Source organism: Pseudomonas sp. dw_358, from assembly GCF_018449655.1.
In the GTDB taxonomy this organism is placed as follows: Bacteria; Pseudomonadota; Gammaproteobacteria; order Pseudomonadales; family Pseudomonadaceae; genus Aquipseudomonas.
On sequence record NZ_JAAVUX010000014.1, the window covers coordinates 115,344 to 157,871 of the forward strand.

The following is a 42,528-nucleotide window of genomic DNA, read 5'->3' on the forward strand; positions in this document are numbered from 1 at the left end:
TGGCGTGGGCGGGGCTGGCCTTGGGTTCGCTGGGCGTCTTATTGGCCACGCAAGGAGCGCTGTCGCTGGGGCATGCGCCGCTCTTGGCCTATGCCCTGCCCCTGCTGGGGATGCTGTCTCTGGCGGTCGCGACCCTGTGGCAGCAACGGCTGAGCTGTGCGGCCGTACTGAGCCCACGGGTCAGTCTGTGGCTGCAGTGCGCCGTGTCGGCAGTGGCTTTCGCCGGGATTCAGGGGCTGCAAGGCAGCCTGTGGCCAATCCCGACCTGGGGCTTTGCCGTGAGTGTGCTGTGGACAGCAGCGATTTCGACCCTGGGCGGCTATGGGCTGTACTGGGTCTGCCTGCACCGCGCCGGGCATACCCGGGTGGCCAGCGTACTGTTTCTGAGCCCGGGGATCACCTTGCTGTGGGGCTGGTGCCTGTTCGGTGAGCCGCTGTCGTGGATGATGGCGCTGGGCACGCTGGTGAGTGGGGTGGGGATCGGGATGGTGGTGTGGGGGCGCAGGGCCGGGTGAAGCGATGGCAGGCAAACCTTGCCCACAGGTTGGCTTCGGGCTAATGGTCACGCGGCAGGACCGAGCTGGCTCGGGAACAAGGCACTGCGCAGTCAGGACCGACTGCGTGGCGTGGTTCCCGAGCAATCTCGGTCCTGCAGGGGTTGGAATACCCCCTGGAATCTCCCACCGAAAATCACCGATCTCAGGATTGAATAAATGCCAGCAGATCCGCGTTGATCACCTCGGGGTGAACCGTGCACATGCCATGGGGATAGCCTTTGTAGACCTTCAAGGTGCCGTTTTTCACCAGCTTGATCGACAGCTCGGCGGAGTCGCCGATGGGCACGATCTGATCGTCATCACCGTGCAGGATCAGCACCGGTACGCTGATTTTTTTCAAGTCCTCGGTAAAGTCGGTTTCCGAGAACGCCTTGATGCAATCGTAGTGCGCCTTGATGCCGCCCATCATGCCCTGGCGCCACCAGTTGTCGACCACGCCGTCGAGGGTTTTCACCCCTTCGCGGTTGAAGCCGTAGAACGGCATTGGCACTTCCCGATAGAACTGCGCGCGATTGGCAGCCAGGGCCGTGCGAAAGCCGTCGAACACTTCGATGGGCAGGCCGCCCGGGTTAGCCTCGGACTTGACCATGATCGGCGGCACCGCGCCGATCAGCACGGCCTTGGCCACATGCCCGGCACCATGACGGGCCACGTAGCGGGCCACTTCGCCGCCGCCGGTGGAGTGGCCGACGTGTACGGCGTTGGTCAATTTCAGGTGCGCTACCAGCTCGGCGACGTCGGCAGCGTACGTGTCCATCTCGTTGCCGGTGGCAGTCTGGGTCGAACGACCGTGGCCACGGCGGTCATGGGCAATGACCCGGAAACCCTTGGACAGGAAAAACAGCATCTGCGCGTCCCAGTCATCGCTGCTCAGTGGCCAGCCGTGATGGAACACGATGGGCTGACCACTGCCCCAGTCCTTGTAATAGATTTCGGTACCGTCACGGGTGGTGAATGTCGTCATGGGGGCGTGTCCTTTGTTAGTCGCCGTCGCGGCGCTGACTTGCGAAGAGGCGACCATGACCATAGCTGAAAGCGAGCCGGCCGCCAGCGCGGTGGCGCCGGCCTTGAGAACGGTTCGACGGGCGTTGGATTCAGGTTGTTGTTCGTGCACAAGGCCTCCCCACGGGGGGTGAGTGGGTGTCGAGAAGGGGTCGGTGGATCAACCTGCACGTTAACCCGGCCTTCTTTCGCTCGCCTTGAAGCGTCCTGAAACAAACTGAATCAGTGTGACACAGCCAGCCACAATTCAGCCTGCAGACCACCGCCCTCCCGGGCGCTCAAAGTCAGCCGTGCACCGAGGGTCACCGCCAACTGCTGGGCAATGGCCAGGCCCAGACCGGTGCCGCCGGTGTCGCGGCTGCGGGAGTTTTCCAGACGGTAGAAGGGTTTGAACACCTCGCTCAATTGCTCTTGGGCAATGCCAGGGCCGCGGTCCAGGACCAGGATCGACACCCCACCGTGCACCGCGCCGCCGACCTGCAACTCGGCGGCACCGGCAAATTTCAAGGCGTTGTCCAGCAGGTTGACGAGAATCCGGCGCAAGCCATGGGGCCGGGTGCCCAACACCACCTCGCTGGTGCCCGACAACACCACCGGCTTGCCAGTGTCCTGATAGTCGAACACCAGACTTTGCACAAAAGCGTCCAGGTCGACCCGGCGCAGCGGCTCGCTGGCGTCGTGGCTGCCCCGGGCATAGGCAATGCCTTCGCGTACCAATTGCTCGACTTCACTGAGGTCGTTCCACAGCTTGTCCTTTTCCGCAGAGGCGTCCATGAACTCGGCGCGCAGCTTCATCCGCGTGATGGGGGTCTGCAGGTCGTGGGAGATGGCCCCGAGGATCTGCATGCGCTCCTTGAGGGACTCGGCGATGCGCTGTTGCATGGCGTTGAACGCCACCGCTGCGCGGACGACTTCGCCCGGACCCTGCTCGGTCAGCGGCGTACCGGGCAGGTTCGGGTCCAACGCTTCGGCCGCCCGTGCCAGCCGGGTCAACGGGCCGATGGCCAGGCGCACGGCGAGCCAGGTGCAGAGCCCCAACAGCAGCAGCTGCACCAGCAGCGCGGCCGGCAACCAGAGCGCCAGGGGCAGGTCCAGCGGCTGCACGTCGAGGGTCAGCGGCGCCCCGTCGCTCAAGCGCAGATGCACCTGAAAGTGCTCGGCGGGACCCGGCAAGGTGGTGAACGTCAGCGGGTACGCGACGCCCACCGCCTGCTGGATCGCACGGGCGGCAGGTACGCTGGGCGCGGCCAGGGCCGGACCTGGCAGGCCTTCGCCCAGTTCATAGCGGTAGCTGCGGCCGCGCAGCCGTGCCAGCCAGCCTTCCCGCTCGCTGGCGGGCAGGCGATCGAGCACCGCCACGCTGACGCCAACCTCGCGCTCGATGATGCCGTTGATCATGGTCGAGGAGCTTTGATAGCGCTCATAGAACTGCGAGGCGAACGACAAGGCGTAGGCCAGCACCAGGCCGGTGAGGAAGATCAGCGCCAGTTGCCCGGCCAGGGTGCTTGGCCCGCGCGTCACTGCGCCTGGCCTTGGGCGTGCACCGCCGCGGCGAAGACGTACCCCTCGCTGCGCACGGTCTTGATGTAGGCCGGTTCCCGGGCATCGTCCAGCAGACGCTGGCGCAGGCGGCTGACCAGCAGGTCGATGGAACGATCAAACAACTCGGCGTCGCGGCCCTGGGTGAGATTGAGCAACTGGTCGCGGTTGAGCACGCGCTGTGGGTGCTCGAGAAACACCTTGAGCAGGCGGTACTCGGCACCGCTCAGGGCCACGAGGGTGCCTTCGGCGTCCAGCAGGTGACGGGCCACGGTGTCCAGCCGCCACGGCCCGAAGGCCAGCACCGCACCGGTGTCCGTCGGTGCCAGGTTGGGCGGCAGCATACGCGTACGGCGCAGCACCGCGTTAATTCGGGCCAGCAGTTCGCGGGCCGAGAACGGCTTGGTCAGGTAGTCGTCGGCGCCCATTTCCAGGCCGACGATGCGGTCGGTCTGGTCGTCGCGAGCGGTCAGCATCAGCACCGGCGTGGTCTTGTGCTTGCCCACGCGCAGTTCGCGGCACAGCTGCAGGCCGTCGTCGCCGGGCAGCATGATGTCGAGGACGATCAGGTCCACGGGCTGGCTGTCGAGGAACTTGCGCATCTGCCGACCCTCTGCGACCACCGAGGCGCGCAGCCCGTTCTTCTTCAGGTAGCTGCCGATCAATTCGCGGATCTCTCGGTCATCGTCGACGATCAAGATATGGTCTACGTGTTCCATGGTTACGCTGAGCTCGGCTGATGGGGGTGGCGAGGTCGATTCTACTCAGCCGCCCGGGCGGGGGTCCGCCTTTTTGTATCCCAGTGTATCCAGCCGCCACGCCGACACAGAATATTTCAATGCGAGTTGTGACGGACACAGTATAGATACCGGCCGGGCGTTCAATGGACCCATTCCCGGACATCGATAAGAGGCTTTACCATGAACATCCTGCACAAGACCGCATTGACCCTGTTCACCACCACCGCCCTGGCCATGGGCGTCGCCCACGCCGCCACCCCGGCACCCATCAAGAACATCGTGCTGGTTCACGGCGCGTTCGTCACCGGCGCTGGCTGGAAACCGGTCTACGAGATTTTGACCAAGGATGGCTACCACGTCTCGGTGGCCGAACACCCCCTGACGTCGTTCGCCGATGACGTCACCGCCGTCAAGCGCATTGTCGACCAGCAGGACGGCCCGACCCTCCTGGTGGGCCACAGTTATGGTGGTGCGATCATCACCGACGTCGGCAACGAACCCCAGGTCAAAGGCCTGGTGTACATCGCTGCCCACGCGCTGGACCAGGGCGAAACCGAAGCCGGCAATGGCAAGCTGTACCCCAACGCCACCAAAGCCGTGAAGAAAACCGCCGACGGCTTCCTCTACCTCGATCCCGCCTTCTATCCGGCCGACTTCGCCGCCGACCTGCCCAAGGCCCAGGCGGCGTTCGAAGCCCAGAGTCAGGCGCTGACCAACGCCAGCGTGTTCACCACCCCAGCCGGTGTGCCGGCGTGGAAGACCAAACCCAGCTGGTATGCCGTGGCCAAGTCCGACCGCATCATCAACCCGGACCTGGAGCGTATGTACGCCCAGCGCGCCCACAGTCACACCATCGAAGTCGCCGGGGCCAGCCATTCGGTGTACGAGTCCCATCCCAAGGAAGTGGCGGCTCTGATCGAGCAGGCCGCGCAACACGCCGAGGATGGCCAGTAAGCCTTGCCGATACATGCCCACGGCGAGCCGGTTGCCGGCGTTTATCAGTGACTGTGGCGGTGATGGATGTCCGGAAAGTGCGCATGGGCATGGCGCAGCGGCAGGTGCTCATGGGCATGGCTGTGTGGCTCGACGCCGTCCCAAGGGAAGTCATGCTCATGCTGGTGATGCTCATCGTGCCGGTGGCGATGGGCATGTTCCTGCAGCCTGTGGCTGTGCTCGTGCGAGTGGTGCTCGGCCAGGTGAATCCACACCCCCAGGGCCATCAGCGCGGCCGCGATCCAGAAGGTTGCCGACACCGGCTCGCCGAAGATCACGATGGCAATGGCCGCACCGAGAAACGGCGCCGTGGAAAAATACGCCCCGGTGCGTGCCGAGCCCAGCCCCCGCAGCGCCAGGACAAACAGCACCAGGCTGACGCCATACCCCAGAAAGCCCAGCAACATTGCCTCGCTGCCAGTGGCCAACGCCGGCAGCGAGGCCCCCAGCCACAGCGCCAGGCCGGTGTTGACCAAACCGGCCACCAGCCCCTTGATCCCGGCAATGAACAGCGCGTCACTGGCCGAGACCTTGCGCGTCAGGTTGTTGTCGATGGCCCAGCACAGGCACGCGCCGGCCACCGCCAGCGGCCCGGTCAAGTCAGTGCTGCCCAACCCATTGACCGGCCAGGCCAGCACCGCGCCGCCAGCGACGATGGCAGCCATGCCGAGGACGATGCGGCGGTCGGCGTTTTCCTTGAAAACCACCCAGGCCAGCACCGCCGTGAGCACCGATTCGAGGTTCAACAGCAAGGACGCCGTGGCGCCCGTGGTGTGCTTGAGGCCGAACATCAGTGCGACCGGCCCGAGCATGCCGCCAAACACGATCGCCCCCAGCAGCCACGGCCATTCGTGGTTCGGCAGTTGCGGATTCTTCCAACCTCGGTCACGCACACTGCGGAGCACGGCCAGGCCCACACCACTGCCCAGGTACAACAGCCCGGCCAGCAGCAGGGGGGATATGCTCAGGCCCAACAGCCGGGCGATAGGCGTACTGGCACCGAACAGAGCGGCGGCGGCCAGGGCATAGACAATGCTGGTGTACATTCAATCGACTCGCTGACAGGCATAGGCCTGGGTCTGGTAGGGAAACTCGATGGACGCCCGGCCACGCAGCGCCGGGTGCTGATCGATCAGGTGCTGCAGTTGCGCGGCCACGCTCGCCTTCTCGGCAGCTGGCAAGGCCGCCGTGGCACAGCCCTGTCGGGCAGCGTGATGAACAGTGGTCATGGCAGCACCTGAGGGGAAAGAGGAACACCAGTTTAGCAGGCAGTACATGGCCCCACCCATCCCCGTCTGCGCCATTGCAGTTCAGTGATCTGTTTGCCAGTCAGGTCCAGCAACTGGCACCGGCCAGGCGCGCTGCGCTGAGCAGTTTTGCCGCCCGCAGCTTGCAGATTGCCGCCTTGCAAGGTGACTTCAGCACTTTGCAGGTGCGCCATGCCACCGGCAGTCCGGGTCTGGCCGGGCTGTCCCGGCGACTCGACGCAGGGCCGCCGGGACGTACACACTTCATGAACCGGCCTTCCACGTAACGACCCTTGTTGCCCCTGCTGGCGCCTTGCAGGATGGAAACATCACCTCAAGGAGCCACCCCATGTTCGCCGGATTCCTCAAACAACAACGCCGGGTCAACGGCGTGGACGTCGCCTTTCGCATCAAGGGCCAGGGCCCCGGCCTGCTGTTGCTGCACGGTCACCCACAAACCCACGTGATCTGGCACAAGGTGGCCGAGCAACTGGCCGAGCACTTCACCGTGGTCGCCGCCGACCTGCGCGGCTACGGTGACAGCGGCAAGCCTCCGGCCACCGCCGACTCCAGCCACTACTGCAAGCGGGAAATGGCCGGCGATGGCGTCGAACTGATGCAGGCGCTGGGCTTCGAGCGCTTCAGTGTGCTGGCCCATGACCGCGGCGCGCGGGTGGCCCACCGCCTGGCGCTGGATCATCCCCAGGCAGTGCAGCGCCTGATCCTGCTGGACATCGCCCCGACCCTGGCGATGTACGCCCAGACCGACGAAACCTTCGCCCGCGCCTACTGGCACTGGTTTTTCCTGATCCGCCCCGCGCCCCTGCCGGAAACCTTGATCCAGGCCGACCCCGAACTGTACCTGCGCAGCGTCATGGGCAGCCGCAGCGCGGGCCTCAAGCCGTTCACCGACGAGGCCTTCGCCGAGTACCTGCGCTGCCTGAAATTACCCGGCACCGCGCGCGGTATCTGTGAGGACTACCGCGCCAGCGCCGCCATCGACCTGGAACATGACCGCGCCGACCTCGCGGCCCGACGCCATCTGGACCTGCCGCTGCTGGTGCTGTGGGGCCGGGATGGCACCGTCGGACGCTGCTTCGAACCGCTCAAGGAATGGCAACAGGTAGCCAGCGACGTGCGTGGGCAGGCCCTGCCTTGCGGTCATTACGTGGCCGAAGAAGCCCCTGAACGCCTGCTGGAGCATGCCCTCGCCTTCCTGCGTTGAACCTCTGCTCCCCCTCTGTCGAGACGATAATAATGACAATAATTCGAAAGCTGCTGGACACCCTGTATGTGCAGGTGCTGATCGCCATTGCCCTGGGCATCCTCGTCGGCCACACCTGGCCCGACGTGGGGGTCGAATTGAAACCCTTGGGCGACGGCTTTATCAAACTGATCAAGATGATCATCGGCCCGATCATTTTCTGCACTGTGGTCTCTGGCATCACCAGCATGCACGACGTCAAGCAGGTCGGCCGGGGCGGCGGCAAGGCGCTGCTGTATTTCGAGGTGGTGTCCAGCGTGGCCTTGCTGGTGGGCTTGCTGGCCGCCCATGTGCTGCATCCCGGCAGCGGCTTCAACGTCGACGTGAAGACCCTGGATGCCTCGGCGGTGGCTGGCTTTGTCGGCGCCGCACAGCATGGCGAAGGCGTTACCGGCTTTTTGCTCAACGTGATTCCCACGACCTTCTTCGATGCGTTCGCCAAGGGTGAAATCCTGCCGGTGCTGTTGGTCTCGATGCTGTTCGGTCTGGCCTTGGTGATGCTTGGCGACAAGGGCCGGCCCCTGGCAGGCTTGGTTCATCAGGCCAGCGAGGTGTTTTTCAAGATCGTCGGCATGATCAGCCGCGTGGCGCCCATCGGGGCATTTGGCGCCATTGCGTTTACCATCGGCAAGTACGGCGTGGGCTCGCTCTTGCCGCTGATGAAACTGGTGGGCACCTTCTACCTCACCGCCTTTGTCTTCGTCACCTGTGTGCTGGGCAGCATTGCCCGTGGAGTGGGCGTGAGCATTTTTCGCCTGCTGGGCTACATCAAGGCCGAGCTGTTGATCGTGCTGGGGACCAGTTCATCGGAGTCGGCGCTGCCGCAACTGATCCTGAAGCTGGAAAGTCTCGGCGCGTCCAAGGGCGTGGTGGGGATCGTGGTCCCGACCGGGTACACCTTCAACCTCGACGGCACCAACATCTACATGACCCTGGCGGTGCTGTTCCTGGCCCAGGCCACCCACATCGATTTGACCTTGGAGCAACAACTGACGTTGCTGCTGGTGGCGATGTTGACGTCCAAGGGCGCGGGGGCCGTGGTCGGTGCCGGCTTCGTTGCACTGGCGGCCAGCCTGGCGGTGGTACCCACGGTGCCGGTGGCTGCCATGGTATTGATTTTGGGGGTGGACCGGTTCATGGCCGAGTGCCGCTCGCTGACCAACATCATCGGCAATGCGGTGGCGGCGCTGGTAGTGGCGGCATGGGAGGGTGAGCTGGACCGCGAAAAATTGGCGCCGGTGGCATTGAAGGTTCGGCGATCGACTGAGAAAGCAGGCGCACGATAACGCTTTCAAGTCCTTGGCGAGCGCTGCAGGACCGGGCTTGCTCGGGAACGACACGCCGTGTTCCAGCCTGGTACAACGCGGCGCACGCTTCCCGGGCAAGCTCGGCCCTACAGCGCAGGCAAAGACCAATGCTATGCTCGCCGCCATGACGCTCAATAAAGACACCACGCCCCTGCCCGAAGACCTGCGGGTCCTGCTCACCGTGATCCGCAAGAACGGCTTTGCCGCGGCGGCCGACGAGCTGGGGCTGTCGCCCGCCTACATCAGCAAACGCATCCAGATCCTGGAAGGCACCCTGGGTACCCGCCTGCTGCACCGGACCAGCCGCCGTATTGCGTTGACCGACGACGGCGAGCGGGTGCAGCGCTGGGCGGTGCGCATCCTTGATGACTTTCTGCAACTGCACGACGAACTGGCCGACGCCCACGCCTCCCCCAGCGGCCTGTTGCACCTGTGCAGCAGCTTCGGTTTCGGCCGCAACCATGTGGCGCCCGCCGTTTCCCGACTGGCCGAAGCCTACCCCGCGCTGGAGGTCCGCCTGGACCTGTTCGACCGCGCCGTGGACATTGTCAACGAAGGCTTCGACCTGGAGATTCGCGTAGGCGACGACATCCCCGGTCAGCACATCGGCCGGCAACTGGTCAGCAACCGCCGCATCCTCTGTGCCGCACCCCAGTACCTGGCGCGCCACCCGGCCCCACAGACGCTGGAAGCGCTGGAGCAGCACGACTGCCTGGTGATCAAGGAGCGCGACAATGCCTTCGGCATCTGGAACCTGCAACGGGAAGGAACGGCACACAGCGTGCGGGTGCGCGGGCCATTGTCGTCGAACAATGGCGAGATCGTGCTGCAATGGGCGCTGGACGGTCGCGGGGTGCTGTTGCGTTCACTCTGGGATGTGAAGCCGCTGCTCGAACAAGGTCAACTGGTGCAGTTGCTGCCCGAGTACAGTCAGCCGGCCAACGTCTGGGCGGTGTACCCGACGCGGCTGGCTTACTCGGGCAAGCTGCGGGCGTGCGTGGAATTTCTCGAGCAGCATTTCAAAGGGCTGTCGCTTTAAGCCAGCCAGGGGTTGTCCGCGAGGTGACGGCGCTCGAACGCACGGATCTGCTCCTGGCGCTGCAAGGTGTTGCCGATGGCGTCCAGGCCCAGCAACAGTGAAGTCTTGCGCAAGGCGTCGATCTCGAACTCGATCACCTCGGCGGTGGCCAGAGTGATGCGCTGCTGTTGCAGATCCACCGCGATGGCGGCCTGTTCGGGCCGGCTCACCACTTGTCCGATGCGCTGAACCACGGATTCGTCGAGGGTAATCAGCAGCACACCGTTGCGCTGGCAGTTGTCGTAGAAAATCCCGGCAAAACTGCTGCCGATCACGGCACGAATACCCCGCTGTTGCAGCCCCCACACTGCATGTTCGCGGCTGGAGCCGCAACCGAAGTTAGGGCCCGTCACCAGAAAACGGGCATCCTGCCAGGCCGGTTGGTTGAGCACGAACTCAGGGTCCGGCTGGCCATCCGGCCCAAAGCGCAGGTCGAAAAACACGCCGCGATCCAGCCCTGCCCGGTCGATGCCTTTCAAGAACTGCTTGGGCATGATCACGTCGGTGTCGATGTTGGCCGCCAGCATGGGCGCGGCCTCGCCACGAACTTGAGTAAAAGGTTGCAGGCTCATGGGCGCGCTCCAAAATGGCGGATGTCAGTGAGGTGGCCGTTGATGGCGGCGGCGGCCACCATGGCCGGGCTCATCAGGTGAGTGCGCGCGCCGGCGCCCTGACGGCCTTCGAAATTGCGGTTGGTGCTGGAGGCGCAGCGGTCACCGGGGGCCAGCACGTCGTCATTCATGGCCAGGCACATGGAGCACCCGGACTGGCGCCACTCGAAACCGGCGTCGGTGAAGATCGCCGCCAGCCCTTCGGCCTGAGCCTGATTGCGCACTTCAGTGGAGCCGGGAACGATGATCGCCCGCACGTGGCTGGCAACGCGCTTGCCGCGCACCACACGGGCGGCATCGCGCAGGTCTTCGATGCGGGCGTTGGTGCAGGAGCCGATAAACGCATGACTGATGACGATATCGTCCAGCGCCATGCCGGCTTCCAGGCCCATGTAGCGCAGGGCGCGCTGCATGTCCTGGCGCAGGATCAGGTCGCTGATGGCCATTGGGTCCGGCACCCGCGCGCTGATGGGCGCGGCCTGATCCGGGCTGGTGCCCCAGGTCACCATAGGCGCCAGGGTGCTGGCGTCCAGCGCAACCTCGCGGTCGAAACGGGCACCGGGATCGCTGTGCAAGCCTTGCCACTGTGCGAGGGCCTGGTCCCACAAGGCGCCTTTGGGCGCCCGTGGCTTGTCCTTGAGATAGGCGAAGACCTTGTCGTCCGGCGCCATGAATGCTCCGCGTGCGCCCGCCTCCACTGCCATGTTGCAGATCGTCATCCGCGCTTCGACGCTCAACGCATCGATGGTCGAGCCGCAGAATTCGATCGCATAGCCGGTGGCACCGGAGGCGCCGATCTGGCCGATCAGGGCCATGATCACGTCCTTGGCAACGAGCCCCGGTGCCAGTTCGCCATCGACGGTCACCCGCAGGCTTTTCAAGCGTTTGTAGACCAGCGTCTGCGAGGCCAGCAGGTGCTCGATTTCCGAGGTGCCGATGCCAAAACCGAAAGCACCAAGGGCGCCGTAGGTGGTGGTGTGACTGTCGCCGGCGGCGATGACCATGCCGGGCAGGACGAAACCCTGCTCGGGGGCGATGACGTGCTCGATGCCTTGACGCGGGTCCAGCACGTCGAGCAGTTCGATGCCGAAGTCCCGGCAGTTTTGTGCCAGATACGAGACCTGGCGCGCGCCGCCGGCATCGGCCATGGCCGCCACCCGCACCGGCGCGGTCGGGTTGACGTGATCGACCACCGCCAGTGCGGTGAGCGGCCGCCAGACGCTGCGGCCCGCCTCGCGCAGACCGCTGAAGGCCTGGGGGCTGGTGTATTCGTTGATGACCTGGCGGTCGATGTACAACAGCACATGGCCCTGGTCGTCCAGGTCACAGACGCGATGGGAGTCGATGTGCTTGTCGTACAGCGTTCTCGGGAGGGGGGCATTCAAAGGGCACGCTCGCTTGCAGGAAAAGGCCATGGGCCCATCTTAGGCAGTGCGTCCCGGTCATCAATCGGCCAAGAGTGAAGGCTTGCATCATGAATCGTGTTGCATGCCTGCACCCGCCCCCTGCTGGCGGTTCTCGCGCAGGGACATGATCTGCGGCAGCTTCTCTTCGATCCAGTCGACCATCGTTTCCAGATGCAGTGCAGCCTCCTGGCCCAGTGGAGTCAGGCGGTATTCCACGTGGGGCGGGACCACGGGCAACGCCTTGCGATCGACCAGGCCGTCGCTTTCCAGCCCTTGCAGAGTCTGGGACAGCATCTTCTCGCTGACCCCGCCGATCTTGCGCCGCAGGTCGCTGAAGCGGTGCATGCCGCCCAGTAGCATCACCAGCACCAGCACGCCCCAGCGGCTGGTCATGTGCTTGAGCACCTCGCGGGACGGGCAGTCAGCCTGGAGAACATCGCCGCGACGCACCGCGACGGAGAACGGTACGGAGAATTGTTCGGGAGCGCTCATCGACACTTACCTTTGGGTACGTACTTACAAATAGTTAGCTAGAAGCATAGGGTGATTGCTCCGGTCTTTTTAATCAAGATCCACTTATCAAGGAACACATCATGATCGCAATCACCGGTGCCAGCGGCCAATTGGGCCGTCTTGTCATCCAAGCCTTGCTGGCCAAGGTTCCCGCCCACACTGTCAGCGCGTTGGTCCGCGACCCGGCCAAGGCCGAAGACCTGGCCGAGCTGGGCATCGACGTGCGCCATGCCGACTACAGCCAGCCCGAAACCCTGATCTCGGCGTTCGAGGGCATCGACAAGCTGCTGCTGATCTCGTCCAACGAACTGGGCCAGCGGGCCATTCAACATCAGGCCGTGATTGACGCCGCCAAGGCGGCTGGCGTGAAGCTGCTGGCCTACACCAGCGTGCTCCACGCCGACACCTCAAGCCTGGGCCTGGCTGCCGAACACGTGCAGACCGAACAGGCGCTGAAAGCCTCGGGCCTGCCTTATGCGGTACTGCGCAACGGCTGGTACAGCGAGAACTACCTGGCCAGCGTGCCCTCGGCTCTGGAGCATGGTGCGCTGCTGGGCAGTGCCGGTGAAGGTCGCATCAGCTCGGCTCCCCGGGCCGATTATGCCGAAGCGGCGGCGGTGGTCCTGACCGCCGAAGGGCAAGCCGGTCACGTCTATGAACTGGCCGGTGACAGTAGCTACAGCTTGGCCGAGCTGGCCACGTTGGTCAGCGCAAAAGCCGGCAAACCGGTGCTCTACAAGGACCTGCCCCAGGCCGAATTCAAGGCGGTGCTGGTCAGCGCGGGGCTGCCCGAGCCGATCGCCGATCTGCTCGCGGACTCCGATGCGGCCGCCGCCAAGGGGGCATTGTTTGATGACAGCAAGGTATTGGGCGGGTTGATCGGGCGCGGGACAGTGCCGATCGCGGCGTCATTGGCAGCGATTGGCTGAAGCTGTGCGCAACGGTCATCGCGAGCCAGCTTGCTCGCAATGACCGTGCGAGCGGCCTGCGGTGTCTCTTGATGAGATGCCAGGCCTGCACATCGCGGCGCGCGCGACACCTGAAAACCAACACCCCACGCCTGAACTGTCCGCTAAAACCCAAAAAACCCCGACCGCTCATCGCCCCACAGCCCCTTTCGCCCGTTCTGTGACGCCCGTCACACGCCAATAAAACCACGTCAAATCCTAGACTTACCGGTCTTTCCCAGCTGTACCCCCCATTCCCCCCAAAACGCATGGCCATCATTTAGCTATCTTTAGGTTGGATCCGGCTTGCCGATCACTACAACAACAAACTTCATCTGCGATCCAGGTGGTACAGGAAGACTCATGTCAGATCTCACCCGCCAGACGTTGCGTCCAGGCCGCCGCTGGACCTTGGCTTTCACCGTCGCCCTCTGTGTGACGATGTCGGCCTGCACCATCGTCCCGCAGCCGCTGGACGTGGATGCACAGGCGCTCAAGCTCAAAGCCGGTATCGACAAGACCATCGGCGATGAAGAACCCGTCACCGGCCCAATCTCCCTCTACGAGGCCATGGCCCGTGCATTGAAGTACAACCTGGACCAGAAAATCGAACTGGCGGACGAGGAGTTCCACCAAAAGCAACTGGACCTCAACAGTGCTGGCATGTGGCCGACCATCGCAGCCTCCTTCGGCCAGGCCGGGCGCAACAACGAGGCCGGTTCCAGCAGCAAATCCTTGCTGTCAGGCCGGCAGTCCCTGGAGCCGTCGACCTCCTCGGACCTCGACGGCCAGACCGCCGATCTCACCGCCAGTTGGGACATCCTCGACTTCGGCCTGTCCTATGTGCGTGGCTTGCAGGCGGCCGATGAAAAACTGATCTCGGCCGAGAGCCGGCGCAAGGTCATCAACCGCATTCAGGAAGACGTACGCACCGCCTACTGGCGCGCCGTGAGTGCCGACCGCACTTACAAGAAACTGGTGGACCTGGAAGCCCTGGCGCAAAAATCGCTGTTGCAGACCCAGCAACTGGAAGCCCGCCGCCTGGTGCCGCCGTTGACCGTGCTGTCCTACCAGCGCGACCTGCTGCAGGTGCAGGGCGATGTGCAGAAGCTGCAACGGGAACTGGCGCTGTCGAAAAACCAGCTGGCGGCGCTGATCAACCTCAAGCCCGATGCGCGCTTCTCCCTGGTACTGCCGGACCGCACCGACGTGGTCCCGGAACTGCCGGGTTCCTCGGACGAAATGTTCATGGTCGGCCTGCGCTTTCGCTCCGAGCTGCGTGAAGGCGGTTACCGCGCGCGCATCAACGAAAACGAAATCAAGGCGTCGTTGATCCGTGCCCTGCCCAGCTTCAAGGCCGCCATCGGCATGTCCTACGACTCCAACTCCTACCTCTACAACGACCAGTGGAAGCACTACAGCGGCCAGCTGAGCTGGAACCTGATCAACCTGTTCCGCTACCCGATGCAGAAAAAATCGCTGATTGCCGAAGGCAAGGTGATCGAGCAGCGCCAACAGGCGCTGACCCTGGCGGTGATGACCCAGATCCACGTGGCCCGGGTACGCTTCATCCGTTTCTCGCAGGAGCTGGGTACGGTGCGCAGCGCCGAGGAAGTACAAGAGCACATCCTCGAACTGTCCCGTGGCGGCTTCAAGGCCCACACCGTCAGCCAGCAAGCGCTGGTGCGTGAAGAAATGAACGCGATTCTCTCCGAGATCCGTTACGACGCTGCCTATGCCGACGTGCAGAACGCCTACGCCAACCTGTACGGCTCCATGGGCCTGGACAACTTCAACTACGACGTGCGCATCGATGCGCCCATCGCCGACATCGCAGCCAAGCTCCAGGAGCACTGGAGTGAACGGGCCAGTACCTTGCCCCGGATGCCTGAACCCGCAGGGAACCCGACACTATGAACGGCACACTCGCAAAAACCCTCAAACTGAGCGCTGTTGCCGCCGCCGTCGTGCTCGCCTACGGGCTGCTGGCGTCGCCGCAGAACACGCCGGCCGACGTCACTGCCGTGGCTGTGGCCAACGCCGCCGAGGCGCCGACGGTGGTCGTGCCGGTGGTGTCCGTCGAGGATCTACAGCGCCCGGCCGTGGCCGCCCCCGTCTCCACCGCCCACGCGCCTGACAACAACGCCGCAACGTCAGCGGACAAGCGCGATGCCCGTGGCCTGGTGCGCGCGGTGCACGAAGCCACGCTGTCGGCAGGCATGGTCGCGCAGATCGTCAAGATGCCTTTCGCCGAAGGCGCGGCCTTCAAGAAAGGCGACGTGCTGGTGGAGTTCGACTGCAACCGCCCGCTGGCCGAGCAACGGGCCGCCACCGCGGCCCTGGCGGTGGAACAGAAGACCGTGGAAACCAACGAAGAGCTGGAGCACTTCAACTCGATCGGCAAGTTCGACCTGCTGATCTCGGTGTCGAAGATGAACAAGGCCAAGGCCGAACTGGAAGCGCTGAATGCACAGATCAGCCAGTGCAAGATCGTCGCGCCGTTCACTGGCCGTGTGGTGGAGAACAAGCTGCACCTGTATGAATCAGCGTCCATGAGCCAGCCGTTGCTGCGCATCGTCGACACCACCAACCTGGAACTGGACGTAATCGTGCCATCCCAGTGGCTGCAATGGCTCAAGCCCGGTGACAGCTTCTCGTTCAAGGTCGACGAGACCGGCACCATGGGCAAGGCCGTGGTCGATCGCCTGCTGCCCACCGTCGACCCCGTGAGCAAGACCATCAAGATCATCGGCAAGCTCAACGACGCCTCCGGCAACCGCACCATTCCCGGCATGAGCGGCACGGCGTCGTTCAAGAGCACGGAGTCCTGAGTTTATGAGTGTCAATGTCCAGCTCCCGCCCAATTTGCCCAGCGACTCGGACAAGGCCCACCGCGCCGCCCTGCACCTGCTGACCCTGGAGGCCGAAGTCCGCCAGCAGCCGGACGCCGCCAAGGTGCTGTTCCACCTGATCAACAACGTGCAACAGATGGTGCCGTATGACCAGGGCATGGTGTTCAGCCGGGTCCACCCACGCACGCCCTTGCACCTGAGCCAGGTCTCCGGGTTGCCGGTGGCCGACCGGCACACGCCGCTGGCGCGGGGCCTGCAAGGGTTACTGCGCGAACAGGAGCGCGGCGGGCGCCTGGGCGCCCTGCTGGCCCTGGAACTGCCCGTGGGCAAAGGGGCCACCAGCGAAAGCGAAGCCTTGGCCGAGTTTCCCCTGCGCCACGCTGTCTGGCTGCCCCTGCAAGCCACCGGCACGCGTCTGCAGAGGGGCGTGCTGCTGCTGCGTACCACCCCCTTCACACCCCGCGAGCAAGTGATGCTGCAACGTCTGGCCGACACGTACAGCCATGCGCTGCGGGCCTTCGGCAAACAGCGCAGCCTGCTCGACCGGCTGCCCTGGTCGCGGCGCAGCCTGGTGATCGCCGTGGCACTGGTGGTGGGCGCAGGCCTGATCCCGGTGCGCTTGAGCGTGATGGCGCCGGTGGAAGTGATCGCCGAACAGCCCTACATCCTCACCGCACCCATCAACGGCGTGATCCGCCACATTTTGGTGGCGCCCAACAGCCTGGTTCAGGCCAACCAGCCGCTGGTGCAGTTTGAAGACATCCAGCCGCGTAACGAGATGGTCGTCGCCCAGCAGCAACTGGCCGTGGCCGAAGCCAAGGACACCCGCACCTCGGCCGCCGCCTTCAACGACGCCCAGGCCTCCCACGACACGGCCATTGCCCGGGCCGAGCACGACCTCGCCCGAGTCAGCTACAACTACGCCCTGGAAGTGCTGCAGCGCACCCAGATGAAAACGCCCATCAGTGGCATGGCCGTGTACAGCGACCGCCGCGACTGGGAAGGCCGCGCGGTACAGGTGGGCGAGGAAATCCTGCAAGTCGCCGACCCGGCGCGCATTGCCTACCGGGTCGACCTGTCCACGGGCAACGCCATCGAGCTGGCGGTGGGCAACCCGGTGAGCATCTACCTGGAAAGTTCGCCCATGGGCGGGCTCAAGGCCCAGCTGCGCTCGGTCAGCTACTCGCCCCACACCACCCCGGCCGGTGTCACCAGCTATACGGTGATCGCCGACCCGCAGAGCGGTGAAACCCCGCGCATCGGTGCCCGTGGTACGGCGCGGGTCTACGGTGACTACGCGCCGCTGGCCATTCAGTTGCTGCGCCGGCCGCTGGCAGCCGCTCGCCAGTTTCTGGGGGTGTGAGCATGATCGCCAACGACGCCGTGCTGCCACCGCTGCGCCAGGAACTGCGCCTGGAAACCGCGACCGCGACACCGGAAGGGGCGCCGCGCTGGCGCTTGTACGACCCGCTGCAACATCGCTTCTTTCTGATCGGTGAGGCCGACGTGTCGCTCTTGTCATTGTGGGCCAGTGGCACCGTCGGCGCCTTGCGCAAGGCGCTCTGGCGTCAGCAGCAATTGCTCGATGAACAGCTGCTCGAAGGCTTGATGCGCTTTCTCGGCGATCACCACCTGTTGCAGACCGGTGGCAAACAAGCCAACGCCAAACTCGCCGAACAGCGCGCCGCCCTCAAGGGTCATGGCCTGCGCGGCCTGGTCAACAAGCTGCTGGCCTTTCGGATGCCGCTGTGGAACCCGCGCCCGCTACTGGCCCGCTGCCTGCCGGTGATCGACCTGGTGGGTCAGCGCTCGATGCTCTGGGTGTGGGGTCTGCTGACTTTGCTGGGGCTGTACCTGACCAGCCGCCAATGGGATGACTTTCTCAACACCTTCAGTGATTTTCTCTCGGTCAAGGGCGCCTTTGCCTACGCCTTAGCGCTCGCCGCACTGAAAGTCTGGCACGAGCTGGGCCACGCCTACATGGCCAGCCGCCACGGTTGTCGGGTGGGCAACATGGGCGTGTCGATCTTCATGGGCGTGCCCATGCTCTACACCGAGCTAGGCGACATCGCCCGGGTCGACAACCCGCGCCAGCGCATGTGGATCGCCGCCGGTGGCGTGCTGGCCGAAAGCCTGGTAGCCGGCCTGGCCACTCTGGCGTGGGCGATTCTGCCTGAGGGGACCCTGCGCAGCGTGGCCTTCGTGATCGCCACCTCAAGCTGGGTGACGAGCCTGGTGATCAACCTCAATCCGCTCTCGCGTTTCGACGGCTACCACTTCTGCAGCGATGCCCTGCGCATCGAAAACCTGCAACCCCGCGCCTTGGCCTACGGCCAATGGGCCATCGGCCGAGTGCTGTTTGGCGCAGTCGAAGCGGCGCCCGAGCCGGTCACAGGCAAGCGCGCCACTTTTTTCATCGGCTACGGGGCCATGGTCTGGCTGTACCAGATCAGCCTGAGCCTGAGCATCGCCTGGTTCACCTACAAGAGCATCTTCAAGACCGCCGGGGTGATGATCCTGCTGTACACCCTGTGGCACTTCGTCGGCCGCCGGCTGATGCGGGTCGGCAAACACTGGTGGCGCCTGCGCGAACGGGTCGGCGTGCGCCGCCGGTTGGGGCTGCTGGCCACCGGCGTGGTGCTGGTGCTGCTCTGCCTGTTGCCGCTGGACCGCCATGTGGACGTGCCGGTGATGCTCGGCTGGCAGTACGAAACCCCCATCCAGGCGCCGGAAAATGCCCGTATCGAAGAGATTCTGGTCACCCCCGGCAGCCACGTCGAGGCCGGGCAGGTGCTGATGCGCTTCTGGTCGCCGGAACTGGACAGCAAGCGCGAGACCGCTCAGGCCAACCTGACCATCGCCACCGAGCGCCTGAACCGTATCGGCGGCGACAGCCAGGATCGGGCGCAGGCCATGGTCTTGCAGCAACAGCAGTTGCAAGCCGAAGCCGACCTCAAGGGCCTGGCTGCCCGGGCGCGGATGCTGCAGTGGCGAGCCCCCAAGGCCGGGGTGGTGGTGGATATGCCGACCAACGTGCAGGTCGGTCAGTGGGTGCGCCCCGACACGACCCTGGGCCGGGTGCTGGAAAGCAGCGCCCAGGACGCCAGCGGCTTTGCCCCGGAGAAGGACCTGCCACGCCTCAAGATCGGCGCCAGCGGCGAGTTTCTGCCGGATGAGCCGAGCCTGGCCCGGCGTCCGGTAAGCATCACCGGCATCGACCCCAACGCCAGCGAATTCATCACCCCCGACAGCCTCAGCTCACGCTATGGCGGCCCCATCGGCACCCAGCCCAACGACAAGGGGCGCTCGGTGCCAGTGCAGGCGCAACACCGGATCAATTTCACCGTCGACGGCGAACCAGACAGCGAGTTGCCGCAACGCATTCGTGGCCAGGTGCGTATCGATGCAATACCGCAAAGCCTGGCCAGCCAGGTCGTGAACCACCTGTGGCAGCTGTCGATGGCTGAACTGCGGGACTGATAAAGAATACTACCCAGGTTGCACACGCATGATTACGCGCAGACACTTTTTAGGCAGGACGGCCCTGCTGGCGGCTACCGCTCTGGCCGGCCGAGCCCTGGCCGACCCGACCGATGCCGGCAACCGGATGCTGTTCGGCTACCCCTACGGCGCGGTGGGCAGCAAGCTGGCCAGCGCTCTGCTGCCGCTGCTGGCCGCCGAAGGCGGGCCCAGTTATCACCTGGTGAACCAGGAAGGCCGCAACACGCGGCTGGCCAGCGAGACGGCGGCCCACGCGACGCCGGACGGTTCGACCCTATTGCAGGCCATTTCGTCCTCGTTGACGCTGGTGGCTTCGATCTACAAGGACGTCAAGTTCGACCCGGTCCACGACTTCACCCCGCTGGCTTGTGTCGGCGAATCCCCCTACGCCCTGGCCGTGGGCTCGATCGTGCCGCGCTCGGTCACCGATCTCAAAGGCTATCTGGACTGGGTGGAGCAGAACCCGGACTTTCGCACTATCGGCGTGTCGGTGTATGGCACCGTTGGCCACCTGGCCGTGCGCACACTGGCGGTGGACACCGGCACCACCCTGCGCGCCCAGCCCTACCAGGGCACCGTGCCAATGATGACCGACCTGCGAAATCAGCAGCTGGCGGCCGGCATTCTGGCCCCCGGCAGCGGCGCCGGCATCGGGCCGCAGGCCGACATCCGCTCCATCGGCGTAACCAGCCGCCAGCGTCTGTTTGCCTGGCCCGACCAGCCGACCCTGGCCGAACAAGGCGCCAGCAATATGGATTTCATCAACTGGTTTGCCTGGTACACCCAGGCAGCCGTCCCCGCCGCCAAGCTGCAAGCCCTGCATCAGGCGATTGCCCGCATGCAGGCCTCACCGGCCTACGACACCACGCTGAAAAATCTGCTTCTTGCACCTGCCTCGCTGTCCCCGGAGCAGATCACCGCCCGCCTGCGGGATGAAACGGCGCGCTACAAGGCGCTGGTGCAAAGCTTCAACATCACCCGATTCGACTGAACAGGAGTGTGTGTCATGTTTGACCGCCGTCGCTTTCTTCGTGCTAGCGGTGCCCTGCTGCTGGGTGCCCAACTGCCTTCAGTTGCGTCAGCCGCCACGGCGGGAAACCGGGCGCGCTTGATTTTCGGCTCTCCAGCCGGCGCCGCCGGGACCGAGCTGGGCCAAGCCTGCATGGCCATTCTCAACGCCCGTACTGGCACCGATTACGTCTTTGAAAACGTCGATGCGCGCAATTCGCGCACTGCCGCCTTGCAGATCAAGAATGGGGCGCCGGATGGTTCGCAAATGCTGCTGACGCAGTCGACTTCCCTGGTCATGGCGCCCGCCATCTACAAAAGCCTGGGCTATGACCCCTTGCTGGACCTGTCGGCCGTGACCAGCCTGGCGGACTGCACGTTCTCGCTGACCCTCGGCCCGGCCGTCCCGGCCAACATCACCCGGCTGGACCAGTACGTGGAATGGGTCAACAGCAACCTCGACCAGCGCGATGTGGGCTTCGCCAACTACGGCTCCCAGGGGCACCTGGCGACGCTGATGCTGGCCCGCAGCAAATCCGTGCCGCTGGAGCCCCGCGCTTATCAGGGCACCTTGATGCTGTACAAGGACCTGCTGGCCGGCGGCCTGGCGGCCGGCATTACCCACGCCGGCGACGGCAACGCCAACGTCTGGGCCACCGGGCGCCTGCGCTCGATCGGCGTCACCAGCGCGCAACGCACCGCGCACTGGCCCAACGTGCCGACCCTCGCGGAACAAGGCGTGACCGGGATGGACTTGAGCAGCTGGTACGCCTGGTATGTCGCCGCCTCGACGCCCAATTCGGTGCTCACGGCCCTGCGGGACAAGGCCCGGGTCATGAAAAACAGCCCTGAGTTCGGCACGGTTATCAAGCAGATGAACATGACGGCGCTGGACCTGGACCCGGCGGCACTGGCCCAGCGGGTCATCGCCGAAACCGCCAGTTACCGCTCGCTGATCCTCAACTACGGTATCAGACCACTGGACTGATGGGATCCGCATTCTCTTCTATACTGGCAAAGGGCAAGCAGTCCCGCCAGGAGGCCCCGATGATTGACCGCAGACAATTCGTGCAACGCGCCGGTGCCCTGATGTTGGGCGCGGCCTTGCCAGCAGTGGGTTACGGCTCTGCGAGCGCCCCAGGACGGCTGGTGTTCGGCATTCCCGCGGGCTCGGTGGGTGCGCGCATTGCCGAGGTGGCATTGCGCTTGATGGCCAGCCAATACCAGCTGGACTATCGCCTTGACGTGATCGACCAGCGCAACACCCAGGACGCCTCTGAAACGGTGAAGGCCGCTCGACCCGACGGGACGACACTGTTGCAGGCGCAATCGGGTTCGATGGTGATCATGCCCAATCTGTATCGCAAGCTGAACTACGACCCGGTCGCCGACTTCACTCCCTTGGCGGTGCTGGGCGAATACCCGTTCACCCTGACCGTGGGCCCGGCGGTGCCGGCCAGCGTCACCGACATCGACGGCTATATCAAATGGGTTACCGCCAATCCCGAATACCGCGATCTGGGTTTCGCGATCTACGGCTCCCAGGTTCACCTGATCAGCCTGATGCTGGCCCGCAGCAAGGAAATCGCGTTGCGTCCGCTGCCGTACAAGTCGCCGCGCTCGCTGGCCGAAGACATCCAGAGCGGCTCGCTGGCGGCGGGTATTTCCCTGGCCGGTTCCGGCGCTGCGGCCGGTATCAACAGCAACATCCGCACCCTGGCCATCAGCAGTTCCAAGCGGGCGGAGCAAATGCCCAAGGTGGCAACGTTTGCCGAGCAGGGCCTGCCGGAAATCAACCTGACTGGCTGGTACGCCTGGTTTGCGCCTGCCCACACGCCCCCGGCAGTGGTGCAGGCGCTGCACGAGAAGATTCTGGGCATTCAGACCTTGCCGGATTACCAGAAAATGCAGAACTCGCTGGTCCTGAGCCCTCTGGCCTTGACCCCCGAACAAATCGTCGCGCGAATGCGCCAGGAACTGGTGACCTACCGCGACCTGATCAATCGTTATGGCCTGAGTCAGATGGCCTGATGTGCACACCCGATAAATGGAGCTGTACGGGTCGTCACGTTCGCATGGAGCAAGATGAACATGAAAAGAAGATCCTTCCTCACCGGCACCGCCGCAGCGCTGTTCACCCTGCGCTCGGCACGCCTGTTCGCCGCGTCGCAGCCGGCCAAGCGCCTGATCTTCGGCTCACCCTCCGGTGCCGTGGGCGGCAAGCTGGCCAGTGGCGTGCTGGACATCATCAACAAGCACTTCAACGATGACTACACGCTGCAGGTGATCGACACCCGTAATACGCTGCAGGCCACCGAGACGGTCAAGGCAGCGCTACCGGATGGCAACACGCTGCTCCAGGTACAATCCGGCGCCATGACCCTGTTCCCCAGCACCTACAGGGGTCTCAAGTACGACCCTGTCGCCGATTTCGTGCCGCTGGCGATCATGGCCGAATACGCCTTTACGTTGACGCTGGGGCCGGCGGTCCCGGCTACCGTCACCAACGTCGATACCTACCTGGCATGGGTCAACCAGAATCCCGACTACCGCGACCTGGGATTTGCCCTGTATGGCTCGCAGTCCCATCTCATGGCGCTGATGCTCGCGCGAGAAAAGGAAGTGGCCTTGCGCCCACAGTCCTACAAGACCGCCGACGCGATGCTGCAAGACCTGCAGAAACAGAACCTCGCCGCGTGCATCACCATCGGCGGCAACACCTTGGGCATGGGGCCTGGGGTCCGCACCGTGGGCATCAGCAGCCCGACGCGGCTGGAGTCCTGGCCACAGGTCGCGACGTTCGCCGAACAAGGGCTCAGCCAGTTGACCATGCAGGGCTGGTACGGCTGGTTTGCCCCTGCAGGCATGCCGGCTGCCGCCGCCCAGGCGCTGCGCGATCAGATTGTCGCCGCGCAGAAAACCCCGGAATTTGCGGCGTTGGAACAACGCTTGCTGGTGACGTCGGTACTGGCCAGCCCGGCGCAGATCCGCGAGCGCATGAGCCTGGAGACCACGGAGTTGCACTCGTTGGTGAAAAGCTATGGTCTGACCCAGATGGAAGCGGCCAGCCGGCCGCTGCCAGATCGCTTCGCCACGATGGTCTAGCTGCCCTTGCAGCTGCGGCGGGTGTCCGAGGCGACCAAGGCGTTGGCCGCCGCCCCACTGAAATTGCTCGACGCGTAATCCATGCCCGAGACACTGACGTCGACGACTTCCAGACAGTGCACATCCGAGCCGGTCCACAGGTGATGATCCACCAGTGGACCGACTTTGATGCCGGCATCGTAAGGGCCGTACAGCGTGACCACGGCAGCACCCCGGGGTCCGCCGCCTTTGACCGGGTTGCCGCCGGAATCGTAGGCCTGAACCTGGATCTGTATCTGGCGCAGCGGCTGCCTGGAGATGTTGACGAAGTTGATCGCCAGGTCGACAGAGTCGCTGCTGCTGTCGTAAGACGCTTGCAGACCGGTGATTTCGATCGGCCGGCCGTCCACGCTCCCGCCGCCCCCCGAACTGCATCCTGCCACGATGAGACATACCGCGACGGCCCAGTGCAACTTCATGGATTCCATCCCTCTGCCGTTTGTTGTCAACACTCAAGACTAGTCGAGCAGCGGATGTTTGCGAGCCGGGTTTTCAAGCAGGTCAATGAGCGGGCGAAGGGGCCTGAACAAACGCTACAGGTGCGCAGACAAACGCCGCTAGCCCTTGACCTCCAGCATCTCGGCAATCCGGCTCGCCAGCTCGGCCATGACAAAGGGTTTGGTGATGACCTGCATGCCAGCCTCCAGGCTGGCGCTGCCCAACGCCGCCGATTCGGCAAAGCCGGTGATGAACAACACTTTCAAGCGCGGGCGCGAGACCCGGGCGGCGTCGGCCACCTGGCGGCCGTTCATGCCGCCGGGCAGGCCGACGTCGGTGATCAACAGGTCGACCCGCACCCCCGATTGCAGGATGTCCAGTCCGGCCTGGCCGCTGTCGGCCTGCAAGGTGCGGTAGCCGGCTTCTTCAAGCACTTCCACCACCAGCATGCGCACGGTCTCTTCGTCGTCGACCACCAGCACCTGCTGGCCGCTGCCCGCCACCCATGGCGCTGCCGGGTCTTGCGTTTCGCTCGGCACCTCGCCGCTGTAGCGTGGCAAGTACAGGCTCAAGGTAGTGCCCTGCCCGACACAGGAAAACACCTCCACCTGGCCACCGGACTGGCGCACGAAACCATGGATCATCGACAGGCCCAGGCCGGTGCCCTGACCGATGGGCTTGGTGGTGAAAAACGGATCGAAGATGCGTCCGACAATGTCTTCGGCAATTCCTGCCCCGGTGTCGCTGACCGCCACCCGCAGATAATCCCCCGGCGCAAGGTCCAGCTCGACGGCGGCCTGGCCCTGCAAAGCGACGTTGCGCGTCTCGACGCGGATGACACCACCGCCCGGCATGGCGTCGCGGGCGTTGATGGCCAGGTTGAGCAAGGCGCTCTCCAGTTGCGCGGCGTCGATGCGTGCCGGCCACAGGCTGCTGGCGGCGGCCACCTCGATGCGGATGGCCGGGCCGACGGTGCGGCGAATCAGGTCCTCCATGCCGAACACCAGACGATTGACGTCGGTGGGCTTGGGGTCCAGGGTCTGTCGGCGGGAGAACGCCAGCAGCCGCTGGGTCAAGGCCGCTGCACGCTGGGCCGAGCTTTGCGCGCCCTTGATGAAGCGCTCGATGCCCTGGGTGCGGCCCTGGCTCAGCCGCTGATCCAGCAGCTCCAGGCTGCCGATGATCCCCGCCAACAGGTTGTTGAAGTCATGGGCGATACCGCCCGTCAACTGCCCCACCGCTTCCATTTTCTGCGCCTGGCGCAAGGCTTCATGGGCCTGAGTCAATTCCAGGCTGCGCTCGGTGACGCGCTGCTCCAGTGTCTCGTTGGCGATCTGCACCTGTTGGAACAGCCGCGCGTTGTCGATGGCGATAGCCGCCTGGGCCGCCAGCGCCGTCATCAGCGCTTCGTGCTCGGCGGTAAACTGGTCCGGCTCGGGATGGCCGAAGAACAGGCCACCCAGCACTTCACCGGAGCGCGACACCACCGATACGGCGAGGTAACTGCGTACCGGCAGGTGGCCTTCGGGCATGCCGTGATGGGGGGCGCTGCGGCCATAGCGCGGGTCACGGGCGATGTCGTTGCTGCGCACCACCCCACGGTTGTTGAAGGTGGGCGCGAACACCTCGGTGGCCCGTGGCCGGCCTAGCCGGGTGAAGGCTTCGCGGTCGGCGCCGGACAGGGTGAACAGGTGCAGGCGCTCGCCGGTTTCGTCCCACTGGTTGTGAAAATACGCACCGAAGCGCGCGCCGCTGAGTTCGACTCCGGCGTCGGTGACGGTCTGCACCACTCGTTCCAGGTCCAGGTCGCCGGCCAGCACGGTGTTGATCCGGTGCACCGTCTGCAGGGTCGCCAGGGCCTCGCGCAGGCGCTGCTCGCTGGCCTGCAGCGTGGCTCGAGCCTGATGCATTTCAGTGACGTCGTGGCCTTCGCAGAAGATCCCGAAGACCTGGCCCGCTTCGTCCGTCAAGGGCTCGTAGATGAAATCCAGGTAGCGCTGTTCGGGCGGCTGCCCCGGCGGCGTCAGAAGAATCGGCGTGCGCTCGGCAACAAAGCGCTCGCCGCTACTGTAGACCCGATCCAGCCACTCGTAGAAGCCCTGGCCCAGCAGCTCCGGGAAGACCTGGCGGATGGTCTTGCCGACGAAATCACGCTCGCCGAACAGCCGCACGTAGGCCTTGTTGACGAATTCGAAGACATGCTCGGGGCCGCGCAGCACCGTGATGAACCCCGGCGCCTGCTCAAACAGCCGACGCTGGCGCGCCAGTTCCAGCTCACGCTGGCGCTCGGCAAGCACCCGGACCGAGGTCTCGTGGCCCTGGTTGAAAACCCCGACCACCGCGCCGTTTTCGCCGCGAATCGGGGTGAAGCTGTAATTCCACCAGGTGTCGGTGGCCACCCCGGCGCGGTTCATGAGCAGCCGCTGGTCGAAGGTGGAAAAGCCTTCGCCGCTGGCCATGACCAGTGCCAGCTGCGGGCCCACCACCGCCCAGATGTCGCTCCAGACTTCCTGCGCCGGGCGACCCAGGGCCCAGCCATGGCGCTCGGCCGGGATCGGCGCCCACGCGTCATTGTAGAGCAGACAGAGCGTCGGTCCCCAGTAGATGGCAGTGGGAAAGCTGGAGTTGAGGCAGATGCTCAGGGCCGAGCGCAGCGATTGCGGCCAGTCAACCGGTGCCCCCAGTGGGCTCGAAGACCAATCATGGGCGCGGATGCTCGCGCCCATCTCGCCCCCACCCAACAGAAAGTCCAGCATGGATGCGTCAAAGACCTGAAATTGAATGCGCGCCAGTCTACGGAAAAACCGCCGGGTGAGCACGTGAATCGAGGGACCCGCGGGTCACCTTTGGGGCGCTACATGGCCAACCGCCAAACCCGGGCAACGTCCCGGGCCCGCTCGCGCAGCAAGCGCTCGGCGTTGTCACAGGCAAACTGCAAGGTCATCGGCCCGCTGGCCACGGAAAATGCCGCGCTGATGCCGTGCTCGTACAGCGCTTCGTAACCCTCGCCCAAGGTCCCGGCGATGACGATCACCGGCACCCCGGCCGCCTGGGCCACCCGGGTCACGCCCAAGGGCGTTTTGCCACGCAGGGTCTGGGCGTCGAAGCGTCCTTCGCCGGTGATGACCAGATCGGCATCGCGCACCGCGTCAGCCAGCCCGGTGAGTTCGGCCACCACCTCGACCCCGGGGCGGAAGGTCGCGCCTAGAAACGCCTTGGCCGCAAAGCCCATGCCGCCCGCTGCACCGCTGCCCGGCTCATTGCGCACGTCACGGCCCAGTACCCGGGCGCTCCGATCGGCGAAATGCCCAAGGGCCTGATCCAGCGCCAGCACCTGGTCCGGGGAAGCGCCCTTTTGTGGGCCGAAGACGTGCGAGGCGCCATGTTCGCCGCAAAGGGGGTTGTCGACATCGGCGGCCACTTCGAAACGCACCCGGGCCAGGCGCGGATCAAGCCCTTGCAGGTCCAGTTCGACCAGTTCGCTCAGGGCCAGGCCACCGGGTGGCAGTTCGGCGCCCTGGGCATCGCGCAGCACCGCACCCAAGGCCCGGAGCATGCCGCTGCCGGCGTCGTTGGTGGCACTGCCACCGATGGCGAGGATGATCCGCGTGGCACCCGCCTCCACCGCCGCGTCGATCAACTGGCCAGTGCCATAGGTACCGCTGATGCAGGCGTCGCGCTCGGCCAGCTCGACCAACTGCAGGCCGCTGGCTTCGGCCATTTCGATGATCGCGGTACGGGTTTCGGCCAGCCAGCCCCAGCGGGCCATGACCGGACGGCCCAGCGGACCGCGGACGGTCAGGCGGCGCGACTGGCCGGCGCAGGCCGCCAGAATCGCGTCCATGGTCCCTTCGCCGCCGTCTGCCATTGGGCACTGCAACAGGTCGGCCTGGGGCCAGACCTGGGCCAGGCCCTGGGCAATGGCGTCGGCCACGCCGGCGGCGCTCAGGCTGTCTTTGAAGGAATCGGGGGCAATGACGATTTTCATGTGCGGGTTCTCCGGGTCGATGGCCACATGCTGCCAGTCGCCACGCCGTGGCGCGTCTGGCCCGTGCACAAGGGTCAGCTGAAGTTCTTGTTCATTTCGACAAAGGCAGCAGTTGCACGCCGATATACAGGGCAAGCATGCCTTGCAAACTCATGGGGTCCAGGCCGCTGATCTCGGCCACTCGCTCCATGCGGTAGCGCAGGCTGTTGCGGTGGATGCCCAGAGCGTCGGCACAGCTCTGGCTCTGGCCATCGTGCTCGCACCAGGCGCGCAAGGTACTCAGCAGCTGACCGTTGCTGTCGCGAGCCATCACCCGCTGCAGCGGCTCGATCCATTCTTCCAGGGCATCGTCGCTGCGATGGCGCCACAACAGCGTCGGCAGGCGGTAGCGCTCCAGGGGCAAGATCTGCACGTCGGGCAGGACATCACGGCCATAGGCGAGGAGGTCGGCGACCCGGCGGCAGTGGCGGCGCAGGCTGTGCAAATCCATCGCAGCGCCCGCCACGGCCATGCGCTGCACCGGCCAGCCCTGGGTGGCCAGTCGTTCCAGCAGCCGTGCAGCGTCCAGTGTCATTTGTGCCGGATGACACCAGAGCAGCGAAGTGGCAGTCAGGCTCACGCACCAACTGTCGGCGTAATGACTGCTCAGCCAGGCCGCCAGCCCTTCGGTGCTCTGGGTCGGGGCCAGCTCCAACAGGCAGGGGGTGCGCGACAATTGTGGTTTGAGGCCCAGCTGGCGGGCCTCCTCCAGCAGGCGCGCACCATCGCCAGCGCCATTGAGCAGCAAGCCGAGCACGTCGTCGCAACGTTGTAGCCGCCATTGCCGCTCGGCCTGCATGTGCCGCTGGGCCACCAGCATTTCCGCAGTCATGCGCACCAGTTCGGCGTAGATCCGCACCTGTTCAGGGTCGCCCGTGATCCCGAGCACACCGATCAATCGCTGGTCCAGCAGCAGCGGCAGGTTCACCCCCGGTTGCGAACCCTTGAGGCAGGCAGCCGACGGGAGGTCGATCTCGACCACCCGGCTGTTGGCCAGCACCAGTTGCGCGCCCTCGTGGCGAGTGTTGATGCGCTGGGCTTCGCCGCTGCCCAGGATCAGCCCCTGGCTATCCATGACGTTGACGTTGAAGGGCAGGATCGCCATGGCACGGTCGACGATGTCCTGCGCCAGGTCGTGATCGAGTTCGAACATGATCCGTACAGCCTTGGGCCAATGGCGAGCGTGGCAGGATAGCCTGCACGGCCCGGCGCGGCCACTGGCAGAAAAATTCATGGCCGTGGGGGTGCCTGTCTGTCGGCAACCATGGCATAACAGGCGCCACGCATTCTTCTCCATCGACAAAGGGACTTCGACATGCTCTACCGTGCACTCGGCCAATCCGGTCTTCAGGTCAGCGCCCTGACCCTGGGCAGCATGATGTTCGGCCAGCAGACCGACGTCGAAGCATCACTGCGCATCATCGACAAAGCCTTTGACCAAGGCATCAACTTCATCGACACCGCCGACGTCTACAACGCCGGACGCTCCGAGGAAGTGGTCGGTGAAGGCATTGCCAAACATCGTGACCACTGGATTCTCGCCACCAAGGTGGCAATGGGCCCTGTGGACGGCCTGCCGAATCGGGCGGGCCTGAGCCGCAAGCACCTGTTCAATGCCGTGGACGGCAGCCTGACGCGCCTGGACACCGACTACATCGACCTTTACTACCTGCACCGCGACGACCTCATGGTGCCACTGGAAGTCACGGTACGGGCCATGGGCGACCTGATTCGCGCGGGCAAGGTGCGCCAGTGGGGGGTCTCGAACTTCCGTGGCTGGCGCATTGCCGAAATCGTCAACGTCGCCAGGCAGCTGGGGGTCGAGCCACCGGTGGCCAGCCAGCCGCTGTACAACATCGTCAACCGCCAGGTGGAAACCGAACAACTGACCGCTGCGGCCTATCATGGCCTGGGTGTGGTGCCGTTCAGCCCCCTGGCCCGTGGCGTGCTCAGCGGCAAGTACACGCCGGGGGCCGAACCTGAAGCCGGCAGCCGCGCCGCGCGACAGGATAAACGCATCCTGGAAGTGGAGTGGCGTCAGGAGTCCTTGGCCATCGCACAGAAAATCCAGGCCTACACTGCCGCCAAGGGCGTGGGCATCGTCGAGTTCGCCATCGCCTGGGTGCTCAACAACGCGGCGGTCAGCTCGGCCATCGTCGGGCCTCGCACCGAGGCGCAATGGGACACCTACGGCAAGGCGCTGGAGGTACGGATTGATGCAGAGGATGAGGCATTTATCGATTCGCTGGTGACGCCGGGGCATGCCTCTACCCATGGGTTCAACGATGTGGGGCATTTTGTGAGTGGGCGGGTTTTGGTGGGGTAGACGGGTTGTGGGTCGGCATCTCTTGGAGGCCTTGATGAGGTGCCATGACATGCCCATGACTCGATGAAGATGCCGGATAAGCTCACGCGATCCAAATTTCAGTGGGCTGATCCGCGCTGTTCCGTTCGGCCTGCTGAGGGCGCGGACAATCAAGATCAACTGCAGATTGCGGCCGGCTCTGGCTCTGGCTCTGGCTCTGGCTTTTGATCTGCTTGTGATCTTGACTGTCCGCGCCCTCAGCAGGCCGACTGGAGCAGCGCGGGAGTGGGGGGAGCGAGGCAGGAAGCCGAGCTAGCGCTGTAGGCCATGGATGGCCGTACAGCGCGACCCCCACGGAGCGATGCGCAAGGAGGGAACCCGTAGCGCAGCGAAGGGCCAATGCGGGTGCGGAGGCCTTTTGCTTCCTTTTGGGCCTTTCCAAAAGGGAGTCGCTGTAAAAGCGAAAGGGGCCTTCGGCCACCCTGGAGATGCCGGATAAGCTAGCAGATTTCAATAGCAACTCTGAGATCGTCATAGGGACCTACTTGAAGATCGTCGTAACGACCCACATTTCGGTGAGCTAATCCGTTTTACGTGTTGGTGCAGACTCACCTTTTCGCCCTTACGGCGACTCCCTTTTGGAAAGGCCCAAAAGGAAGCAAAAGGCCTCCGCGCCCGCATTGGCCCTACGCTACGCTCCGGGTTCCCTCACTCCACAGCGCTCCGTGGGGTCGCGCCGTACGGCCATCCATGGCCTACGGCGCTAGCTCGGCTTCCTGCCTCGCTCCCCCACTCCCGCGCTGTTCCGTTCGGCCTGCTGAGGGCGCGGACAATCAAGATCAAAAGCAGATCAAAAGCTAACAGCTAACAGCTAACAGCTAACAGCTAACAGCTAACAGCTAACAGCTAACAGCAACAGCAACAGCAACAGCAACAGCAACAGCAACAGCAACAGCAACAGCAACAGCAGCCGGGGCAATGGCCTTGCAGCCATCCCTGGCCGGGCAACGTGCGCGAATTGGAAAGCGTGATAGGGCGGGCGACCCACGTGGCCAGTGACAGCTTGTTCCAGCCGGAGGACCTGCTGCTGGAACTGGTGCAGAGTCGACCGCGCGAGGCCGTCGCCAGCGCACCCGGCCCGGGCTGAACCTGGCCTCCCAGGAGGCCAGTGCGATCATCACGGCCTTGCGCGATAACCGGCCATGGTCGAAAGGTTCGAGATGCAAGGCCGGCCAAGTCACGGACTGCTACACAAACTCCAAAGTAAAACAAATCCGCCCAGGCATCGGCTGAACCACACGCACCGCCCCGCCATGCAACTGCATGATCGCCGCCACAATCGCCAACCCCAGCCCATTGGAGTCCGAGCTCTGATGGCGCGAGGCGTCCCCCCGGTAAAACCGGTCGAACAGCCGGCTCAGCGCCGCCTCGCTCAACACCGGGCCCTGATTCTCCACCTCGATGCGGCAGCCACCGCCCACCGTGGCCACGCGCATGAGTATCTCGCTGCCTTCGTCGGCATAGCGAATGGCATTGGCCACCAGGTTGCTCAACGCCCGGCGCAGTAGTAGCGGGTCGGCATTCAAGGTCGCGTCCCCGGCCGCATGCAGGGTCATCTGCCGCTCTTCGGCCAAACCTTCGAAATACTCGGCGATGCGCTCCAGCTCATCCTGCATGCACAGGGACTGGCGCTGCAGCGCCGCCTGGGGTTCGTCGGCGCGGGCGAGGAAGAGGATGCTTTCGACCATGCGCGAGATGCGTTCCAGCTCTTCGAGGTTGGACGCCAGCAGGGTCTGGTATTCGTCCTCGCTGCGGGCCTGGCGCAGGGCGACCTGGCAGTGGCCCATCAGCGAGCCCACCGGGGTGCGGATTTCGTGGGCCAGGTCGGCGGAGAACTGCATCAAGCGCTGGTAACCGTTGGCAAGACGGTCGAGCATGGCGTTGTAGGCGTCGCTCAGTTGCTGCAACTCGACCGGGGTGTCGTCGCTGTTCATGCGGCTGTCCAGCCGTGCCGGGGTGATGTCGGCGGCGTGCGCCGCCAACTGCCGCAACGGGCGCAGGCCGCGGCGCAGCAGCACATAGCCCAGTAGCGCGGTGATCAGAAAGGCCAGGGCTACGGCCAGGTAGATGCGCTGGCGAAACTCCGCCAGCATGGCCATTTCCTTGACCATGATATGCGCGGCGGTCAGTTGCACGCTGTGGCCGGCGGAATCAGTCAGCACGCTGGCGGCGCGTAACGGCACCCCCGAAGGCGACATGCCGGTGCGCAAGTGAGCATCGGTCAGTGGCTCGCCCTGTTGCACCACCGGTAGCGGCGGCAAGATGGCGTGCAGCGGGTTGACCATGATCACCGGTGGCTGGCCCGGCTCTTCAATGGTGAAGATGTCGTCCTCGCTGTCGAGCATGTTTTCGAAGATCTGCGGGCTGCTCTTGAGCTTGTCCAGGGTCACGTCGTAATGCAGCAGCTTGCGAAAGTGGTCCAGGCGCGCCAGCACCGCGTGGTCGCTGCGCAGCAGCACCGAGGCTTTCATCGACTCGTACAGGTAGAAGCCCGCCCCCGCCACGGTGAGCATCGCCACCAGGGCGAAGGCCAGGGTCGAGCGCAGGGTCAGGGAAGGGGGGCGTCGGGTCCGCATGGCCGCACCTCACAGACGTAACCGATGCCGCGCACGGTGTGGATCAATTTGACCGGGTAGGGCAGGTCGATCTTGGTGCGCAGGCGCTTGATCGCCACGTCCACCACGTTGGTGTCGCTGTCGAAATTCATGTCCCAGACTTCCGAGGCAATCTGCGCCCGCGACAGCACATCGCCTTCGCGGCGCAGGAACAGGTGCAGCAACGAGAACTCCTTGTTGGTCAGCACGATAACCTGCTGCTGGCGGGTCACGCGGCGGCGCAGCAGGTCCAGCTCCAGGTCCGCCAGGTGAAAGTGATCGGCCTCGCGTACCGAGCCCCGACGCAGGATGGTACGGATGCGCAACAGCAATTCGGTGAAGGAAAAGGGTTTGACCAGGTAGTCGTCGGCGCCCAGTTCCAGACCGCGAATGCGGTCCTGCAACTGGTCGCGGGCGGTGAGGAACAGCACCGGCACGTCTTGGCGGCCGCGCAGCACTTCGATGATCTGGAAGCCGTCGATGCCGGGCAGCATGACGTCCAGCACGATCAGGTCGTAGCGAGTTTCCAGGGCCATGTGCAAACCATCGGCGCCGTGCTGGGTCCAATCGACGTTATAGCCGGATTCGCCGAGGCCCTTCTTCAGGTACTCGCCGGTCTTGGTGTCGTCTTCTATCAGCAGGATGTGCATGGTCTGGGGTCGCTGCAAGCGGCATCGGGACTGGAGTTTAACCAACTGGCGCACCGGCAGCGGTTACATTTTTGTAATCCGTGGCGCGACCCGGCGAATGACACAAATGTCATCCAAGGGTCATCGTGGAGTCCCGATCACAGGGCGACGATGGCCCCACACAAACCGCAAGGAATCGTACCCATGACGTTCAAGACTGCCCTGTCCTCCACCTTCGGCCTGCTGATGCTCAGTGCTGCCGTGATGGCTTCGGCCGCCGACATGCCCATCGTCAAGCCCCTGCGTGGCACCGTGGACAGCGTCGATGGCAACAGCCTGACGTTCACCACCCGGGCCGGTGCGCACCAGACCATCGGCCTGACCGACAAGACCGGCATCCGCCTGGTGTCCAAGACCGATATCAGTTCGATCAAGTCCGACAGTTTCATCGGTTCGGCCGCCACGCCGCAGCCCGACGGCTCGCTCAAGGCCCTGGAAGTCACGGTGTTCGAGGCGAGCCTCAAAGGCAGTGGTGAAGGTCACTACGGCTGGCAGAACGCTGATGGCAGCACCGGCACCATGACCAACGGCACCGTCGGCAAGCTGGCCAACGCCAATGGTCGAACCTTGACCGTGGCCTACAAAGGCGGCGAGAAGCAACTGATGGTGCCCCAGGACGTGCCGATTGCCTACGTCGAGATGGGCAAGGTCGACCAACTGACCAAAGGCGCCAAGGTCGTGGTGTTCCCCGGTGAAGACGGCAAGACCGCGCGCGGCGTGGCCGTGGGCAAGGATGGCTTCCAGCCACCGATGTAATTGCCGGTGCGCGGCCTTTCTCCTGTAGTTTGAGACGGGCCGCCACACTTCTGACAGGGAGCGCCACGCCATGGCCAAGCGACGCATTCACAGCTGGCCCGTCCGGCTCACCCATTGGGTCAACGCCTTCGGCATGACCTGCATGTTCATGAGCGGCTGGGGGATCTACAACGCCTCACCCTTGTTTGCCTTTCATTTTTCCCAACCGCTGACCCTGGGTGGCTGGTTGGGTGGAGCGATTGCCTGGCACTTCGCGGTGATGTGGCTGCTGGTGGCAAACGGCTTGCTCTATGTGCTGTACGGCCTGGCCAGCCGCCATTTCAAACGCGACTTTCTGCCGGTCACGCCCACGGCGGTGAAACGGGACCTGGTCGCGGCCCTGCGTTTCAAGCTGGTGCACGAGAAGGGCGTGTACAACGCCGTGCAGCGGCTGATGTACCTCGGCGTCCTGGCCGCCGGCGTGCTGGTCGTGGTCTCGGGACTGGCGATCTGGAAACCCATACAACTTCAGGAACTGGTGGCCCTGCTGGGCGGCTTTGATTTTGCACGCTACGTGCACTTTGCTGCGATGACGGCCATCGGTGCCTTTGTCATCGTGCACCTGGCGCTGGTGCTGATGGTGCCCAAGACGCTGCTGCCGATGATTACCGGCGGTGTGCAACCGGTTCCGAGCGGGAAACACGATCATGATTGAACCGAAAAAACGTGCACTTCAGCGCATCCAGCTGGAGCCTGCGCAGCAGTTGCAGCTGGAGAACCTGCAACGGCGCAACTTCCTCCGTGGCGGCCTGACGGTCGGCGCCATGGCCATGCTCAGCGGCTGCAACTTGCAAGACGGCGATCAGGTCGACAAGGTGCTGTGGGCCATGTCGCGCTGGAATGATCGGGTTCAGGCGTGGCTGTTCAGCGGCCAGAAGCTGGCGCCTACGTTCAGCAAGGCGCAGGTCAACAACCCGTTTCGGTTCAATGCGTTCTACAGCGAGGACGACGTGCCAGAGGTTGACCTGTCCACCTGGAAACTGGGGGTCTCGGGAATGGTTCGTGACAAGGCGCCCTGGACCCTTGAAAAGCTGCGTCAGCTTCCCCAGCGCACGGATATTACCCGGCTGATCTGCGTGGAAGGCTGGAGCGCCATCGGAGAGTGGGGCGGGGTGCCGCTCAGGTCCTTCCTGGAGCACGTCGGTGCCGACACCTCGGCCAAGTACGTCGGCTTCAAATGCGCCGACCGCTATTACTCAAGCCTCGACATGCCCACCGCACTGCATCCCCAGACCCTGCTGGCCCTGGATTTCGGCGAGGTGGCCTTGCCGCCGGACTACGGCTACCCACTGCGCATCCGGGTGCCGACCAAGCTGGGGTTCAAGAACCCCAAGCATATCGTCGAGCTGTTTGTCAGCAATGACTACCCGGGGGGGTATTGGGAGGATCAGGGGTACAACTGGTTCAGCGGGATTTGAATCGGCGCGCGCCCAAAGCAGGGTCCGCGCCGGCACGCCAGCCAATGATCATTTCAACACTGCCGGGTTCACCAGATTGCCCGGCCGCTCCCCCCGCAACGCCGCCAGCAAATTATCCAGTGCACACGCCGCCATCGCCTCCCGGGTCTCCTCGGTCGCCGAGCCGATATGCGGCGTGGCCACTACATTATCCAGCTTGAGCAACGGCGAATCGTGGTTCAACGGCTCGCGCTCGAACACATCCAGACCGGCGCCACGGATGCGGCGGTGGCGCAAGGTCTCGATCAGGGCAGCTTCGTCTACCACTTTGCCTCGGGAAATGTTGATCAGGATGGCGCCGGGTTTCATCAAGCCTAGTTCACGGGTGCCGATCAGGCCTTCGGTCTGCGGGGTCAATGGCAGGGTCAGGCAGACGAAGTCGGCGCGCGCCAGCAGGTCGTCGAGGCTGCAATGCTGCGCGGCAAAGCGCTGGTCCACGGCCGGTTTGGGTGAATGGCTGTGGTACAAGATCGGCATGCCGAAGCCGAAGTGGCCGCGTTGGGCCAGGGCTTCGCCGATACGACCCATGCCGACAATACCCAGGGTCTTGCCGTGTACGTCGGTGCCGTAGTGGGCCGGGCCGACGCTGCGGGTCCATTGCCCGGCCTTGACCAGGCTGGCCAGCTCCACCACCCGCCGTGCGGTGGCAAGCACCAGGGCGAAACCGGTGTCGGCAGTGGTTTCGGTGAGCACGTCCGGCGTGTTGCACAGCATCACGCCGCGACGGGTGAGGTCGTCCAGGTCATAGTTGTCGACCCCCACGGAGACGCTGGCGATGGCTTTAAGCTTCGGCGCCAGGTCGAGCAGCGCGGGGTCCAGCTTGATGCTCGCCCCCAGCAGGCCGTCGGCGCTGGGAAGCGCTTCGCGCAGGCGCTGGAGGTTGTCGCGCTTGGGTTCGTCGATGAAGGTCACGTCGGCGGCGTCCTGCAGTTTTGCCAGCAGGGCCGGTGACAGTTTCTTGTACAGCACCACGTGTTTTTTCATTGCAACGAGCCTTTCAATGGTGGGCGGCAGCGTGCCGGTGACGGGTCACGGGCGGACGCACTGCCTTGTCGGTGCCACTGGGACGCAGCAGCAACGTGAGAATGGCGGAAATCAGCAGGGCAGCGCTCATCAGCAGGTAGGATGCGCCAGGGTTGCCGGTGGTGCTGTTGAGGTAGCCGACCAGCCAAGAGCCGCCGAACGAGCCCAGGGCGCCCATGCTGTTGATCAGGGCCATGGCGCCGCCGGCCACGTTGGCCGGCAGTATTTCCGGCACGATGGCGAAGAACGGCCCGTAGGGCGCATACATGCAGGCCCCGGCCAGCACCAGCAGCGAATAGGACCACCAGAAATGCTCGGTGCCCAGCGCGTAGGAGCCATAGAAGGCCACGGCGCCCAGCAGCAGGGGCGGCCAGACAAACGCCTTGCGCTGTTGCAGTTTGTCCGAGCCCCAGGACACGGCCAGCATCGCCAACGCCGCCGCCAGATAGGGTACGGATGCCAGCCAGCCGGCCTCGACCATGTTCATCTGTGTGCCATGCTTGAGGATCGACGGCAGCCACAGCACGAAGCCGTAGACACCGATGCTCCAGCAGAAGTACTGCACCGACAGCAAAATCACCTTGCCAGACCGAAAGGCCTGGGCGTAGTTCTTCACCGGCTTGATGCCGACTTGGTCGGCGGCCATGGCCTCTTCCAGCGCTTCGCGCTGGTCATCGCGCAGCCATTTGGCGTCGGCGGGCTTTTCATCGGCCAGCCGCCACCAGAAGAACGCCCAGATCAGGGCCGGCGCACCCTCGGCAATGAACATCCAGCGCCAGCTGAAGTGCTGGATCAGGTAGCCCGAGACCACTGACATCCACAGCATGGTCACCGGGTTGCCAAGAATCAGAAAGGTGTTGGCCCGCGAGCGTTCGGCCTTGGTGAACCAGTGGCACAGGTAGACCAGCATGGCCGGCATGACCACCGCCTCGACCACCCCGAGCATGAAGCGGATGGCGATCAGCCAATAGGCGCTATCGACCATTCCGGTCAGGCTGGCGAGGATGCCCCAGGCCACCAGGCTGACGAAGATCAGCTTCTTGACGCTACGCTTCTCGGCATAGATCGCGCCTGGCACCTGAAAGAAGAAATAGCCCAGAAAAAACAGCGCGCCCAACAGCGACGACAGCCCTGGGGTGATGTGCAGGTCCTGAGCCATCCCGGAGGCGGCGGCAAAGCCATAGTTGGCCCGGTCCAGATACGCCAGGCTGTAGGTGATGAAGACGATCGGCATGAGGAACCACCAGCGACGCGTGGCGATTCGGGTCAAATTCTGCATGGTCTTTCTCCTGAGCCTTTTTTTAGTTGTCGCAGCAGGTCAAGCACAAATGCGTAAATCAGGCGCTTCTGGCTAACGTTCGGTCGAGCAGGGCCTGGCGGTTGGGCAGGCCTTCCATATCGCCGGGGCTTTGCACGGCCAGACTGCCGACCCAGTTGCCACGGTCGACGGCGTCGGCCAGGTCGAGCTTCTCCAGCAGGGCGCTGATCACCCCCACGGCAAAACCGTCGCCGGCCCCTACAGTGTCCACGACGCGCACCACCGGATGGGCAGCGGCGTAGCCTTCACGCTGAGCATCGCGATAGTAGGCGCCCTGGGCGCCGAGCTTGATGGCCACGGCGTCGGCGCCTTGTTCGAGGTAGAACGCGGCGATGTCCCGGGGTTCATCCAGGCCGGTCAGCAACTGACCTTCGGCCAGGCCCGGAAGCACCCAATGAGCGCGACTGGCGAGCAGGTTGATCTGTTCGATCATGCGCTGCTGGCTGTCCCACAGGCTGGGGCGCAGGTTGGGGTCGAAGGACACGCTGTGCCCGGCTTCGCGCATGGACTTCATCAGGTGGTGGGACACTTCGTTCATGGTCGGCGACAGCGCCGCCGGAATACCGGTGGCGTGCAGGTGCCCGGCCTGCAGCAGTTCGGCGGGGACGTCGGCGACCGTCAAGCGGCTGGCCGCCGAGCCGCGGCGGAAGTATTCGACGATAGGGTCTTCGCCATCATCGGCGCGGGACTTGAATTGAAAGCCGGTAGGGTGCCGGGGGTCGATGGCCACGTGCCGGCAATCCAGGCCTTCGCGCTCCAGGCTTTGCACCACGAAGCGGCCCAGCGAGTCCTTGCCCACCCGGCTCAGCCAGGCAACGTTGAAGCCCAGCCGCGCCAGGCCGATGGCGACGTTGTTATCGGCACCGGCGATGCGCTTGTGGAAATGATTGACGCCGGCCAAGTCACCCGGCTCGTCGGCCACCAGCATGGCCATGGTTTCGCCAAAGCTCAAAACATCGAAATCAGCCATGGACGGGCTCCTTGTGCGGTTGCCCGAGGCGGGCCAGGGTGGCGACGTGTTGGCGGGTGACCTCCAGCAGGTCGCCGCCTTGCAGGGGAAACTCCACCGCGCGCACTATACCGGTGCGCATGCGGGCGAGGAGTTGCTCCCACAGTTGCAAATCTTCAAGACTGGGCGGCACGGCGTGCAGCTTGTCACCCCGACGCTCCACCCCTTTGCAATGTAGATACTGAACTTCGTGGCCCAGTTCCAGGGCTGCGGCGAAGGCCGATTCATTCTGCCAGTGCCAGTTGCCGGCATCGAAGGTCATGCCCACCGGCACGTTGAGCGCGGCCGCCTTGTCGAAGAACTGCACCAGCGGCGCGATCTTGCCGCCCTGGGGCGTCTGGTCGTTTTCCACCAACAGCCGCACCGGGTGCTCGCGCAACAGAGGGCTGAGGGCGGTGAGGTCGGACAAGGTCGAGAAATACCCGAGCGAGACCTTCAGCCAGACTGCGCCGTAACGCTGGGCTTCGCTCAGGGCCACGGCCAAGGCCGGGTTGGGCTGCGGCTCGTCAAGCTGCCAGATCTGCAACGGCGAGGAATACACGCAGGTCAACCCGGCATCGCTGATGGCCGCCACGGTGCTGGCAGCATCAGGCAAGCCCAGTTCCTCACGCAACTCGATGTAGCGTACGCCAGCGCTCGCCAGCAGCGGGATGAAGCTGGCCTGGCCTTGCTGCCGGACATAATCGGCGCCGTAGCTGCCGAGACTGATGGATACGGGGTAGAGAGTCATTATTGTTGGGCCTCTGAAACCGATTACAGATTCATGTAAGCACTGACCTTGACGGTCAGCGTTGATTCAATCCTGGCGACGAAACGGGGTGGAACCGCGCACGATCAGTTGCGCGGGAAAATCGAACGTCTGCACCGGCTCATGGCTGCCATGCAGCCGCTCGAACAGGCAGTCGAAGGCCTGCACACCGATACTCGCCGTGGGCTGGGCGAGGGCGGTGATGCCGTTGGCCACCAGCGGGTACCAGTCCAGGTCATCGAGGGCGATCAGGCCGACGTCGTCCAGCGCCGTGGGCGAGTGGGCACGCAAGGCCAGGGTGCAGGCCAGGGTCGCCACGCCGTTGGCGCAGAACAGGGCCTTGGGGCCACCGCCCGCGGCCCGCAGGAATTCGCCCAGGCGCGCCGGCAATTGCTCGCCCAGCTCCAGCACCGGCGCGCCCTGGGTCAGGCGCCGAAAAGCATCGATGCGCTCGATCCGCGAACTGGTCATGTCGGCCGGCTCGCTGACCATGGCCAGCTGGGTGTAGCCGCGCTCGTGCAAGTGCGCGACGGCCTGATGCACGGCGTCGGTGTTGTCCAGCCCCACCAGGTCACCGGGCAACTGGGCGACCTTGCGATCAATCAGCACCATGGGCAGCTCGCGCTGCAATTCCTGCAATTCGGCGACATCGCGGCCCAGCGTGTTGATGATCAGGCCTTCGACGTTGTAGGAGCGCAGGGCCGACAGTTGCAGGCTTTCCTGGGCGGGGTCGCGGTCGGTGTTGCACACCACCAGGCTGTAGCCGTGCCGGCGGCAGGCTGTTTCGACACCGTGCATGACGGCGATGGAGTAGGGGTTGCGGATGTCGGCCACCAGCATGCCGATCAGCCGTGTGCGCCCACGCTTCAGGCCACGGGCCATCTGGTTGGGGCGGTAGCCGAGAGTGTCGATGGCTTTTTCGATGCGCAGGGCAATGGCGTCGGACAGTAGCGCCTTGTCGTCGCCGATAAAGCGCGACACGCTGGCCTTGGAGACCCCGGCGTGGCGAGCCACGTCCAACATGGTGACGCGCGGACGCGCTACGGAAATGAGTGGTGTCACGGCCTGATTCCTCTTGTGGGTGTTATGGCCAGGCGGCGGATGAAACCGGTTTCAATTGGTGTTCATACAATCATCAAACGGCCTGATGCGTCAACAGGTCGCAGTCTAGTTGAGCAGCCCTGCCGCGATATTGATCGAAAACCCGAGAATGGCCGTATTGAACAGAAATCCCAGCAAGGAATGCCCCAGCACGATCCGGCGCATGGCCCCGGAGGCCACGCCGACGTCCGAGGTCTGCACGGCCACGCTGATGGTGAAGGAGAAATACAGGAAGTCCCAATAATCGGGGCGTTTCTCGCCGTCCGGAAAACTCAGGGCCGGTTTATGGTTGTCGCTGATGTAGAACAGCCGCGCGTAGTGCAGGGCGAAGATCATCCCGGTCATCAGCCATGAACCGACGATGGTCAGGCCGGTGACCGCATAGTGCAGCGCCTGCACATCGGCCTTGAGGCCCTTGCTGCCAGCCAGTTCGATGCCGATGGCGGCCAGGCTGGCGAGGGTTGCCACGCACACCGTGATCAACACCAGCCCGGCGTTCTCGTCCTCGATCTGCGCCGTGCGTTGCACCTGATCGGCCCGCGAATGCATGGCCAGCCAGAGCATCAGTGCGAGGTAGCACCAGACCCCGGCGTTCCAGCCGGTGAGCACGCGCATGCCCAGGTCATGGATGGGGACGGCGAAACCGACGACGATGCCGAGCACGGTCGAACCGGTCAGGCGGGGGTGGGTACGAGCCAGGGTGTGCAGGGCCATGATGGGATCTTGTTCAGGGGAGGGCGAGCGTGAGGCAGTGGGGGGTGGGGGGAGTTCCGTGGGGTGGCAGATTGTTCATGATCGCCATGATGATCGTGGCGTTGCCACCCAGGATTTTCGGCTTATCCCACATCTCCAGGGTGGTCGAAGGCTCCTTTCGCTTTAGATTGACTCCCTTTTGGAAAGACCGGAGTGCCGGTCCAGCCAAAAGGGACATAAGGCCGCCGCACCCGTATTGGTGCTACGCTACATGTTCACTCCTTGCATATCACGCCGTATGCGCCGCGCCGTACGACCATCAATGGCCTACAGCGCCAGCACAGCGCCGCCGCGACCCCGGCCGCGATCCGCTGTTGATCTGGCTGTTGATCTGGCTGTTGATCTGGCTGTTGATCTGGCTGTTGATCTGGCTGTTGCCCCCGGTGTCAGGGTAGTTGTCGTGTCCCCCGCTTTTTAAAAGCATTCCGGGGGCGGCAAGAGTATGGTCATGGGTTTCTACTCAGAAGAACGTAAAGCTGCGCTGTTGAAAATGATGCTTCCA

Annotated in this window: 40 protein-coding genes and 1 pseudogene (1 of these 41 cut by a window edge); 20 read left to right on the forward strand and 21 right to left on the reverse strand. The window is 64.4% G+C overall.

Translation table 11 applies throughout. The annotated features are described in order from the left end of the window. Positions 1 to 515, forward strand: partial view of a DMT family transporter gene (locus tag HB675_RS19230; RefSeq protein WP_213880444.1) — the 3' portion only. 406 nt of this gene lie to the left of the window's left edge; only the last 515 of its 921 coding nucleotides appear in the window; its start codon lies off the left edge, out of view; its stop codon occupies positions 513 to 515. A 184-nt stretch (positions 516 to 699) separates the two neighbouring features. Here HB675_RS19230 and HB675_RS19235 read toward each other — a convergent pair whose 3' ends face one another. The 3 genes from HB675_RS19235 to HB675_RS19245 all read right to left on the reverse strand — a co-directional run bounded on the left by HB675_RS19235 (position 700) and on the right by HB675_RS19245 (position 3,817). Further along, positions 700 to 1,521, reverse strand: a complete 822-nt coding sequence (locus HB675_RS19235; RefSeq protein ID WP_213880446.1) for an alpha/beta hydrolase — start codon at positions 1,519 to 1,521, stop codon at positions 700 to 702. A 260-nt stretch (positions 1,522 to 1,781) separates the two neighbouring features. Further along, a complete protein-coding gene (locus tag HB675_RS19240) occupies positions 1,782 to 3,080 on the reverse strand; it encodes an ATP-binding protein (RefSeq protein ID WP_213880448.1) in 1,299 nt (432 codons plus the stop codon). Next, a complete protein-coding gene (locus HB675_RS19245; protein ID WP_213880450.1) occupies positions 3,077 to 3,817 on the reverse strand; it encodes a response regulator in 741 nt (246 codons plus the stop codon). The genes HB675_RS19240 and HB675_RS19245 overlap by 4 nt, the downstream gene beginning before the upstream one ends. Before the next feature lie 201 nt (positions 3,818 to 4,018). Between HB675_RS19245 and HB675_RS19250 the strand changes: the two genes are divergently transcribed. Further along, positions 4,019 to 4,792 (forward strand): alpha/beta hydrolase, encoded by a 774-nt coding sequence (locus tag HB675_RS19250; protein WP_213880452.1) that lies wholly within the window; start codon positions 4,019 to 4,021, stop codon positions 4,790 to 4,792. A 44-nt stretch (positions 4,793 to 4,836) separates the two neighbouring features. On the opposite strand, the gene HB675_RS19255 is transcribed toward HB675_RS19250, so the two are convergent. Together HB675_RS19255 and HB675_RS19260 are read right to left on the reverse strand one after the other, a co-directional pair. Further along, the gene (locus HB675_RS19255) at positions 4,837 to 5,877 is read right to left on the reverse strand and encodes a DMT family transporter (RefSeq protein WP_213880454.1); all 1,041 of its coding nucleotides are present in this window, start codon (positions 5,875 to 5,877) and stop codon (positions 4,837 to 4,839) included. Further along, positions 5,878 to 6,018 (reverse strand): annotated as a pseudogene (locus HB675_RS19260) (SAM-dependent methyltransferase); the annotation flags it as partial. Positions 6,019 to 6,134: 116 nt separating this feature from the next. Here HB675_RS19260 and HB675_RS19265 point away from each other — a divergent pair. The 4 genes from HB675_RS19265 (at position 6,135) to HB675_RS19280 (ending at position 9,688) form a co-directional block, all read left to right on the forward strand. Then, positions 6,135 to 6,365, forward strand: coding sequence for a hypothetical protein (locus tag HB675_RS19265; protein WP_213880456.1), 231 nt, complete (start codon positions 6,135 to 6,137; stop codon positions 6,363 to 6,365). 62 nt (positions 6,366 to 6,427) lie between these two features. Continuing rightward, entirely contained in the window at positions 6,428 to 7,303 is an 876-nt protein-coding gene (locus tag HB675_RS19270) for an alpha/beta hydrolase (RefSeq protein ID WP_213880458.1), read from the forward strand. A gap of 32 nt (positions 7,304 to 7,335) precedes the next feature. Next, positions 7,336 to 8,628 carry a C4-dicarboxylate transporter DctA gene (gene dctA / locus HB675_RS19275; protein ID WP_213880460.1) on the forward strand — a complete coding sequence of 431 codons (1,293 nt, stop codon included), beginning with the start codon at positions 7,336 to 7,338 and terminating at the stop codon, positions 8,626 to 8,628. Between the two features lie 145 nt (positions 8,629 to 8,773). Further along, complete coding sequence (locus tag HB675_RS19280; RefSeq protein WP_213880527.1) at positions 8,774 to 9,688, forward strand: LysR substrate-binding domain-containing protein; 915 nt, start codon at positions 8,774 to 8,776, stop codon at positions 9,686 to 9,688. Here the strand turns inward: HB675_RS19280 and leuD are convergent. The 3 genes from leuD to HB675_RS19295 form a co-directional block, all read right to left on the reverse strand. Further along, positions 9,685 to 10,299 carry a 3-isopropylmalate dehydratase small subunit gene (leuD, locus tag HB675_RS19285; RefSeq protein WP_213880462.1) on the reverse strand — a complete coding sequence of 205 codons (615 nt, stop codon included), beginning with the start codon at positions 10,297 to 10,299 and terminating at the stop codon, positions 9,685 to 9,687. The two genes, HB675_RS19280 and leuD, sit on opposite strands and share 4 nt — an antisense overlap. Beyond that, positions 10,296 to 11,723, reverse strand: coding sequence for a 3-isopropylmalate dehydratase large subunit (leuC, locus tag HB675_RS19290; RefSeq protein ID WP_256737612.1), 1,428 nt, complete (start codon positions 11,721 to 11,723; stop codon positions 10,296 to 10,298). Before leuC ends, leuD begins: the two co-directional genes overlap by 4 nt. Before the next feature lie 87 nt (positions 11,724 to 11,810). Beyond that, positions 11,811 to 12,236, reverse strand: coding sequence for a helix-turn-helix domain-containing protein (locus HB675_RS19295; protein ID WP_213880466.1), 426 nt, complete (start codon positions 12,234 to 12,236; stop codon positions 11,811 to 11,813). Positions 12,237 to 12,337: 101 nt separating this feature from the next. On the opposite strand from HB675_RS19295, the gene HB675_RS19300 reads away from it, so the two are divergent. From HB675_RS19300 to HB675_RS19340, 9 genes are all read left to right on the forward strand, one after another. Further along, positions 12,338 to 13,186, forward strand: coding sequence for an SDR family oxidoreductase (locus HB675_RS19300; protein ID WP_213880468.1), 849 nt, complete (start codon positions 12,338 to 12,340; stop codon positions 13,184 to 13,186). Positions 13,187 to 13,567: 381 nt separating this feature from the next. Continuing rightward, on the forward strand, positions 13,568 to 15,121 hold the full coding sequence (locus HB675_RS19305) for a TolC family protein (RefSeq protein WP_213880469.1): 1,554 nt from the start codon (positions 13,568 to 13,570) through the stop codon (positions 15,119 to 15,121). Further along, positions 15,118 to 16,035 (forward strand): HlyD family efflux transporter periplasmic adaptor subunit, encoded by a 918-nt coding sequence (locus HB675_RS19310; RefSeq protein ID WP_213880471.1) that lies wholly within the window; start codon positions 15,118 to 15,120, stop codon positions 16,033 to 16,035. Before HB675_RS19305 ends, HB675_RS19310 begins: the two co-directional genes overlap by 4 nt. Positions 16,036 to 16,039: 4 nt before the next feature. After that, positions 16,040 to 17,419 carry an HlyD family efflux transporter periplasmic adaptor subunit gene (locus HB675_RS19315; protein WP_213880473.1) on the forward strand — a complete coding sequence of 460 codons (1,380 nt, stop codon included), beginning with the start codon at positions 16,040 to 16,042 and terminating at the stop codon, positions 17,417 to 17,419. A gap of 2 nt (positions 17,420 to 17,421) precedes the next feature. After that, on the forward strand, positions 17,422 to 19,536 hold the full coding sequence (locus HB675_RS19320; RefSeq protein ID WP_213880475.1) for an HlyD family efflux transporter periplasmic adaptor subunit: 2,115 nt from the start codon (positions 17,422 to 17,424) through the stop codon (positions 19,534 to 19,536). 28 nt (positions 19,537 to 19,564) lie between these two features. Then, positions 19,565 to 20,548 (forward strand): tripartite tricarboxylate transporter substrate binding protein, encoded by a 984-nt coding sequence (locus tag HB675_RS19325; protein WP_213880477.1) that lies wholly within the window; start codon positions 19,565 to 19,567, stop codon positions 20,546 to 20,548. A 15-nt stretch (positions 20,549 to 20,563) separates the two neighbouring features. Continuing rightward, a complete protein-coding gene (locus HB675_RS19330) occupies positions 20,564 to 21,553 on the forward strand; it encodes a tripartite tricarboxylate transporter substrate-binding protein (RefSeq protein WP_213880478.1) in 990 nt (329 codons plus the stop codon). Between the two features lie 59 nt (positions 21,554 to 21,612). Next, the gene (locus HB675_RS19335; RefSeq protein ID WP_213880479.1) at positions 21,613 to 22,596 is read left to right on the forward strand and encodes a tripartite tricarboxylate transporter substrate-binding protein; all 984 of its coding nucleotides are present in this window, start codon (positions 21,613 to 21,615) and stop codon (positions 22,594 to 22,596) included. 60 nt (positions 22,597 to 22,656) lie between these two features. Beyond that, on the forward strand, positions 22,657 to 23,670 hold the full coding sequence (locus HB675_RS19340) for a tripartite tricarboxylate transporter substrate-binding protein (RefSeq protein WP_213880480.1): 1,014 nt from the start codon (positions 22,657 to 22,659) through the stop codon (positions 23,668 to 23,670). Here HB675_RS19340 and HB675_RS19345 read toward each other — a convergent pair. The 4 genes from HB675_RS19345 to HB675_RS19360 all read right to left on the reverse strand — a co-directional run bounded on the left by HB675_RS19345 (position 23,667) and on the right by HB675_RS19360 (position 29,327). Further along, positions 23,667 to 24,128, reverse strand: a complete 462-nt coding sequence (locus HB675_RS19345) for a hypothetical protein (protein WP_213880482.1) — start codon at positions 24,126 to 24,128, stop codon at positions 23,667 to 23,669. The two genes, HB675_RS19340 and HB675_RS19345, sit on opposite strands and share 4 nt — an antisense overlap. Positions 24,129 to 24,266: 138 nt before the next feature. Continuing rightward, complete coding sequence (locus tag HB675_RS19350) at positions 24,267 to 26,903, reverse strand: GAF domain-containing protein (RefSeq protein ID WP_256737613.1); 2,637 nt, start codon at positions 26,901 to 26,903, stop codon at positions 24,267 to 24,269. Between the two features lie 98 nt (positions 26,904 to 27,001). Beyond that, entirely contained in the window at positions 27,002 to 28,135 is a 1,134-nt protein-coding gene (locus tag HB675_RS19355) for a glycerate kinase (RefSeq protein WP_213880483.1), read from the reverse strand. A gap of 91 nt (positions 28,136 to 28,226) precedes the next feature. After that, on the reverse strand, positions 28,227 to 29,327 hold the full coding sequence (locus HB675_RS19360) for a sugar diacid recognition domain-containing protein (RefSeq protein WP_213880485.1): 1,101 nt from the start codon (positions 29,325 to 29,327) through the stop codon (positions 28,227 to 28,229). Positions 29,328 to 29,489: 162 nt separating this feature from the next. Here HB675_RS19360 and HB675_RS19365 point away from each other — a divergent pair, with 162 nt between their 5' ends. Continuing rightward, positions 29,490 to 30,500 carry an aldo/keto reductase gene (locus HB675_RS19365; RefSeq protein ID WP_213880487.1) on the forward strand — a complete coding sequence of 337 codons (1,011 nt, stop codon included), beginning with the start codon at positions 29,490 to 29,492 and terminating at the stop codon, positions 30,498 to 30,500. Positions 30,501 to 31,488: 988 nt separating this feature from the next. Beyond that, the gene (locus HB675_RS19370) at positions 31,489 to 31,626 is read left to right on the forward strand and encodes a hypothetical protein (RefSeq protein WP_213880488.1); all 138 of its coding nucleotides are present in this window, start codon (positions 31,489 to 31,491) and stop codon (positions 31,624 to 31,626) included. Between the two features lie 100 nt (positions 31,627 to 31,726). On the opposite strand, the gene HB675_RS19375 is transcribed toward HB675_RS19370, so the two are convergent. Next, positions 31,727 to 33,115, reverse strand: coding sequence for a heavy metal sensor histidine kinase (locus tag HB675_RS19375; RefSeq protein WP_213880490.1), 1,389 nt, complete (start codon positions 33,113 to 33,115; stop codon positions 31,727 to 31,729). Next, positions 33,088 to 33,783, reverse strand: a complete 696-nt coding sequence (locus HB675_RS19380; protein WP_213880494.1) for a heavy metal response regulator transcription factor — start codon at positions 33,781 to 33,783, stop codon at positions 33,088 to 33,090. Before HB675_RS19380 ends, HB675_RS19375 begins: the two co-directional genes overlap by 28 nt. A gap of 183 nt (positions 33,784 to 33,966) precedes the next feature. Between HB675_RS19380 and HB675_RS19385 the strand changes: the two genes are divergently transcribed. The 3 genes from HB675_RS19385 to HB675_RS19395 all read left to right on the forward strand — a co-directional run bounded on the left by HB675_RS19385 (position 33,967) and on the right by HB675_RS19395 (position 36,035). Then, positions 33,967 to 34,578 (forward strand): hypothetical protein, encoded by a 612-nt coding sequence (locus HB675_RS19385; RefSeq protein WP_213880495.1) that lies wholly within the window; start codon positions 33,967 to 33,969, stop codon positions 34,576 to 34,578. 70 nt (positions 34,579 to 34,648) lie between these two features. Continuing rightward, positions 34,649 to 35,272: a cytochrome b/b6 domain-containing protein gene (locus HB675_RS19390; protein ID WP_213880497.1), complete on the forward strand. Its 624-nt coding sequence runs from the start codon at positions 34,649 to 34,651 to the stop codon at positions 35,270 to 35,272. Then, on the forward strand, positions 35,265 to 36,035 hold the full coding sequence (locus HB675_RS19395; RefSeq protein WP_213880499.1) for a molybdopterin-dependent oxidoreductase: 771 nt from the start codon (positions 35,265 to 35,267) through the stop codon (positions 36,033 to 36,035). The genes HB675_RS19390 and HB675_RS19395 overlap by 8 nt, the downstream gene beginning before the upstream one ends. A 48-nt stretch (positions 36,036 to 36,083) precedes the next feature. Here HB675_RS19395 and HB675_RS19400 read toward each other — a convergent pair whose 3' ends face one another. The 7 genes from HB675_RS19400 to HB675_RS19430 form a co-directional block, all read right to left on the reverse strand. Further along, the gene (locus HB675_RS19400; protein WP_213880501.1) at positions 36,084 to 37,058 is read right to left on the reverse strand and encodes a D-glycerate dehydrogenase; all 975 of its coding nucleotides are present in this window, start codon (positions 37,056 to 37,058) and stop codon (positions 36,084 to 36,086) included. Positions 37,059 to 37,071: 13 nt separating this feature from the next. Next, positions 37,072 to 38,376, reverse strand: a complete 1,305-nt coding sequence (locus HB675_RS19405) for an MFS transporter (RefSeq protein WP_213880503.1) — start codon at positions 38,374 to 38,376, stop codon at positions 37,072 to 37,074. Positions 38,377 to 38,434: 58 nt separating this feature from the next. After that, a complete protein-coding gene (locus HB675_RS19410; protein ID WP_213880505.1) occupies positions 38,435 to 39,385 on the reverse strand; it encodes a sugar kinase in 951 nt (316 codons plus the stop codon). Further along, on the reverse strand, positions 39,378 to 40,154 hold the full coding sequence (locus tag HB675_RS19415) for an AP endonuclease (RefSeq protein WP_213880507.1): 777 nt from the start codon (positions 40,152 to 40,154) through the stop codon (positions 39,378 to 39,380). The genes HB675_RS19410 and HB675_RS19415 overlap by 8 nt, the downstream gene beginning before the upstream one ends. Positions 40,155 to 40,220: 66 nt before the next feature. Then, positions 40,221 to 41,195, reverse strand: a complete 975-nt coding sequence (locus HB675_RS19420) for a LacI family DNA-binding transcriptional regulator (RefSeq protein WP_213880531.1) — start codon at positions 41,193 to 41,195, stop codon at positions 40,221 to 40,223. A 144-nt stretch (positions 41,196 to 41,339) separates the two neighbouring features. Beyond that, the gene (locus HB675_RS19425) at positions 41,340 to 41,987 is read right to left on the reverse strand and encodes a DUF1345 domain-containing protein (RefSeq protein WP_213880509.1); all 648 of its coding nucleotides are present in this window, start codon (positions 41,985 to 41,987) and stop codon (positions 41,340 to 41,342) included. Between the two features lie 298 nt (positions 41,988 to 42,285). Then, positions 42,286 to 42,450, reverse strand: a complete 165-nt coding sequence (locus HB675_RS19430) for a hypothetical protein (protein WP_213880532.1) — start codon at positions 42,448 to 42,450, stop codon at positions 42,286 to 42,288. Positions 42,451 to 42,528 lie beyond the last annotated feature (78 nt).

Excerpts from the sequence above, each read along its gene's own strand:
- HB675_RS19235 (WP_213880446.1), bottom strand. The coding sequence starts at position 1,521 with ATGACGACATTCACCACCCGTGACGGTACCGAAATCTATTACAAGGAC.
- HB675_RS19245 (WP_213880450.1), bottom strand. The coding sequence starts at position 3,817 with ATGGAACACGTAGACCATATCTTGATCGTCGACGATGACCGAGAGATC.
- HB675_RS19250 (WP_213880452.1), top strand. The coding sequence starts at position 4,019 with ATGAACATCCTGCACAAGACCGCATTGACCCTGTTCACCACCACCGCC.
- HB675_RS19255 (WP_213880454.1), bottom strand. The coding sequence starts at position 5,877 with ATGTACACCAGCATTGTCTATGCCCTGGCCGCCGCCGCTCTGTTCGGT.
- HB675_RS19270 (WP_213880458.1), top strand. The coding sequence starts at position 6,428 with ATGTTCGCCGGATTCCTCAAACAACAACGCCGGGTCAACGGCGTGGAC.
- dctA (WP_213880460.1), top strand. The coding sequence starts at position 7,336 with ATGACAATAATTCGAAAGCTGCTGGACACCCTGTATGTGCAGGTGCTG.
- HB675_RS19280 (WP_213880527.1), top strand. The coding sequence starts at position 8,774 with ATGACGCTCAATAAAGACACCACGCCCCTGCCCGAAGACCTGCGGGTC.
- leuD (WP_213880462.1), bottom strand. The coding sequence starts at position 10,299 with ATGAGCCTGCAACCTTTTACTCAAGTTCGTGGCGAGGCCGCGCCCATG.
- HB675_RS19295 (WP_213880466.1), bottom strand. The coding sequence starts at position 12,236 with ATGAGCGCTCCCGAACAATTCTCCGTACCGTTCTCCGTCGCGGTGCGT.
- HB675_RS19300 (WP_213880468.1), top strand. The coding sequence starts at position 12,338 with ATGATCGCAATCACCGGTGCCAGCGGCCAATTGGGCCGTCTTGTCATC.
- HB675_RS19305 (WP_213880469.1), top strand. The coding sequence starts at position 13,568 with ATGTCAGATCTCACCCGCCAGACGTTGCGTCCAGGCCGCCGCTGGACC.
- HB675_RS19310 (WP_213880471.1), top strand. The coding sequence starts at position 15,118 with ATGAACGGCACACTCGCAAAAACCCTCAAACTGAGCGCTGTTGCCGCC.
- HB675_RS19315 (WP_213880473.1), top strand. The coding sequence starts at position 16,040 with ATGAGTGTCAATGTCCAGCTCCCGCCCAATTTGCCCAGCGACTCGGAC.
- HB675_RS19320 (WP_213880475.1), top strand. The coding sequence starts at position 17,422 with ATGATCGCCAACGACGCCGTGCTGCCACCGCTGCGCCAGGAACTGCGC.
- HB675_RS19325 (WP_213880477.1), top strand. The coding sequence starts at position 19,565 with ATGATTACGCGCAGACACTTTTTAGGCAGGACGGCCCTGCTGGCGGCT.
- HB675_RS19330 (WP_213880478.1), top strand. The coding sequence starts at position 20,564 with ATGTTTGACCGCCGTCGCTTTCTTCGTGCTAGCGGTGCCCTGCTGCTG.
- HB675_RS19335 (WP_213880479.1), top strand. The coding sequence starts at position 21,613 with ATGATTGACCGCAGACAATTCGTGCAACGCGCCGGTGCCCTGATGTTG.
- HB675_RS19340 (WP_213880480.1), top strand. The coding sequence starts at position 22,657 with ATGAAAAGAAGATCCTTCCTCACCGGCACCGCCGCAGCGCTGTTCACC.
- HB675_RS19345 (WP_213880482.1), bottom strand. The coding sequence starts at position 24,128 with ATGAAGTTGCACTGGGCCGTCGCGGTATGTCTCATCGTGGCAGGATGC.
- HB675_RS19350 (WP_256737613.1), bottom strand. The coding sequence starts at position 26,903 with ATGCTGGACTTTCTGTTGGGTGGGGGCGAGATGGGCGCGAGCATCCGC.
- HB675_RS19355 (WP_213880483.1), bottom strand. The coding sequence starts at position 28,135 with ATGAAAATCGTCATTGCCCCCGATTCCTTCAAAGACAGCCTGAGCGCC.
- HB675_RS19360 (WP_213880485.1), bottom strand. The coding sequence starts at position 29,327 with ATGTTCGAACTCGATCACGACCTGGCGCAGGACATCGTCGACCGTGCC.
- HB675_RS19365 (WP_213880487.1), top strand. The coding sequence starts at position 29,490 with ATGCTCTACCGTGCACTCGGCCAATCCGGTCTTCAGGTCAGCGCCCTG.
- HB675_RS19375 (WP_213880490.1), bottom strand. The coding sequence starts at position 33,115 with ATGCGGACCCGACGCCCCCCTTCCCTGACCCTGCGCTCGACCCTGGCC.
- HB675_RS19380 (WP_213880494.1), bottom strand. The coding sequence starts at position 33,783 with ATGCACATCCTGCTGATAGAAGACGACACCAAGACCGGCGAGTACCTG.
- HB675_RS19385 (WP_213880495.1), top strand. The coding sequence starts at position 33,967 with ATGACGTTCAAGACTGCCCTGTCCTCCACCTTCGGCCTGCTGATGCTC.
- HB675_RS19390 (WP_213880497.1), top strand. The coding sequence starts at position 34,649 with ATGGCCAAGCGACGCATTCACAGCTGGCCCGTCCGGCTCACCCATTGG.
- HB675_RS19395 (WP_213880499.1), top strand. The coding sequence starts at position 35,265 with ATGATTGAACCGAAAAAACGTGCACTTCAGCGCATCCAGCTGGAGCCT.
- HB675_RS19400 (WP_213880501.1), bottom strand. The coding sequence starts at position 37,058 with ATGAAAAAACACGTGGTGCTGTACAAGAAACTGTCACCGGCCCTGCTG.
- HB675_RS19405 (WP_213880503.1), bottom strand. The coding sequence starts at position 38,376 with ATGCAGAATTTGACCCGAATCGCCACGCGTCGCTGGTGGTTCCTCATG.
- HB675_RS19410 (WP_213880505.1), bottom strand. The coding sequence starts at position 39,385 with ATGGCTGATTTCGATGTTTTGAGCTTTGGCGAAACCATGGCCATGCTG.
- HB675_RS19415 (WP_213880507.1), bottom strand. The coding sequence starts at position 40,154 with ATGACTCTCTACCCCGTATCCATCAGTCTCGGCAGCTACGGCGCCGAT.
- HB675_RS19420 (WP_213880531.1), bottom strand. The coding sequence starts at position 41,195 with ATGTTGGACGTGGCTCGCCACGCCGGGGTCTCCAAGGCCAGCGTGTCG.
- HB675_RS19425 (WP_213880509.1), bottom strand. The coding sequence starts at position 41,987 with ATGGCCCTGCACACCCTGGCTCGTACCCACCCCCGCCTGACCGGTTCG.
- HB675_RS19430 (WP_213880532.1), bottom strand. The coding sequence starts at position 42,450 with ATGCTTTTAAAAAGCGGGGGACACGACAACTACCCTGACACCGGGGGC.